This is a genomic window from Streptomyces sp. NPDC048612 (assembly GCF_043199295.1).
Taxonomy (GTDB): domain Bacteria; phylum Actinomycetota; class Actinomycetes; order Streptomycetales; family Streptomycetaceae; genus Streptomyces.
The window spans coordinates 499,940-556,512 of the sequence record NZ_JBICVV010000001.1; the positions used below are offsets into that span (position 1 = coordinate 499,940).

Genomic DNA, 56,573 nt, shown 5'->3' on the forward strand with positions numbered 1-56,573 from the left:
ACGGGCTGGTAACCGGAGATGCAGTACGGAGTGGCGGCCGCGGCGCGCGGGTCCAGGGGGCGGATCGTCCGCCGGTCGTGGGCGCCGATCTCGCCGTAGGAAGACAGGAGGGCGGCGCCGAAGGCCTTGGGTGTGCCGGATTCGGTGATCAGCCCGTATTCGAGGGTGAACCAGTAGACCCGGCTGAGGATGTCGAGGGCCTCGTCGGTCTCGGTGCGGTTGGCGGCCTGCCCGATGAGCCGGTAGAGCCGGGCCAGGCGCACGCTCGACAGATGGACGCCGTGCCCGAAGACGTCGTGCAGGACATCGGGTTCGGGCGCGTACAGCGGGACCGCGGGGTGGCGGACGAACTGCACGGCGTGGAAGTAGCCGTGCTCCATCGCGCCCAGGAACCGCTCGTTGGGCACCACTCCGCCGGCCAGGGTGAAGGCGAATCCCGTACGGGCGGTGAGGGCGGCGCTGACCTCCGTGTGCTGGGGGATGCGGTCGGCGCCGATTCCCGCGTCCTCACCGGCGTCCAGTACCGCGCGGCACGCATGGGCACGGTGTGCCGGGGCGAGGGCCCGGTGTACCGCCCGCCAGGTGCGGTGCTCGTCCTCGGTGTACGCCACGGCCGGGTAGGGCGCCCCCACGCGAAGTCCTTCGGCCCGCGCGGCCAGCGCGTCACGGCGGCGCCGGTAGGCCGGATCGCTGCGGCCGGGGTGCTGGTCCGGGAGCCCCAGCCGGCCGTCGGCGGAGATGGGGGTGTACTGCCACGCAGTGCTCATGTCCGTCACCTTGTTCGGCACAGGTGATACGGGCGCCGGCCGCAGACCACCGCCGGCCGCGGGGGAGCGGCGGGTCGCCCGGTCTCCAGGATCTCACCGAACCGGCCGGACGGCCGGGTGGGTGGCCGGCCGGTTCGCGTCGGCCGCCGTGCGCGTTCGCGGCCGCCCCGCGCGGAGAATCTGCAGCGGAAAATCAAACCAAAGAGATTCTCTGGGAATTTCCATTGTTGCTACCGGAATTGGTGGTGGCGCGGAAGCGGAAATGGGTGGCGGGGGTTGGCCGCCGGGGCGGTGCCGGTCGGCGTATCGGCTGTCCCGGCCGGGGCGAACGGGGTCACACCGGCCCGGCGCCCTTCCGGAAAGCTGCGTCCAGCACCTATATTCCTGCTGCGCTGCGCGTATGGGTGGCGGAGGGGAAAGGCCCGATCGTGCTCGGCGGTGAGGCGGCGGTCCGTGATGACCGTGCAACTCCAGCCATATTCGGGCTGATTGACGAGCCGGCCGACGGGACGGGCAGAGGTGTTACCTTGCGTTACACTCCCGGATTCCGGGGCTATGTTACCGGCCGGAAAACGGAACTTTCCGGAGTGATACGGAACGAATTGAACTTTTCGGTACTGGTCGGAGGCCCGCCGGATGACGGTGCTTCAGAGGGTCAACTCACAACTCACTTTCATATCGTTGTGGCTTTGATTCTTGACGGTGGGGCGGGAGGTGTCGTTCACTTCAGCCGTTCTGGGTCGGTCAGGTCAGGGCGGCCCCTTTGGAGGTACCGGAAGATGAATGCAATAATGCGGCGTGCCCTCACCGGCGCGGTGGCACTTTCGCTCGCAGCACCCTTGGCGGGCTGTGGCAGCGATCAGAAAGAGGCCGGCGCCGGCAAGGACTCCATAGGTCTGCTGCTCCCGGAGAGCAAGGCAGCCCGCTATGAGAAGTTCGACCGCCGTATCATTTCGTCGCGTATTGCATCGCTCTGCCTCGAATGCAAGGTCGACTACCACAATGCCGAGCAGCAGGTCGATGCTCAGAAGAGACAGTTCGACGCCCTGGTGAAGAAGGGCGTCAAGGTCATCATTCTGGACCCGGTCGACGCCGCGGCGGCCAAGGAGTGGGTGGACTCGGCCGCAAAGAAGGACGTCAAGGTCATCGCGTACGACCGGCTCGCCGAGGGCGATGTCGCGGCCTATGTCTCCTACGACAACGAGCGGATCGGCCGGCTCCAGGCGCAGGGCATTCTCGCCGCCCTCGGTTCCCGGGCGGCCACCTCCGACGTCGTCATGATGAACGGCTCGCCGACCGACCCGAATGCACCGGCCTACAAGAAGGGCGCCCATGACGTCCTCGACGGCAAGGTGAACAAGATCGTCTTCGAGAAGGACATCCCCGACTGGTCCGAGGCACGGGCCAAGAAGGAGATGACCGACTTCATCAACGCCGAGGGCGCGGAGGGCTTCGACGCGGTCTACTCGGCCAATGACGGGATGGCGGGCGGCATCGCCGAGGCGCTCAAGTCGGCCGGAATCAGGAATGTGCCGGTCGGCGGCCAGGACGCCGAACTGCCCGCGCTGCAGCGCCTGGTGGCCGGCACCCAGTCCTTCACCATTTACAAGGAAGTCCGGCCGGAGGCCGAGACCGCCGCCGAAATCGCCTTCCGTCTGCTGCGCGGCAAGAGCATCAAGCCGCTGACGACGACCACCGCCGACAGCAAGAGCACGTCCGGTATCCCCGCCAAGCTGTTCAAGGCACAGATCGTCACCAAGAAGAACATGAAGAACACCGTGGTGCGCGACGGCGCCGTGCGGACCGACCTGCTCTGCGAGGGCCTCACCAGCGCCTGCAAGTCCGTCGGCCTGGAGTGACCGTCTCCCGTTGACTGCCCTACGGGGCAGGCGGTGCCCGTCGGCGACCGGTGAGGTGCACCGGCCCCCGGCGGGCACGGCGGTCATCCCCCGCGCCCGGCCGGTCCCCGGCCGCCGCGCCTCCTCAGCGCCGGAGCCAGTCGTACGCCGCCCGTGCCGTGAACTCCCGCTGGCCGCCCCGGAACAGCAGCCCGGCGCGCGCGAACGCCGGGTCGTCGGCGGTGGCGGCCACATACGGGACGGCGATGCACCGCATCCCCGCCCGGTGCGCCGCGAGCGCCCCGGGCGCTGCGTCCTCCAGCACCACGCAGTCGGCGGGGACGGCACCGAGCCGCCGCGCTGCCTCCAGGAACACATCCGGCGCCGGCTTGCCGTGCGCCACCTCCTCGGCCGACACGACCGTCCTCAGCAGCGCGTCGAGCCCGGTACCGGCCAGCACCGTCTCGATCGCGGCCCGTGACGAGCCGGACGCCACCGCCATCGGATGCCCGGCCGCCGACAGCCGCTCCACCAGGACGCGCATCTCGGGGAAGACCTCGGTGTGCGCCCGCGCCAGCTCCAGATAGGCGCGGTTCTTGCCGGCCAGCAGCTCCTCGACCGGGGCGTCGAGACCGAACTCCGCGCGCAGCACCTCCAGCGTCTCGCGGGTGCCGATGCCGATGAAGCGGGTGTGGTGCTCCCAGCTGAAGTCGGGCACCCCATAGGCGGCCAGCAGCCGGCGCCCCGCCTCGTAGTAGTTCGGTTCGCTGTCCACCAGGGTGCCGTCGAGGTCGAAGATCACCGGTGCGGGCGGGGCGGGGGAGGCGCTCATGTCCACCAGCATGCCAAGCGGCGGCTCACTGCGACCCGCCGCCGCCCACCGCCTCGACCAGCGGCAGCATCCGGTGCGGCACCCGCTCCCGCAGCGCCATCTCCGTACGGGTCCGGACCACGCCCGGCAGGCTGATCAGCCGCTGGATCACATCCTCCAGATGTGCCGCGTCCCGGGCCACCACCCGGGTCAGCAGATCCCCGCCACCGGTCGTCGAGAACGCCTCGATGATCTGCGGCACCTCCGCCAGCGCGTCCGCGACCTCCTCCAGGTGCCCCTGCGTGACCTCGATATGGACGAAGGCGAGCACGGGGTGGCCGAGCGCGGCGGGGGACAGCCGCGGGCTGTACGCGGTGATCACGCCGTCCCGTTCGAGGCGGTCGAGCCGGGCCTGCACGGTGCCCCGGGCGACGCCGAGGAGGCGCGCGTACTCCCGGACGCTGGTGCGCGGCTGCTCCAGCAGCAGTCGCAGGATCTTGGCGTCCAGCGCGTCCACGGCCATACGGGTCGGTCTCCAAACGGTGGCTGAAAGGGAGCGGTCACGCTCGGTCACGTTCCCGCCCATTGGCCTCCTATCGGCGGTCAAGGGGGCCAGAAGACTGTACCAATGGCACAGCACTTCCGGCCTCTGTTGAGCAACCTGCCGCAGGGGTGCTGTGATGGTCACGTCGATGGCGCTGCGGGATTCCGCGGCGCCTTTTTCATGCGGATGTGCCGGGAGGACGGAAGCTGTGCTGAAGAGGGTGTTCGTGGCCCCCGATCCGGGGCTGCTGCGGCTGCGCGGCGCCACCCGGGCCGTCCTCGGCATCGGCCTGGCGGTCACGGTGTGTGCGCTCACCGGCCACTCGCTCGTCGCGGCCATCACCGGCGGACTCGCCGCACTGCTCGCCCTCTTCACGGTCACCGACGCCACGGTCCGCGGCCAGCTGGTGACCACCGTGCTGCTGCCCGTCGTCGGCTTCCCGGTGCTCGCCGCCGCTGCGGTGCTGCACGACCACCCGCTGGGGCGGGACGCGGTCTTCGTCGCCGTCGTGGGCGCCGGGGTCTACGCCCGCCGCTGGGGGCCGCGCGGCCACGCCCTGGGCGTGTTCGCGTTCATGACCTTCTTCGCGACGCAGTTCCTGCACACCGTGCCGGAGCAGCTGCCCGAGCTGTACACCGCGGTCGCCCTCGCGCTGCTCGCCGCCGCCACCGTCCGCTTCGCCGTGTGGTGCTACGAGCTCCGGCTGCCCCCGGTGGCCGTGCCCGTGCCGCCGGCGGCCAGGGGGCTGGCCCGGGCGACCACCCGCCAGGCGATCCAGGCGACCGCCGGCAGCGCCTTTGCCCTGCTCGTCGGCCAACTGCTCTCCGAGCAGCGCTGGTACTGGGCGGTGGGCGCCACCTGGTGGATCTTCGTGAACACCACCTCACGCGGCGAGACCCTGGTCCGGGGCTTCCGCCGGGCGCTCGGCACGGTGCTCGGCATCGCCCTCGGACTGGTCGTCGCCGTCCCGCTGCACGGGGCGCTCGTCCCCACGGTCGCCCTCGTCGCGGTCTGCGTGTTCGGGATCTTCTACACGGCCGCGGTCTCCTACACCTGGATGATGCTCGCGGTGACGCTGATGGCCGGGCTGCTGTACGGGCTGCTGGGGGTGCTCGACCCCGCACTGCTCGCGCTGCGCCTCGCCGAGACCGGCGTCGGAGCGCTCGGCGCGGCGCTGGCCGTGCTCCTGGTACTGCCCGTCACCACCCACGCCACCACCGACGCCTGGATCGAGCGCGCCCTGCGCTGCGTCCACCGGTGCACCGCCGAGGCCGCCGCCCGCCTCGCCGGCTCCCCGACCGCCGACCCCGCCCCGCACGTCGCCGAACTGGCGCCCCTGCTGCACCGGGTGCGGCTCTCGCTCGCCCCCCTGGTGCACCCGCTCAGCCCGCTGCGCGCCCGTAAGGCACGGGCCCGCCAGGTGCTCGCCCTGCTCGACGACTGTGCCCGCGAGGTCCGGGGGCTGGCCTCCATCGCCGCCGACCCGGAGGCCTCCCACGACGCCCGGCTCACCGCCGCCTGCCAGCGCGTGGAGGCCGCCGTCGAGGCCCTCACCGCACCGCGCAGCACCCGCCGCCAGGCGACCGCCGCCGTCACGGTGTCACAGCCCTCGGCGGCGGAGCCCGCACTCGCCCATCTGCACGGCCTGGAGCAGGCACTGTCCGAACTCTCCGCGCCGCTGCGCAGCTCCCCGCGCGCCCCGCTGGTCGACGCCTGACCCGCGGCCCGGCCCGCCCGCGTGCCCTCCGGAGGACGTCCGGTCCACGGCCCGAGGGCGGGAACCGGCCACGGCCCGGAACGCCCCGCCCGTGACTGTTAGCGTCGCCGCAGCACCTCAACGGGCAGGCGGACGAAGGGCGGACCAGTGGGGACGAGCGTCAGCGGCCGGCGGGCCTACATCGGATCGTTCACCACGGCCGGCGGGCCCGGCATCACCACCGCGGCCGTCGACCCGGACTCCGGCGCCCTCACCCCGCTGCACTCCACCGACGCCGTGCCCAACCCCTCCTACCTGGCGCCGAGCCCCGACGGGCGGTACCTCTACGCGGTCAGCGAGACCCCGGACGGCGCCGCGGCCGCCTTCGCCCTCACCCCGCGGGGACCCGAACTGCTCGCCCCCGCCGTCCCCGTGGACGGCGCCGACCCCACCCACCTCACCCTGGCCGACGGCCGGCTCCTCACCGCCAACTACGGCTCCGGCAGCGTCAGCACCCTCCCCGTTAGGGCCGACGGCACCCTCGGCGGACCCGCCACCGTGCTCACCCACCGGGGCAGCGGCCCGCGGACCGACCGCCAGGAGGGCCCGCACGCCCATGCCGTACTGCCCGATCCCAGTGGCCGCTGGCTGCTCAGCGTCGACCTGGGCACCGACTCGGTGCGCAGCTGCGCCCTCGGCGGCGACGGGGCGCTGACCGTCCACACCGAGGCCCGGCTGCGGCCCGGCAGCGGCCCGCGGCACCTCGCCTTCCACCCGCGCGGCGACCGTGCCTATGTCCTCAACGAACTCGACCCGACGGTGACGGTCTGCCGCTGGGACGCCGGCCGGGGCGAGCTGACGCCGCAGGCGGAGACCGGCCTCCTCCCGGAAGGCGCCGCCACCGGCTCCGCTTCCACGGACGCGGCACGGAGCGCCGGCGGCACGTGGTCCGGCGGCACCTTCCCCTCCGAACTGGTCGTCTCCCCGGACGGCCGGTTCGCCTGGGCCGCCAACCGGGGCCACGACAGCCTCTCGGTGCTCGCCCTCGGCGCCTCCGGGGACACCGCCACGCTCGTCACCACCGTGCCCTGCGGCGGGCATTGGCCCCGCGACCTGGCACTGCACCCCGACGGCCGGCACCTCTACGCGGCCAACGAGCGCTCCGGCGACGTCACCTGGTTCACCGTCGACCCGGCGACCGGCATCCCGGCCAGGGCCGGTTCCGTCGCGGCGCCGGCCGCCTCCTGCGTGGTCTTCGTCTGACGCCGGCCGTCTCACCCCTGCGGAAAACGTCCGCCGAAATACACCTGGGTCTCGGCGACCCGGCCGTCCCGCACCGTCATCACCTCGACATTGCGGTGGCGCTCGCCCGTCGTCAGCTCGTACCCGTACCGGACGAAGACCTGCTCGTCGTCGAGGGCCACGGCATCGAGGATCTCCTGCCGGCGCAGCCGGTCCGCCGTGGGGAAGCAGACGTCGAGGAAGGCGGCCTTGCCGATGTGGTCGTCCTGCGGGCTGGTGAACACGAAGTCCTCGGCGAGCAGCCGGTCCATGGCGGCGCGGTCCTGGACGAGATAGGCGGCGAAGGCGGCGCGGACGACATCGACGGGCGACATGAACTTCCCTCCGTGGGCGGCCCGCTCACCCGGGAGCGGCGAGCGGCGGCGTAGGGCCTCGTGCAGGACGGTAGACCGCGAACGGCGCCCGGGCTCATCGGCCGGCGTCGGTCGGCGCGTCAGGGGGACGACAGGCGTCCTGTACGCGTCTCTCGCGGGTTTGCGGCCGCCCACCCGGCCCCGCCGGTGACCACCCCCGCTCCGGGCCGCCTGGCGGGCGTCTGCGCCGCTCAGGCCGGAAACGGACGTATCGCCTCCGCCCGGACACGGCGAAGGGCCGCCCCGCGCGCTGCGCGAAGACGGCCCTTCGGAGAACGTTGTCGCTCCGGAGCGACTAGCGGACCGGAACCCCCTGCGCCTGCGTCGGCAGGGTGATGCCCATCGCGGCCGCGTAGTTCGAGAGCACCAGCCGGCCGACCGTGCCGTAGGCACCCAGCGCCTCGGCCGAGGCGCAGCCCGCCTCCGCCGCGGCCGCGGCCAGCAGGCCCTCGGTGATCTCCGGCCCGATCAGGTACGGGGCCAGCGCCAGCTGCTGCGAACCGGAGCCCCGCAGCTGCTCGGCGGTACGGGAGATGGCGCCCTCCTCGTCCAGGGCGGCGGCCAGCACCGGCACCGCGAGCCGCGCGGAGAGCAGCATGCCGGTGATCCCGGCGGCCTGTACGGCCTCCTCGCCGCCCACGGTGGCGAGGATGATGCCGTCGGCGGCCGTGGCGACCGTGAACAGCCGGGCACGGTCGGCGCGCGCCAGACCGGCCTCGGACAGCCGGACGTGCAGCGCCTCGGCGAGCAGCGGGTGCGGTCCGAGGACATCGGTCAGCTCGGCACCGGAACCGCTGTTCATCATCGCCTGGCGTATCCGGCGCAGCAGGGCGCTGTCCGGTCCGGCCAGCAGCGGCACCACGACGGCGGCGGGGCCGGGGTCCGGCTGCCCGTCGGCGCCCACCCGGTCCTTCTGCTCGGCGGCGGCCTGCGCCAGCACGGCCTCCAGGGACGGGAACTCGTCGTCGCCCCCGTCGACATAGCCGATCCGGGCGTCGAGGCCCGGGAGTTCGGAGCGGGCGATGCTGGAGACCTCTTCCGCCAGGCTGCGCGAGGCGGCGGAGGGGGAGCCCGGTACGGCCAGCACCAGGGCGGGTGCGCCCTCGGGTGCGGCGAGCGGCTCCGGCTTGCGGTGGCGGCCGGTCTGCCGTCGCGGCATTCGTACCGGCAGGCCGGGTGCGGCTCCCGGGCTCGGGGAGGCGGCGTCAAAATCGGGCGAGCCAGGTGCGGGCCCAGTGGGGGAACTCATGGCGTCGCATGCTAACGCCTCGGACCACCCCCGCGCGGAGGGAGGGTTCGGTCGAGCGGTATCCGTCCCGATTTATCCCGCGCGTCACCCCGGCGCAAGCCGTGTGATCTGCAACAACTTCCGATCGGTGGGCAGCGTCAGCCGGTCGCGGTCCAGTGCCGCGGCGAGGGCCAGTGCCCCGTCGAGCGGGCTCCCGGCGGCGGCCGTCAACCGGGCGTCCGGCAGCCGCTCGGCGAGTGCCGTACGCAGCGGAGCCAACAGGGGTTCGCCCATGTCGAACAGTCCGCCGGAGCAGGCCACCACGCGGCCCGCGCCGGGTGGGCAGACCGCGGCCGCGGCACCGGCGAGATGGTCCGCCGCGGCCCGCAGGATGCCGGCGGCCACCGGGTCGTCCGCGGTGGCGCAGCGGGCGACCTCCGGGGTGAACGAGGCCAGTACGGCGGGCCGGTCGGGGCGCGGATAGAGCGCGCCGGGCAGCTCGGTGACCGGTCCGAACACCGCTTCCGCGCGCGCCAGCAGGGCGGTCGAACCGCCCGGCCGTCCGTCGTACGCCCGCAGTGCGGCCTCCAGTCCGGCGCGGCCGATCCAGGCGCCGCCGCCGCAGTCGCCCAGCAGATGGCCCCAGCCGTCCGCGCGGCGCCAACCGCCTTCCGTGGTCAGGTCGGTGCCGAGGGCGACCACGCCGGTGCCCGCGGCGAGGACGGCGCCGGCCCGCTGGCCCAGCGCCCCGGCGTACGCGGTGACCGCGTCCGCGGCCAGCGCGAGCCGCCGCACCCCGAACGCGCTCGCCAGCGCGCCCGGCAGCCGGGTGCGCAGCTCCTCGCCCAGCGAGGCCATACCGGCCGCCCCCACGCACACCGTGGTGAACCCGTCGACGCCGGTCTCCCGTGCCAACTCCGCCGCAGCGGGCAGGAGTTGGGCCAGCAGATGGTCCGCGTCGATGCCCTCGGGGCCGGTGCGCACCGGCTCGTGCGAGGTGCGCAGGGCCAAGGGCCGGGCTTCGGCGTCGTCGGCGCGGGCGACGGCGATCCGCAGCCCCGAGCCGCCCGAGTCGACGCCGAGCACCTGGCCGCGGAGCGCGCCGCGGCCGGTGGGCTCACCCAAAGCCGCGGGCGTCCTGCTTGAGGGCGGTGTCGACGGTCAGGGCCGTGGCGACGACCAGGCTCAGCAGCGGGTCGGGCAGCTGCTGGTGGATCTGCAGGACGTAGTTGTCCGCGCTCGTGAACATCGTCTTGGCGAGGCCCTCCCAGGTCTTGGTGATCCGGGCGACCTCGGTGTCGGCGTGGTCCACGATGGCGAAGTTCCAGGCACGCCAGTTCTCGGCCTTGATGGCGCCGATCTGCTGGCCGTTGACCGTCATCGCGAAGTTGATCTTCCCGATGGCGTTCTGCTGGACGATCTCGCCGACCTGCGAACCGTCCGGACGCTGCACGATCACCTTGGACTTGATGAACTTCGCGGGCCGGGTCAGCATCAGCTGCGGCTGGCCGTACGCGTCCCGGATCTCCAGCTTGTGGGTCATGTACTGGTCGAGGCTGGAGACGACCCGGAGCACCTTCTTGGCCGTGCTCTGGCCGACCTGGACGACCGCGCCCAGGGCGTTGCCGTGCTGGTCGAAGACGCCGTACTCGTTGGTGACCTCGATCAGCTTGGCCTTCTGGTTGACCACCAGCACCGGCTCGGTGAAGAGGGTGCCACCGCCCGGACCGCCGGACGCCACTCCGGCCTGCTGCTGCACCTGTCGCTGCACGGCGCCCGGCTGCCCCGCCATCGGCTGCTGTCCGTACGGCTGCATCGGCTGACCGGGCATCGGGCCGGGGGCCTGCTGGCCGGGCGCCTGCTGGGGGTAGCCATAGCCCTGGCCGTGCGGTGCGCCGCCCTGCTGCGGGCCCGGGTACGGGGCCTGGCCCGGCGCCTGCGCGGGCTGCTGCGGAGCGAACTGCTGCGGCATCGGCTGCTGCGCCGGCTGCTGAGTGGCCTGCTGGGCGGTCTGTTGCTGTGGCGCCTGCTGCGGGCCCGGCTGCGCCGACTGCCCCTGGGCCGGCGCCGCGGCCTGTTGTCCCGGGTGGGTGTGCTCCGTCCACTGGGACCCGTCCCACCAGCGAAGCTGATGGGGGGTGCCCTGAGGGTCGGCGTACCAACCCGCAGGGATGTTCGCATTCGTCATGCGGGGCACACTATCGCCCGGTGTCAGGGCAGCCTCCAGTCGACGGGCTGTGCGCCCTGCCGCGCCAGGAGGTCGTTCACCCGACTGAAGGGCCGCGAGCCGAAGAAGCCCCGGTCGGCGGACATGGGGGAGGGGTGCGCTGACTCGACGGCCGGCAGATCGCCGAGCAGCGGCCGCAGATTGCGGGCGTCGCGCCCCCACAGCACCGACACCAGCGGGCGGCCGCGCGCCACCAGCGCCCGGATGGCCTGCTCGGTGACCTCCTCCCAGCCCTTGCCGCGGTGGGCGGCGGGCTTGCGGGGGGCCGTCGTCAGCGCCCTGTTGAGCAGGAGTACGCCCTGCTGGGTCCACGGGGTCAGATCGCCGTTCGAGGGGCGGGGGAGACCGAGGTCGGAGTGCAGTTCGCGGAAGATGTTCTCCAGGCTGCCGGGCAGCGGGCGGACGTCCGGCGCCACGGAGAAGCTGAGCCCGACGGCATGCCCCGGGGTGGGGTAGGGGTCCTGCCCGACGATGAGGACCCGTACCTCGTCGAAGGGCTGCTGGAAGGCCCGCAGCACGTTGTTCCCGGCCGGGAGATAGGTGCGTCCCGCGGCGATCTCCGCCCGCAGGAAATCACCCATCGCGGCGATCCGTCCGGCGACGGGCTCAAGTGCCTTGGCCCAGCCCGCTTCGACAATGTCTTGGAGAGGTTGTGCAGCCACGGGATCACCCTACTGGCCGCGGCCCCCTCCCCTTCAACCGTTGGCCCGGACCCCGGCTGCCCGCGGCGGCGGGCGGCACCAACTGTCCCGCTCCCTCTCTCCGTTACCCGTCGCACCACCCTCCGCCGTCCCTCTCAGGCGACCGCGGCCGCGCGTACGCACAGCACATCCGGCAGATGGGAGGCGAGCTGTTGCCAGCTGTCGCCGTCGTCCGCGCTGGCGTACACCTCGCCGTTGCGATTGCCGAAATACACCCCGGCGGGGTCGCTGTCGTCGACGGACAGCGCGTCCCTGAGCACCGTGCCGTAGTGGTCCTCCGCCGGCAGCCCCGCGCTCAGCGGCTCCCAGCTCCGGCCGGCGTCGCCGGTGCGGTAGACCCGGCAGCGGTGCCCGGCCGGCACCCGGTCGATATCGGCGGTGATCGGGAAGAGGTAGGCGACGTCCCCCGTGCGCGGGTGTGCGGCCACCGCGAAACCGAAGTCCGAGGGGAGTCCGCTGCCGATGTCCGTCCACTGCGCGCCCGCGTCATCGCTGCGGTAGACGCCCCAGTGGTTCTGGAGGTACAGCCGGTCGCGGTTGACCGGGTCCTGCGCGATCTTGTGCACGCACTGGCCGAACTCCGGGTTCTGGTCCGGCAGGAAGACCGCCTTCACTCCCTTGTTGGACGGTTCCCAGCCGGCGCCGCCGTCGCGGGTGCGGAAGACCCCGGCCGCCGAGACGGCGACGGTGACCGCGTCGGCGTCCCGCGGGTCGGTGACCACGGTGTGGACGGCCAGCCCGCCGCCGCCGGGCACCCACTGCTCCCGGCTCGGGTGATCCCAGAGCGCCCGTACCAGCTCGAAGGTCTCGCCGCCGTCCTCGGAGCGGAACAGCCCGCCGGGCTCGGTGCCCGCGTAGACCACCTCGGGGGCGGCGGGCCCGGCCGGATGCAGCTGCCAGACCCGCTCCAGGGAAGTCCCGGTGTCCTTGGGGTACTTCACCGCGGGGCGGGAGGGCTCGTGCCAGGTCTCGCCCAGGTCGTCGGAGTGGAACACCGAGGGGCCCCAGTGGGCGCTGTCGGCCCCGGCCAGCAGCCGGGGCGTGCTGCGACGGGTGTCGATCCCGAGCGAGTACACCGCCTGTGCGGGGAAGTGCGGGCCGGTCAGCTCCCAGTCGCCGTGCCGTCGACGGCCGATGAAGAGCCCTTTGCGGGTGCCCACCGCGAGTAGTACGTCAGTCATGCCGGAACACCTCCGGGACGCCGTTGTCTCAGATAGTGGCCAGTCTGCACCCGGCCACTGACAATGGCGTCCCGGCACGCATCCGTGCAGGTCGGACGGTCCGGCACCGGCCCCCGCCGCGCATGCCGCACGCCCCGCGGAGGCCTCAGACGGCCCGGTGGTACGGCTGCGGCACGGCGACCTCCGCTCCCAGTTCCCGCGCCGCGTGCAGCGCGAAGCTGGGGGAGCGCAGCAGCTCCCGGCCGAGCAGCACGGCGTCGGCCTGGCCGTCCGCGATGATCTTTTCGGCCTGGCGCGCCTCGGTGATCAGGCCGACCGCGCCCACCGCCAGGCCGCTCTCCTTCCTGACCCGCTCGGCGAACGGCACCTGGTAGCCGGGACCCGTGGTGATCTTCGCGTCGGGGGCGTTGCCGCCCGAGGAGGTGTCGAGCAGGTCGACGCCGTGCTCCCGCAGGTCGTGGGCGAAGCGCACGGTGTCGTCGGCCGTCCAGCCCTCGCGCGCGTCGCTGGTGTCCTCGGTCAGCCAGTCGGTCGCCGAGATCCGGAAGAAGACCGGCAGTTCGTCGGGCCAGACCGCCCGTACGGCGTCCACGACCTCCCGCGCGAACCGGGTCCGGTTCTCGTACGAGCCGCCGTACTCGTCGGTGCGCCGGTTGGTGAACGGGGAGAGGAACTCGTTGATCAGATAGCCGTGCGCACCGTGGATCTCGATGACCTGGAAGCCCGCCGCCAGCGCCCGCCGGGCCGCCGCGCCGAACTGCTCGACGCGCTCACGGATCTGCGCCACGGACAGCTCGGCGGGGGTCGCGGACCCGTCGCCGAACGGCACCGGACTGGGGGCGACCGGCTCCCACCCGAGCCGCTGACCAGGGAGGATCGGGGCGCCGCGGTCCACCCAGGTGCGCTCGGTGGAGGCCTTCCGGCCGGCGTGGGCGATCTGGATTCCGGGCACGGTCCCCTGCGCCTTGAGGAAGTCGGTGATGCGGCGGAACGCCTCGGTCTGGGTGTCGTTCCACAGCCCGAGGTCGTACGGGGTGATGCGCCCCTCGGGGCTCACCGCGGTCGCCTCCGCGAGGATGAGGCCGGTGCCGCCGGCCGCCCGCGCGGCCAGGTGCTGGAAGTGCCAGTCGCCGGGCACCCCTTCCGCCGGGCCCTCGGGGGCCGCGGAGTACTGGCACATCGGCGCCATCCAGAGGCGGTTCGGGACGGTCAGCGAGCGGAGGGTGATGGGCTCGAACAGTGCGCTCACAGCAGGCTCCTGTACCTGAGGATGAACGGGTACCGACCGGGACCCGCACTCATACGATAGTCGTCGTACTACGGTGGATGTCAAACTACGACGCTTCTCGTACAATGAGCGGGCGGGTGCCGCGCCGGGCCATACCGCGTCCCGCAGAAGGAGTCAGGAGCCGCCATGCCGACCGAAACGACCTCCCCGCGTACCCCCTCGGGCGCCCGCTCGCTGGAGCACCCGGTCCCTGAGGACATCCGGCTCGCCGACGTGCTGCACGCCCTCGCCGACCCCATGCGCCTGCGGATCGTCCGCGCCCTGGCGGCCGCCGAGGGTGAGCTGAACTGCGCGGACATCGAACTCCCGGTCAGCAAGTCGACCTGCACCCACCACTTCAGGGTGCTGCGGGAGCACGGCGTCATCCAGCAGCTCTACCGGGGCACGGCCAAGATGAACGCCCTGCGCCGGGCCGACCTGGACGCCCTCTTTCCCGGCCTGGTCGACGCCGTCCTCCGGGGCGCTGACCTGCAGGCCGACCGCCTCGGGGAGGAGTGAGCGGGCCAATCCGGTACGGCGGGCGCGCGGCGCCGGCCGGCGACCTGGGCACACCGCGGCCGCGGTGCCGGCACACGCCGCCGCGTGCTTCCCGAGCAGGCGCGCCCCGTCCGCCCGCGCTCCCTGCCAGGTGAACCGCAGGCTCAGCCCGCCGGTCCCGCCGCGCGCGCCGCGTCCAACAGCCCCTTCCAGTCCGGCAGTTTGACGGTGCCGCGCCCCAGCCCGCGGCCCCACTCCGCCTCGGCGGCCTCGATGGCCAGCCAGCCCGGCCACAGGACCGGCCGCTGCCCCGCCCGGACCAGCGCCGCCAGGGGGTCCCCGGCCGTACCGCGCGCCGCCAGTGCGGGGGCGTCCGCCAGCAGCGACGACGCGGTCTCCTTCGCGCACGGCCGATTCGTGCCGATCACCCCCGTGGGGCCCCGCTTGATCCAGCCCGCCACATAGACGCCCGGGAGCGGCACCCCGTCCCGCAGCACCCGCCCCGCCTGGTGCGGCACCGTCCCCGTCGCCTCGTCGAACGGCAGGCCGGGCTGCGGCGTCCCCCGGTAGCCCACCGAACGCAGCACCAACTGCCCCTCGATGTCCTCGAATTCACCGGTACCCGCGATCCCGCCCCGCCCGTCGGGCGCGGTCCGCTCGAACCGGACCGCGCGTACCCCGGCGGCATCTCCCAGGATCTCCACGGGCCGCAGGAAGAACCGCAGATGAATACGGCGCCGAGGGCCCGTGGGCCCCGTTTCGGGGCTTTCCGGGCCGGTCACCGGCCGCTCCGCCCAGCCGCGCAGCACCTCCACATTGCGCCGCGCCGCCGCGGGCAGCCCGCCCGGGTCCCGGTACGCCGGGTCCAGCGCCAGCTCCCCGGGCCGTACCCGAACGTCCGTACCCGGAAGGGAGCCCAGCTCCCGCAGCTCCTTGGTGGTGAACTTGGCCTGGGAGGGGCCACGTCTGCCGACCAGCCAGACGTCCTCGACGCGACTGTCCGCGAGCGCGCCGAGCGGCCCCTGCGGCATGTCGGTCGCGGCGAGTTCGGCGGCGCCACGGGACAGCATCCGCGCCACGTCCACCGCCACGTTTCCCACCCCGATCACGAGCGCGGACCGCGCCGCGAGGGCGAAACGGAGCGCGGCCGCGTCGGGGTGCGCGCTGTACCAGGCGACGAACTCGGTCGCCGGATGGCTGCCGGGCAGCTCCTCGCCGGGGATGCCCAGATGCCGGTCGGTGGCGGCGCCCACACAGAACACCAGCGCGTCGAAGATCTCCCGCAACTCCTCGACGCCCAGCCCCGGCGCGCCCACCTCGACGTTCCCCAGGAAGTGGGCCCGCGGGTGCTCCAGCACCGTGCGGAGATTGTTCTGCAGTGACTTGATCTTCTCGTGGTCGGGGGCGACGCCGTAGCGCACCAGGCCGTACGGACACGGCAGGCGGTCCAGGACGTACACCTCGATGTCCGGTACGGTCTGCTGCTCGATCAGGGACTGGGCCGTGTAGACGCCGCTGGGCCCGGAACCGATCACTGCGACACGAAGCACGAGTGGCCCCTTCCGCGGAATACCCCCAGGATCGCACCGGCGGGCGCACGGCGGGAGATGCGCTATCGGGGTTGCTCCCCGTGGGAAGAGCGTGCCGCGCCACTGGGCCGGGTGGGCTGGGGGCTAGGTTTTCAAATGTGTCGGAAAGTGACTTTTATACCGTTAATCACCGATATGAAGCCCGGGGCGCGCCCTTGGAGTGGCCCACGTGGGAGCTGCAGGCTCACGGCTCCGCCGCGCCCGCCCCCGACCCCGCCGCCCCGGACGATCCGGCCGGCTCCCGCGGTCCCGGGTGCCCGCTGCCCCGGCTCGACCCGCTGGGCCCCTGGTGCAGCGCCCGGCTGACCTTCGCCGACGGCGCCCGGGTCGATGTCCTCGTGACGGTCTCCGACGACCACATCACCGTCGAGGACGTACGGGCCGACCCGCCCCTGCCCCTCGGTGGCCTCGCCGACCTCGCCCGTTGGATCGACGGCCCCCTGGACGACGCCTTCCGGGCGGCCACCGGCCGGCCGCGCAAGCCCCGGCCCACACCCCGGCAGCCCGGTCCGGCCGACCTCGCGCCGGAACGGGGCGGGGGAGCGCGGACCGGGCCGCCGCCGGAGCCGGTCTGTGGTGCGGCGCCCGAGCCGGTCCGGGGCCCGCGGCCGGCGGCGCCGCACGAGCCGACGGGGCCCGCCCGGCCCGCGCGCGACCTGGTGCCGGAGCGCGGGCCGGAACCGCAGCCGGCGTCCACCGGAGCGGGGGCAGCGGCGGAGCGCGCGACGTGTGCGACGGGCAAGACGCGGGCGACGGGCGAGGTGGAGAAGGCGGTGCAGGCAGTGGAGACGGGTGCGCCTGGGGCGGGGGCGAGGGGGGAGGCGCCGACGGAGGCGGAGCCGGTGGGGACGGGTGCGGCGGCCGTGACGGGCGTCGCCGACGGGGAGGGTGCACCACCGGGCCCGACCGCAACCGGGGCCGGACTCAGCCACCCCGCCGACCCGTCTGCCGACCCATCCGCCGACGTGCCCGAGGAGCCGGCCCGCGAGCAGAACTCCGGGGAGGCCCGCGAGCAGACACCCGGGCAGGGGGCCGACCAGGACGCCGAGAAGGCCTCGACATGCCCCGACGCCTCGGATCCGTCCCCGTCGCCCGCCCCCGCCACTCCGGCGGCGCGGGCCCGGTCCGTCGTCCTCGCCCGGACGCGGACCGGCGAGCGCCGCAAGATCGCCGCGGACGCCTACCGCGAGGCGCAGCGCGAGGGGCGCGATCCGGTGCAGGCCGTCATGCTTGCCACCGGCCGTAACCGGCGGAGATCCCTGCGGCTGATCGCCGGCGCCCGCGACGACGGTCTGCTGACGCCACGTCACAACAAGCGTTAGGTCCTGTCTCCCCGATCTCTGTGGGACGGCTGGTGGTACGAGATGCCCCGGTCAAAGGCCCACCGGGACCGGGGGGACAGGCCCGAGCGGCGATCCCTCGGGGCGCCGGCTCCGCCCGTACGCATCCGCGCATGATGCTCGCTCAACCACCCCTCCAGAAGGCCGATTTCGGGCCCTGGGGTGCGGCGATCAGCGGCGTCTGACGGCGGCGTGGGATCACCGTCCGGACGTGGGTGACGCCCGAGGCCCCTCGCCTGACGGCAACCCCGACGCCCCTGCCGGCCCGTGCCGCTGGAGCAGGCGCACGCGGGAGCGCCGCCGCAAATCTTCATTGACCGATGCGCTGCGGGGGGACATCCTGTAACTCCTGCGCTGACCGGTTGGGGGCCAGCGCAGTCGGAATGACTCCGGATACCGTCCCTGGAACGGATCATCCGGTCAGGCTGCCCGATTCGGGCGACGCGGGGGATCGCCCGAATCGGGTGACGGGGGATCGGGGAAGGCCTCGCGACCTGTGTTTTCCAGGTCGTCAGGGCCGCCCCGGAACATGGCGGCAAGGCACCCGCCGGGGTGTGGATGGCATCGGGCGCAACGTCAAAGCCGTTGCCACGTCCGGGAGTTGGCCCTCGCGCCCCGGGGCGTCGTGGGTGATGCTCTTCGCAAGCGGCGGCGCGGGTTGCGCCCCGCGCTACGACAGGGTGCCCGCGACCACCGACGCCGCCTTCGCGATCAGCTTGTTGTCGTAGTCGGCGTCCTTCTCGGTGCGGTTCGACAAGATCGCCATGACGATGGGGGCGCCGTCGGGGCGCCACACCACGGCGATGTCGTTACGGGTTCCGTACGTGCTGCCGGCGCCGGTCTTGTCGCCCACCACCCAGCCCTTGGGCATCCCGGCCCGGATGAGTTCGCCGCCGGTGGTGTTGTTCCGCAGCCACTTCGTGAGCTGTGCGCGTTCGCCCTTGCCGAGGGCGTCTCCGAGGACGAACGCGCGCAGGTCCTTGGCCAGCGCACGCGGGGTGCTGGTGTCCCGCGTGGCGCCCGGCGACCATTCGTTCAGCTCGGTCTCGTAGCGCTCCATCCGGGTCACGCCGTCGCCCATCTTCTTGAGCTTGGCGTTGAGGCCCTTGGGGCCGCCGAGGGCGTGGAGGAGGAGATTGCCCGCCGTGTTGTCGCTGTACCGGACCGCGGCGTCACACAGGTCGCCCAGGCTCATTCCGGTGTTCACATGCTTCTCGGTCACGGGGGAGTACTCGACCAGGTCGTCCTTGTCGTACTTGATCACCCGGTCCAGCCCGTCCTTGGAGTACGTCCGCAGGACGGCGCCGGCGGCCAGCGCCTTGAAGGTGGAGGCGTAGGCGAACCGTTCGCCCGCGTGGTAGGTCACCTCGCGGCCGGTGCCGGTGTCGACGGCGTAGATGCCCAGCCGTGCCTCGTAGGCGCGCTCCAGCTGCTGGAACTCGCGGGTGGACGAGGGGGCCGTCGCCGCGGGCCGGGCCGCTTTCGCGGCCGGGGAGGGCGCGGCCGCCGAGCTGCTGCCTCCGCATGCCGTCAGCGGGACGAGGGTGAGCGCGGTCAGCGCGCCGAGAACGGCGCGGCGGGCACGGGTGAGCTGCATGGTCCAACCTCCGAGTCGCCCCTGGGGCACCGGCCCGCAGGGGATCGAGTGACCGGCCCCACCAGGGGCCTGGCCGTGCCGCCACCCTCACCCGGGGGTGGCTATGCGATCCAATACGCTCATGCGCCTTTTCATGCCGATCTCGCATAGGGTGCAGGGGTGGACCTGGTGGGAGCGTGCCGTGCGTTTGTCAGCGTGAGTGAACGCGGCACGTTCACCGTCGGAGCGGCCGCCGCACGGATGTCGCAGTCGGTGGCCAGCCGTCGCGTGGCCGCGCTGGAGGAGTGCTTCGGCGAGCAGCTGTTCCAGCGCACGTCACGGCGGGCCGTCCTCACGCCCTTCGGGCGGGACATGCTGCCGATGGCCAGGAGGCTGGTGCAGGCGGCCGATGTGCTGCTCGACGAGGCGGAGGCCGCCCGGCACCGACCGTGGCGGCTCGCGGTGCCCGGCATCTTCTCCACGGCGGCTCTCGCCCGGCTCGTCGCCGAGGCCCGCGGGCAGGGCGTCACGCTCGATCTCCGTGTCGCGGCGCCGGCGGAGCGGATGGAACTCGTCCACTCCCAGCAGGTGCGCGCCGGCCTGCTCGCCGTACCGCCGGGGGAGGCGACCTGGTCCGTGCCGCTCGGTCTGGCCGGTGCCCGGGAGCCCGGGGTGCAGCGGGTCTATCTCGAAGCGCTCCGGATCTCCCGTGCCGAGCCGGACCTCGTCCGCCGGGTCTGGATACAGCCGGAGGACGATGTGCCGCACATCCGGGACCCGTTGACGCGACTGCGCGACGCGGTGGGCCTGCGGCCCGCACAGCTCGCCGTCGCCGCGGACCTGCCCACCGCGGCGGCCGAAGTCCTGTGCTCCGGCGACCTGTTGCTCTGCTCACCCGCGCAGGCGGAGGAGCTCGGCCTCAGCTGGCGCCCGGTCGGCGAGATCACCCTCAGCCGCGGATTCACCCTGACCGCCGCCGCGGCCGGCAACCCACAGCACATTCAGGCCCGCCTGGGCGACGCTCTCGCCCACTGTCTCGGCGCGGACGGCGAGACGGCCGGCACCACGGGCGGAGAGGCATCGTGAACACCGAGACCCTGCTGCGCGACATGCGCCGCCAACTCGACGAGGGCGGGCTGCACGGCTGCCTGTTCGTGCGCGATCTGCACACCGGCGAAGAGATCGGGATCGAGCCGGACACCCAGCTGCCCGCCGCCTCCCTGGTCAAGATTCCGCTCGCGCTCGCGACCGCCGAGCGCATCCGGCGGGGCGAACTCGACGGCGCGATGATGCTGGAGGTGCGGCCCGGCCGGATCACCACCCCCGGCCCCACCGGACTGAGCCGGTTCCGCCACCCCGCCCGGATCGCGCTCGACGACCTGCTCTACCTGAGCACCTGCCTGAGCGACGGCACGGCGGCCGACACCCTGTTCGACCTCACCCCGCCCTCCGAGGTCGCCGGCCTCCTCCGTGAACTCGGCATCGGCGGTATCACCGTCCGGCACACCATCGGCGAGCTGAGCGACACCCCTCAGGAACGCTTCGACACCGCTCAGGCACACCTCGCCCATGCCCTCGCCATCGACGCCGGCACCAGCGGCGGCGGGCACCGGGTGCCGCAGCTCGACACCTCCCGCGCCAATACCGGCAGCGCACGCGCCTATGCCGACCTGCTGCAGGCTCTGTGGACCCCGTCCCGGGTCCACCCCGATGTGGCCGAGCGGGTGCGCGGGTTGATGGCCCAGAATCTGCTGCGGCACCGGCTCGCCCCGGACTTCAGCTCCGACGCGACCACCTGGTCCTCCAAGACGGGCACCCTGCTCAACCTCCGCCACGAGATCGGCGTCGTCGAGCACGCCGACGGCCAGGCCTTCGCCATCGCGGTCCTCACCGAGTCACTCGTACCCGCCAGCACACAGCCCGGCGCCGAAGCCCTGATGGCCCACATCGCCCGCACGCTGCGCGATCACCTGCGTCAGCTGTACTGACCGCCAGGCGGGTGAACAACTCCCGTTGTGTGAGGGCGAGTTGTCCCTTCCCGCTCATGGCTGCCGCAGGCCGTCGAGGGTGCTGAGCCACTGGGTGACGGTGGTGTCGATGAAGGCGTCGGTGACCTGGCTGCGGTCGAGGAAGAGCCGGGCGAGCACCGGTCCGTAGAGCAGGGTGTACTCGGCGCCGTTGATCTGGATGCCGGAGGGCTCCAGCAGGGCGTTCAGGGCCGCGAGGCGGTCCTGTCCGATGCGCAGCAGGGCCTGGGCGCTGTCGGGGTCGTGGTCGGCCTGGGCGGTGACGGCCAGCACCGCGGTGCGGACGGCCGGCTGGCTGATCCCGTCGCGCAGGCTCTTCAGCCAGGCGGTGGCGACGGTACGCACATCGCTGCCCGGCTCGGGGTAGTTGCCGAGGTCCGGGCCCTCCAGGATCAGGTCGAAGAGCAGCGCGGCCCGGTTGGGCCAGTGGCGGTAGAGGGTCTGGCGGGTGACCTCGGCGCGCTCGGCCAGCAGCGCGTAGGTGAGCCCGGTCGGTCCGACCTCGGGCAGCAGTTCGCGCGCCACGGTCAGGACGCGCTGGCGGGTGCGCTGGACGCGGGGGTTGCTCTGGGTGGGCGGGCGGCGGTGGAGGGGCTGCGGCATAGAACCGATCTTACCCATGAATCATACGGATCGTGTGATTCAAGCCATATCTCAAATCATCCAGTGCGTGTGATACAAAGAAATCACACGCACTGGATGATTCATCTGCCCGATGGTCCCGGGCCGGGATGTGGCCGGTGTCGTCGACGCGGCCGGTGAGGGGGCCGCCGCCGCAGTCGGGCAAGGTCGCCCTCCTCCCCTGACCCGAGCACCCGAGGTGCCCCCGCCACCTCCACCGTCCCCACCAGCAACTACCGAGAGGAACACGACATGAAGGCCGCTCAGATCACCCGCTACGGCGCTCCGGAGGCCCTGCGGATCAACGACGTCGACCGACCTGCCCCCGGGGCGGGGGAGGTCCTGGTGTCGGTCGAGGCGTCGAGCGTGAACGGACTCGACACCATCGTGCGCGCCGGAGGGCTGCGGGTCGTGACCGGACGCCGCTTCCCGCTGGGCGTGGGACTGGACTTCGCCGGAGTCGTCGCCGCGACCGGTGGCGGTGTCCGTCACCAGGTGGGGGACCGGGTGTGGGGCACGGTGCAGCCGCTCAAGCGGTACACCGCCGCCGGCGCCGCCGAATACGTGGTGGTCCCCGCGGACCGCATCGGGCCCGCGCCGGAAGGCCTCCCGTCGGTGGAGGCCGCCTCCCTGGTCGTCGCGGGAACGACCGCGCTGACGGCGCTGCGGGACACACTGCACCTCGCCGGCGGTGAACGCCTCCTGGTGCGGGGCGCCGCCGGCGGAGTCGGCACGGCCGCCGTCCAGCTCGCGCACGCGATGGGCGCGCACGTCACCGCGCTGTCTCGTAGCCGCCATGCCGAGGCGCTGCGTGAGCTGGGCGCCGACGAGGTCTTCGACTACGGCACCACCACACCGGACCGGATCGGACCGTTCGACGTCATCCTGGATACGGTCGGCAGGGAACTGCACAGCTACCGGCGTCGCCTGACCCGCGGCGGCCGGATGGCCACCATCGCGCTGTCGGCCTCCTCCGTGGCCGCCATCGCCGCGTCGAGCGTGCACGGTGCCCGCCGTATCCGCACCCTGAGCTCCAACCCCGACGCCGCGATGCTGCGTGACCTCGCCGGTTATGTCACCTCCGGCGGGCTGCGGCCGGTCGTCGACAGCGTGTATCCGCTGGCCGACATCGCCTCGGCGCACCAGGCGTTCGAGCGAGGCGGCGTGGTGGGCAAGCAGGTGGTGAAGGTGTCTGGGGCGTAGGTGGAGAGGCTCCGGTGGAGCGTCAACTCGCCTTCTGTGCCTCTGTGCTGGGCCTGTGGAGCGAGGCGCCGAAGCGGTGCGCTTCGGCGCCTCGCGGCGCACCGTCAGCGGGTGGGGCCGCTCCAGGAGGCGTCCGGCCACTCCATGGCGTCGGGGCTGAACTCGACCTCGACCCGGTCGGCGGCGTCGGGCGGCAGCGAGAAGGCGTACTTGCCGACGGCCTCCCTGCCGGGGAGGACGTAGCCGGTGATGACCTTCTGCCGTCCGCTGCCGTCGATCACCAGCTCCGCCGAGGCCCCGTCGGCGTCGCTGACTTCGGGCAGCCCGGTGTCCACCTTGACCCGCTCGGCGCCGGTGTTGACCACCTTGACCGTCACCTGGACCGCCTTGTTGCCCTTGGCGTGACCGAGGACGAAGTCGTCCGGGGTGTACGGCTTCGGTGTGGTGACCGTGACCTTCAGCCCGTTCTCGAAGGTGTAGGACTCGCCGAAGGACAGGTGCCGGGCCTTCTCCGACGCCGATGCGGAGGCCTTCACCTCGCCGACCTCGGCGCGTGCCGCGTCGGCGACCTTCGTCACCGCGGTGATGGTGAAGACCGCGCCGCCGGCCGCGACCAGCAGACCGGCCCCGCCCAGGATCACACCGGTCAGTGCCACCCCCTTGTTCGTCGCCCGCCCCTTGCGCGCGTGGCTCAGTCCGACGGAGCCGAAGACGATGGCCAGCAGGGCCGGCAGCCAGGACAGCCAGAACAGGATGACGAGCAGGCCGAGGGCGATGCCGACGATGCCGAGCACCAGGGCGGTGAGGCCCATGCCGTTGCGGGGCTGCGGCGAGGGTATGGGAGCCATCGGGTACGGCGCCCAGCGGTCGGCAGGGGGCGTTCCGGGTGGCGGCGGGCTCCACGGGTTGTGCTCGTCCGGTGTCCGGTCACCGGGCTGCCGGCCGTCGGGCGGAGGGGGAACGGTCATGCACTGTCCTCGAAGTAGATGAACTGGCGACATTAGCAGTCGGTTTGGTCATTCATTACTGGATTTCGGACAGTTCAGGACAGGGCTCGTGGGGGCGGCGGATGTGGTCCGGCAGCCTTCCCCGGGGACGGCAGGCGGACGGGCCCGTCGACGGGCGGACGGCCGCCGGAAGCGCGACCATGGGACCGGTGACCGCTACCCCGCCGGCCCGGCCCCTCCGGCCGGGCGCCCCGCCCGAGCGAGGAGCATGCGCGAGATGTCCCTGACAGGGAGCCCTCCATGACCACACCGCGGGATCTGCTGATCGTCGCCATGGACAGGGAGTCCGGCCGTCCGCTGGAGCGTGGCGACCTGTCGCTGGCGCTCGCCGGAGCGGAGCTCATCGATCTGCTGGGCGCCGAGGCCGTCCGGCTGGACGGCGAGCGCCTCGTGCCCGGTTACCGGCCGGCGATACCGGACCGTCTGTTGGACCGGGCCGCGTCGTCGCTCGTCCAGCAGGCGCCGTACGAGACGGTCGACGACTGGCTGTGGCGCCGGGGGCACGGCCTGGCGGCGGCCTACCTGGCCGCGTTCGAGGACGAGGGGCAGCTCACACGGGAACACCACCGCTGGCAGCCCTTCCGGAGCGACCGGACGGTGCTGGCGGATTCCCCCGACCGGCGCCGGGCGGCGGAGCGCTGGACCGCGCACGAGACCGTGCTGACCGCCCTCGCGGCCGCCGCCGGGATGGAGGGGACCGACGACGGCAGCACGGGGGAGACCGACGACGGCGCCGTCGAGGGGACCGACGGCGGCACGGAGAACGGCGGCGAGCCGGAGGCGGCCGGTGAGGCCGTGTCCCTCGTGCTCGCCGCCGTCCATGACGCGGTCAGGGAGCTGGAGGCCGAACGGCAGCGCCGGGCCATCGAGAAGGCGGCCTTCGACAATGTCTGGCGCGGCCCCGGCGGCGACTGACCGTTCCTGGTCGCCGTACCGCGCTCAGTCGGTGACGGCGGCGGCCCGCCGGTCGCGGCGCTGCTTGAGGTGGCCGGCCCCGGCCAGCGCCGCCACCACGACGGCCGTGCCGACCAGCTGCTGCCGGCCGTCCGCACTCGCGGCCATGACGGCGAAGACACCGAGGATGGCGGCGAAGGTGAGCCAGGTCAGATAGGGGAAGCCCCACATCCGGACCGAGAGCAGCTCGGGAGCCTCGCGCTCCAGACGGCGGCGCATCTTCAGCTGGGTGAGGCAGACGATGGACCAGACGACCAGCACCGAGCAGCCGGCGATGTTCAGCAGCCAGGCGAACACGGTGGTCGGCCAGACGATCCCGGCGACCACGGCCGCGAAGCCGAAGACACAGGACGCCAGCACGGCCGCCATCGGCACGCCCCGGGTGACCTTGGCCAGGAAGCGCGGGCCCTGGCCCCGGTGGACCAGGGAGTACGCCATGCGCGACGAGCCGTAGATGTTGGCGTTCATCGCGGAGAGCAGCGCCACCAGCACCACGATCTGCATGATCGTGCCGGCCGACGGGATGCCGAGCGTGTCGAGCACGGTGACGTACGGGCCGTCCGTGGCGACCTTCGGGTTGTTCCACGGCACCAGGGTGACGACCACGGCCATGGAGCCGATGTAGAACACCGCGATGCGCCAGACGGCGGTGCGGACGGCACGGGCCACGTTCCGGCCGGGGTTGTCCGACTCCGCCGCCGCGATGGTGACGGTCTCCAGTCCGGCGAACCCGGAGATGGTGGTCAGCAGCCCGGCGGCGAGCCCGGCGGCACCGGTCGGGAAGAAGCCGCCGTGACCGGTGAGGTTGCCGGTGCCGGGCGCGTCGCCGAACACCCCGAGGATGCCGAGCACGCCCAGCACCAGGAAGGCGACGATCGTGGCGACCTTGATCGCGGAGAACCAGAACTCGAACTCGCCGAAGTTCTTGACCGCGGTCAGGTTGCTGGCGCAGAAGAACGCCATGAAGATCGCCACCCAGCCGTAGGCGGGGATGAACGACACCCACTGGTGCATGATCGTGCCCGCCGCGGTGGCCTCGGCGGCCACACCGGCGCAGAGCATCAGCCAGTACATCCAGCCCGAGGTGGCTCCGGCCCAGGAGCCGATCTCCTCTTCGGCGTGCACCGAGAACGAGCCGGTGGAGGGCCGGGCCGCGGACATCTCGCCGAGCATCCGCATGATCAGCATGACCAGCGCGCCGGTACCCATGAAGAGGAGGACGATGGCCGGTCCGGCCGCGGCGATACCGACGCCGGAGCCTACGAAGAGCCCCGCGCCGATGACGCCGCCGAGGGCGATCATCGACAGATGGCGCTGCTTGAGGCCGTGTGACAACACGGACTCGGAGTTCTGCCCGGCCTCCGGGGAGTTCTGGGGTGACCGGGTGTTTGTCCGACTCATGGTCGTGCCTGTTCATTGCTTGAGACGTTCGGTGAGCCCGACGAGTGTGCGGGGACGTGTCGCGCGTACGACGTCGATGCCCGCCATTCGGACGATTCGCTCACGCGTGGTGCAGGGTCCGACACGCACCGGAGTGGCGCTCTTGGGGTGATTACCCCCGTGAGGGGACGGAACGGCCGTGCCCGGAGCGCGAGTTGTGCGGGGCGCGCCGTCGGAGTCCGCCGTACACAGGGCAGTTCAGCGGCTCCCGGCCGCCGTCCGTCAACTCGCCCGGCCCGAGACGCCTGTCGCCGCTCCGCCGCGCGCGGTGGCGCCGGTGCCGGACTCAGCCGACCGGCACCGAGGCCGGGTGCTTGCGCCCCATCGGGCCCGACCAGGTACGGCGCGGCGGGCGGCCGACGAACTTGCCGAAGAGCAGCGCCGCCGCGGTGGCCGCGAGGACGCCCGGCACCATCTCGTAGATGCCGGACTGCAGCGGCCCGAGGAGCGGGTCGATGTGCTTCCACAGGACGACGGTGGCCGCGCCCGTCACGATGCCTGCCATGGCCCCGGCCCGCGTCATCCGCGGCCAGTAGAGCGACAGCAGGATCACCGGCCCGAAGGCCGCACCGAAGCCCGCCCAGGCGTACGCGACGATGTCGAGCACGGCGCCGCCGCTGAGCGCGATGACGTAGGCCACCAGGGCGACCGCGACCACCGTCGCGCGCGCCGCCAGCACCATGGACGCGTCCGAGGCCTGCCGCTTCACGAACGCCCGGTAGAAGTCCTCGGTGAGGGCCATCGCCGAGACCAGCAGCTGGCTGTCCGCGGTGGACTTGATCGCGGCCAGCACACCGACCAGCAGGATGCCGGCGACCCAGGGATTGACCAACTGGGCGCAGAGCGCGATGAAGACGGTCTCCGGGTTGTCCAGCGGCTGGTCGAGCGTCGCGATGCCCACCAGCCCCACGAGGGAGGCGCCCGCCAGACAGACGACCACCCAGCTCACGCCGATCCGGCGGGCCCGGGGGATCTCGCGGGTGCTGCGGATGCTCATGAAGCGGGCCAGGATGTGCGGCTGGCCGAAGTAGCCCAGCCCCCAGGCGAGCAGAGAGATGACCGCCACCGCGCCGAGCGGGCCGCCGGACGTCCACCGGCTGCCGTCGAAGCCGGCCTCCGCCCCCATGTCCAACAGCGCCGGGGTCTTACGGGTGAGCACCTCGTGCAGCGCCCCGAAGCCGCCGAGCATCCCGATGCCGATGGCCGGCAGTGCCACCGCCGCGCAGAACATCACCGTCGCCTGGATCGAGTGCGTCACACTCACCGCACGGAAGCCGCCGAGCACCGTGTAGAAGACGATGACCACCGCGAAGACGGTGAGCGCGAACTCGAAGCCGCCGCCGAAGATCCCCTCGAACAGCACACCCCCGGCCAGCAGTCCGCTCGCCACATAGACGGTGAAGAAGACCACGGTGACGGTCGCCGAGACCAGCCGCAGCGTTCTGCTGCCGTCCTCGAACCGCTCCTCCAGATACGCCGAGAGCGTCTTGGCGTCGCCCGCGTGCTCGGTGTACGTCCGCAGCCGCGGCGCGACCAGCAGCCAGTTGAGATAGGTGCCGACGGCCAGCCCGACGGCGATCCACGAGGCGCCGATCCCGGCCGCGTACACGGCGCCGGGAAATCCCAGGAACAGCCAGCCGGACATGTCACTGGCGCCCGCCGACAGCGCCGCCAGCGGTGCGCTCAACCGGCGCCCGCCCAGGGCGAAATCGGAGAACGTCACGGTGTCCTGATACGTCCAGATGCCCACGGTCACCATGGCGAGCAGGAATATCCCGAATGTGATCATGACGGGTACGATCAGGGGTGTCACCACTGCTCCCTAGCTGGCTGCTGGCACTGCCGTCGGCGGCACGGGCGCCCGGGGGAGATCTCGTGAGGAGACCCCAGGGGCGAGAAGGCTCCGGCGCGTGCAGACGATACGGATCTGCCACCGGGAGCGGCACCCTTTTGACAGATGTCCTTGGCGGCCGCGAGCCCCCGCGACCCCCGGTTCCCGCAGGCCCGGGACGCGATGGGGGCAGACCATACCGTGAGCCACAGCCCCTGACAGTGACCAACATCCCTCTGGTGAACGGGAGTTGGCGTGTTCCGGAGGGATGGGGCCGTACGCCGGGGCCGGCGCGGCAGGTGTCAGGCGGTCCGGCGGCGCAGTTTCACGGTGTTGTCGGTGCGCGGGTCCGGCGTCCCGTCGTGGCCGGTCCGGAAGCTCGGGTGCTCCTCGCAGCGCAGCAGGTCCCACTCCCCGTCCGGGAGCGCGAGGGCCGCGACGACCTCCTCCGGAGTGGGCAGCGCCGCCCCGGAGCCGGGCTCCCAGGCGGGCGTTCCCGCGTGTCCGACGATGAGCAGCACCCCGCCGGGCGCGACGGCGGCAGCGGCCCGCCGCAGGATGTCCGCACGCGGCATGGTGGCGCCGGGGGAATGCAGGAACTGGGCCGTGACGAGAGCGAAAGTGCCGGCGGGGAACGACCTGCCGAGGTCGTGCCGCTGCCAGTTGATGCGGTCGGCGGCCCCACTCGCCGCCGCGTGCGCGGACGCCCGGCCGAGGGCGATGGCGGAGATGTCGACGGCGGTGACCTCCCACCCCTGCCCGGCCAGCCAGATCGCATCCGCGCCCTCCCCGCACCCCAGGTCCAGGGCCCTGCCCGGCGCGAGGTCGCCGGCCTCCCGGACCAGGGCGGAGTTGGGGCGGCCGCTCCAGACCCGGTCGCTCTGCGCGTAGCGGGCGTCCCAGAATTCCGCGTCCGGGACGGTGGCGTCATGGGGCATGGGGGTCCTCCTCGGTCCGTGTTCCTCGGGCGCGGCGGTGCCGCCGTTCTCGGTGCCGTACCGCCTGTGCCGGGATGTTCCGCCGGATACACCGAAAAGGGCAAGGTTCGTTGCCGTACCGGCAAAGCGGGCGGATGCCCGGCGGGCGGCCGGACCGCGGCCCCCGCGGCCGCCGCGGTCCGGTTCGGGAGGCAGCGTCACCCGTACGGCCATAGCGTGAAGAGAGGGCCGAAGACTTCCCCTCGACGGAGCACTGGGGTGATGCGCAATGACCGAGTTCGCAGAGCGCGGGTCGCGGAACACCGGGGACCTGGGCCGGACGACCATCGCCGACGGTGTGGTCGCGAAGATCGCCTTTCTGGCGGCCGGTGACGTGACAGGAGTTCATGCCCTGGGCAGCGGGCTCTCGCGGTCGGTGGGAGCGCTGCGCAAACGCGTACCCGGCGGAGGCACCACCACCACGCACGGCGTCAAGGTCGAAGTCGGCGAGAAACAGGCGGCGGTGGACCTGGACATCGTCGTCGAGTACGGCGAGGTCATCCCCGAAGTGGGGCAGGCCGTACGGGAGAACGTGATCTCCGCGGTGGAGCGGATGACCGGTCTCGAAGTCGTGGAAGTCAACGTCGCGGTCAGCGATGTACGGCTCCCCGAGGAGGACGAAGCCGAACCGGAACGGGTGGTGTAGCGGCACGGCGGGGACGGCGGGCGCCGCGCGCCGACGGTCAGCGTGCGGGGGCCGGCCCGTCGGTGTCGCTGTCCGCGCCGGGAAGCGCGCACACGGCGATACCGCGTTCCGCGACACTGCCCATGGCCAGCAGACTCCCCGTGCGGCAGACACTGGTGACCATCCGGTACGGAGACCGCACGGCGCGCAGATCGCGGGCCGTACGGCCGTCGGGGCCGACCGCCAGCACCCGCACCGTCGGATGCGGCGGCAGGGAGAGCCGCAGCCGCTTCGCGACCTCCCAGGCCGTCCGCCGTACCGTGCGCGGCATGCCGTGCAGCAGGGTCACACCGGCCGCCGGGGGCCGTGCCAGCGCGACCCAGAAGTCCCCGTCGGGGGCGAGGGAGATGTTGTCGGGGTAGCCGGGCAGCTCGCGGGCCAGGGTGCCGGCTGTCCCGGCACCGGGGCCGGTGAGCCGGTAGCGCAGGAGGCGGCGGGCCCCGGTCTCGGCCACGGCCAGGAAGGACTCGTCCGGGGCCAGCGCCACGCCATTGGCGAACTGCAGCCCCTCCAGCAGGACTTCGGGCCTGCCGCCGGGCCGCAGCCGCAGCAGCTGCCCGGTTCCGGTGTGCTCCAGGAAGTCACCCAGCCAGGTGTCGAGGCCGTAGCGGCGGCTGGAGACGGTGAAGTAGACCGTGCCGTCCGCCGCCGCGGTCACATTGCTGCAGAACCGCAGGGGCGCGCCCGCCACCTCGTCGGCGAGCACCCGCACGGTCCCCTGCCGCGGGTCGATGCGCAGCAGACCGCGTGGGGCGTCGCAGACCAGCAGCTCACCGCCGGGGAGGAGGTGCAGCCCGAGCGGTCTGCCACCGGTGTGCGCCACGGCCGCCGCCCGGTCCACGGCGCCCGTCGCCGAGAGGCGCAGCCGCCAGACCGTGCCGTCCGCGGCGCCCGCGAAGAGGACGCCGTCGGCATCGGCTACCACGTCCTCGGGGCCCTCGATCTCGGGCGCGACGACCCGCAGCGCCGGGAACGCCCGCGGCCCGCCGGGTGCGGTGCGGTCCGCCGAGGGCGCGCGCACCCCGTCAGCGGCCGCCGGGCGGACCTGTGGCAGCTCCATCTCTCGCCTCCGGACTCCTGGGCCGACGCTGCGTCGCACCGCCCGTACGTGCCTTACGGTTCCCGCTCCGGCAAGCCAAGCAGAGCCCTCCGCGGCGGGCCCGTGCGCCACGCTCCGTGTCGCCCGCCCGGGCGCCGTGGGCTCAGGTCCGGCCGGGTCCCGAGCCCACCCGGGCCACTTCGGGGGTTTCGGTGTCCAGCGGCACCGACCAGGAGCGGACCAGGCCCAGCTGGACGGCCTGCCGCGGCAGCACCGCGTCGAGGAGCCAGTCGGCGGCCACCCGGACGCGGTTGCCCGGCATCCCCAGGAGGTGGTAGCCGCGGGTGATGACTCCGGCGAGCGGGCCGGACAGCGGGATGTGCAGCGGGTTCGCCGCGGCCTGGATTCCGCCCAGGTCCACCATGAAGCCCAGGTCACGATGCTCGTAGACGCGCGGGGTGCCCTGCCCGCAGGACGCCGCCACATTGTGGGCCACGACCTTGCCCTGACGCTGGGCGTGCTGGGCGGTCATCGGTGTCGTCTCGCCGGGACGGGTCAGGTCGGGGACGGCCGCAGCGTCACCGCAGGCGAACACCCCCGGCCGGCCGGGCACCCCCAGGAACGCGTCGACACACAGCCGCCCCTTGTCCGTGGGCAGCCCGAGCGAGTTGACCAGCGGATCGGGCCGTACGCCCACACACCAGATCAGCGAGCGGCTGTGGACGAACTCGCCGTCGTCCAGCAGCACCCCGTCCGGGGTCGCTTCCTTGACGGAGGTACGGGTGCGGACGTCGACGCCGCGGGCGCGCAGCACCCGCTCCGCGGTGCGCGACAGTCGCTCGTCCAGTTCGGGCAGCAGCCGGCCGGCGATGTCCAGCAGCAGCCAGCGGGGGCGCGGTGCGTCCCGCAGTGCGGTGTTCTGCCGGGCCAGGGAGTCGGTGAACCGCACGCCCTGGGCGGTGACTTCGGTACCGGTGTAGCCGGCGCCCACGACGACGAAGGTGGTCCGGGCGGCCCGCTCGGCCGGGCCCTCGGCCGCGGCGGCCAGCTCGATCTGACGGGTGAGGTGGTCACGGAGGTAGAGCGCCTCGGGCATCCCGCGGAAGCCGTGGGCATGCTCCGCGACACCCGGAACGGGCAGGAGTTTGTTGACGCTGCCGACGGTCAGCACCAGCCGGTCGTAGGTCAGTGAGCCGGCCCGGTCCTCGGGGTCGGTGTAGTCGACCCGCCGGGCGTCGAAGTCCACGTCATGGACCTCGCCGAGCACGAGCCGGACGCCCGGCAGGGTCCCGGTGAGCGATACCGAGATCCGGCGGGGTTCCAGAATCCCGGCCGCCACTTCCGGCAGCAGCGGCACATACAGAAAGTAGTCATGCGGATTCACCAGCACGATCTCGGCGGCCCCCTTGGCCTGCCGGGAGAGCGTACGGGCACATTCGTAACCGGCGAAGCCGGCTCCGACGATCACGATCCGAGGACGACGTCGCTTCACGTGGACTCCCGCGGTCGAGGGCGGTGCCAGAGCGCCGGGCCGGACGGCGGTCACCGTCCGGTGCGCCGACGGCCGGCGCGGGCACACCGTGGTGCCCAGTCGGCTGACCGGTGTGCGGCCGGGTACACATGGCCCCTTCTCATTCTGACCGTGACGGACCCCTGGCGGCACGCCGAGGAGGGCACGGGGAGCTGATCCAACGGGCCCGAATGAAGGCCCCCGGAATGCGGTGTCGACGTCGTCCCGGGATTATCCCCGGCATGCGGGATTTCCGCCCGCCGAGGCCCGGTCGCCGCTCGGCGCCCCGCACTGGAAGTACGGTGTTCGGCCTCCTGGGAATACCGCCGGAACCGCGGCCGGAATCTCCACACCACGATTTCGCGCGCCGCAGGGACGGTATGACGGGACAGCCCTCAGACCTCCCGGTCCCCGTCCTCCGCGCTGTCCCGGGCGATATGCACCGCCGCCTCCTCCGCCGACGCGGCGCCGCCGTCGATCCCGACGTCGCGGGCGGCGATGTCATTGCTGCCGCCGCGCCAGAACCCCTCGTCGGAGCCCACGAGCCGGCCGGCCCGTTCCTCACCGCATTCGAGGTCCGTCGGCTCCCCGACCCCGTCCGGCAGATCGCCGATCCCGTCGCCGTCCGGCGCGCGGACGTCCGGTACCTCCACCGACAGCCGGTGCTCCAGCGACTCCCGGTCGTGCAGCTCCCGCGCGGTGGTCCCCTCGTGGTTCACCACGAAGGGCCGCTCGGGCGGCGAATAGCCGGTGTCCAGCGTCGCGTCGAGGTCCGGCTCGTCGAGCGCGTCCTCCATGTCGAGGTCGTTGGGGTTGTCCTGGGGGTCGGATCTGGGCGGCTGGTAGACCTCGTCGCCCATCGCGTCGTCGGACATAGCCGCCCTCCTTCTACCCGTCCACTCCGCCCGGCCGCCGGGTGCGGCCGGTGCGTCTACGGTCAATTGTCCGCCTCCCGGTGGCTCCCGGCACCGCCAGGAAGCGCGGACCCGCCCCGGCCTCAGGCGTGCCGGTGCTCCGTCGCGATCCCGACGGCCTCGGCGATGCTCTGCACATTGCCGAACCGCTCGTGCGCGGGCAGCCGCTCGGCCATCGTGACCAGCCGGTCCGGCGCGTTGTTGCGCCGCAGGGTCTCGATGATCGCGTTCCTGTCGGCCGGGTACAGGCTCCGCCCGAGGTGCTGGGCGAGTTCGGAGCGCAGCCCGACATCCCGCTCGGTCATTCCGGTCGGTGTGCCGCCCCGGAAGTCGCTCTCGGGGGACCAGGCCGCCACCGGCTGGTCCTCGCCCGCCGGCTGGAGTTCATGCTCCTCGACCGTCCGCAGGGAGCGCTCCGCCGTCAGTTGCCCCCGTAGTTGCTTCTTCATCATGTCGTCCCGGGCGGGACCGGTCTTGTCCGTTCCGTGTTCCATGACCATGGGTGCCTCCGGCTCCACGAGTCCTGCGGACCCGTCGCGTTACTCCCAGTTTCCCTGCTCCCCCAGCCCTAACAACCCGGCGCGGCCGTTTCCACCCCGCACACGGAAATCGCGCGGACAGGCACGCAACGTGACACCAGATGCATATGCCCTCGATGCATACGCCTTTCGGGAACGGGAATTCGTAAGGCAGCCCACCGCATACCGATGAAGGCCCCTCGCACCACAGGAGAATTCACGGAATCCGAGGAAGCCAAGGAGGCAGCGCCATGCGACTCTCGCTCCTGAAACCGGTCATCGACCGGCCGGGCCCCTGGGCATCCGTCTATGCCGATGTCTCGCACAGCACCGAGGACGCCGCGAAAGAGCAGGAGTTGACGGCCGGTGCCACCACGGCGCAGTTGTTCGCGCTCGGCGCGGACGAGGCCACCTGCGGGGCGGTGCACGAAGCACTGCTCACCCGACACGAAGGCGAACCCGGCGAGCACTCCGGGCGGGCGCTGTTCGCCGCCCACGGCGAGATCGTGCTCGACACCCCGCTCCCCGGGCCCCCGGCAACCCCCTTCGCGGCGTGGGGACCGGTGCCACGTGTCACGCCCTTCCTGGCGGCCGTGGGCGACGACCCGGTCTGTCTCGTGGTCCGCCTGGACCGGTCGGGGGCGGACTTCTCCGTCCTCGGGGCACGCGGCACCGAGGACGCCGCCGGCCAGGTCAGCGGCGCCGACTGGCCCCTGCACCGCACCGCTTCGGGCGACTGGTCCGAAGGGCACTTCCGCGCGAAGGCGGAGAACACCTGGGAGCACAACGCGCAGGAGATCGCCGACGCGGTGCGCGCGGCGTTCGAGGAGTGCGCCGCCGGGGCCATCGTCCTGATCGGCGACGCCCGCGAACGCCACCTGGTGCACGGCAAGCTGCCCGAACCGTTGCGCGCGCTCACCTGCGAGAGCGAGCACGGCGGGCGGGCGCCCGGTGCCGAGAGTACGCTGGTGGACCGGGACATCGCCCAGGTCAGGGCGGTGCAGGAACGGGAGCACATCGCGCAGGTCGCGGACCGCTTCCGCACCGCCGGGCCGGGGAAGGGCGCCCCGCACGCCGCGGCCGGCATCCCCGCCCTGGTCGAGGCGGCCCGGGAGCACCGGATCGACACCCTGCTGATCAGCCCGCACGGCTCGGACATCGCCCGGCCCGTCTGGGTGGGCTCCGACGCCGATCAACTCGGCGTACGGGGAACGGAGTTGCCGTCTCTGGGTGAGACGCGTCCGGCCGCCGCGCGGGCGGACGACGCACTGGTGCGGTCGGCGGTCGCCAGCGGCGCCGACATCGTGGTGGTCCGTGACCCGGAACGGGCACCGTCCGGCGGGCTCGGCGCCCTCCTGCGCCGGACGGAGGAGAAGACCGGGTGACTGCCGCCCCGGCAGACCCTCCCGCCCCTCGACCCGGCCGACGGCCGCACAACAGGTGTGGTGCCGGGCGGCCATGACGGAGGTTCACTCATGCTGAAGGCGATCGCGGACGTTCTCAGGTCGATCGGCGGCGCCGTCGCCACCGTCGTCACCTTGCCGTTCCGGGCACTGGCCCGGCTCTTCGGCGGGGCATCGGACACCGTGCACGGACACCACTGACGCGGGGACGGGGGCCACGGCAACGGGGGCCACGGCAACGGGACCGCCCGCCGCCCGGCAAGTCCGGTCGGCGGGCGGTCCCGTGGAGTGCGGTCGGCGTCTCAGCTCTGCGCTTCGGCCGCCACCGGCTTCGGTATCAGGAAGGACGTCGCGATGGCCGCGGCCAGGATGGCCACGCCCGCGATCATGCCGGCGGTGTAGCCGCCGGACGACGACGGGTCCGCCGGTGACGCGGCCGTCTTCACCGCGTACAGGAGCGCGAAGCTCAGTCCCGCGCCGAGGTTGAAGGCACCCGCGTTCAGACCGGGCAGGAAGCCCGGGTTGTCGCTGGGGGAGAGGACGATGCCCAGTCCGTTGAGGACGATGTTCGCCACGCCCGCGTAGGCGATGCCCACCAGGACGGACGTCGCCAGCAGCAGGACCTGCGACTGGCTGTGCATCGTGACCAGCATCAGGGCGACCGTCGCCACCGACCCCACCAGGCCGAACCGCAGGACCCGGCCGTAGCCGAAGGTCGCGGCGAGGCGGCCGGCCAGCGGGCCCATGGCCAGTCCGGCGAGCGCGTACGGCGACAGCGTCCACCACGCGGACTGTTCGGCGCTCATCCCCAGTCCGGCCTGGGCGTCCTGCGCGAAGGCCGGGATCAGCCCGTTCATGACGGCGAACACGCCGGTCATGGTGAGCACGGTGGTCAGCAGGGTCGCCCAGGTCGCCCGCTGCTTGAGGTGCCGGGTGGCGACCAGCGGGTGGCCGCTGCGGTTCTCGGTCCGCCAGAACAGGGCGAAGGCGGCCCCGGCCACCACCAGCAGCACGGCGATCAGCGGCCAGTCGGCGGCGGCCAGCTTGCCCGCCTCGTTGAGCGCGGTCAGCAGCGAGCCGACCGAGACCACCAGCAGCGCGACTCCGGGCCAGTCCATCCGGGTCGCGGTGGGTGCCTTCGACTCGGGGGTCAGCGTGGCGACGAGGACGGTGGCCAGGGCGGCGACGACCGCCATCGCCCAGAACACCGACGCGAAGCCGTGCCGGTCGGCCAGGTAGCCGCCCGCGAGGGAGTCGACACCGGCGATTCCGCCGTTGACGGCGGTGATCACGCCCAGCAAAGTGCCGTACCGCTTCGGCTCCCGGACCTGCACCCGCAGCATGATCAGACACAGCGGGACGACCGGACCGCAGACGCCCTGGATGACGCGGCCGGCGAACAGCATCGGCACGCTGGTGGCCAGCGCGGCGACGATGCAGCCGACGACCATCAGACCGAGCATCCCGGCCAGCACCCGGCGGCGCCCGATGACATCGCCCAGCCGCGGCAGGAAGAGCGAGAACAGCGCCGCCGAGGTGAAGAACGCGGTCTGGGTGAGGCCGATCTCCGCGGAACTGGCGCCGAGGGTGTCCTCGATGTTCTTCAGCGCCGGGCTGAGCATGCTGGCGTTGAGCTGGAAGGCGAAGCAGGCCGCGAGCAGCGCGGCGACCAGCACGCTGGTGCGGACTCCGGACCCGCCGCCGGTCCCCTCGGCGGTGCCCGTCCCGGTGGCGGTGCTCGTCTCGGTGGGAGTGCTCATGCCTCGATGTCGCCGATCCGTTCGAGCGCGTCCACGACGAGGTTCCAGAACCGTTCGTGGTCGAGCGTGACCGCGACCTGGGTGGTGCAGTCGTCGGGTGCGGGCGCACGGAAGTCCGTGACGGTCATCCCGAGCGTGAGCGCGCCGCGCAGCTCGATGTCGACCGGGGCCCTGCGTACGGTCATGACGTCCGGGTCGATGACATAGGCGACCGCGCACGGGTCGTGCACCGGCGGGTGATCGAAGCCCTGGTTCTCGCGGTAGGCCTCGCGGAAGAAGTCCAGCAGCTCACCGACGAACCTGGCGGGGCGGGTGCCGACCGCGGCGATCCGCGCGTCGACCTCGGGGGTCGCCAGCGCCTGGTGCGTCAGATCGAGGCCGACCATGGTGACCGGCCAGCGCTCGTTGAAGACGATGTGCGCGGCCTCGGGGTCGATGATGATGTTGAACTCGGAGACCGCGCTCCAGTTGCCCTCGTGGAAGCCGCCGCCCATCAGGACGACCTCACGCACGCGCTCGGCGATCCGCGGTTCCTTGCGCACGGCCAGCGCGATGTTCGTCAGGCCCGCGGTCGGGACGAGGGTGATCTCGCCGGGCTCGTGGGACATCACCGTGTCGATGATCAGGTCCACCGCGTGCCGGCGGTCCAGCTCGATGTCCGGCTCGGGCAGCTCCGGGCCGTCGAGGCCGGTCTCACCGTGGATGTCCGGCGCCGTTTCGATGGCCCGGACCAGCGGACGCGGGCAGCCGGCGGCGAAGGGCACCCCGGTGATCCCGGCGATCCGCGCCACGGACAGGGCGTTGCGGGTCACCTTCTCCAGCGTCTGGTTCCCGACCACGGTCGTCACCGCGACCAGCTCGACATCGGGATTGCCATGTGCCAGGAGCATGGCGATCGCGTCGTCATGCCCCGGGTCGCAGTCGAGGATGATCTTTCTGGCCAACGGAAGAGCCCCTTTGCTCTGCTGCTCGGAAATGTGGTGCGGAGGTGGTGGTGTGCGGGCCGGTACGGGCTCCGGCGCACCGCGCGCCCGGCGGTCACCCATGGTGAGCCCGGGCGGGATGTCAGCAACGAGCGAGCAGCATGGGAAAACGTTCTCCGGAAACTTGACGCATGGACCTGCCGGTTGTCAACGGTTCAATCTCTGCCCTACCGGGCGCTTTCGGGACGAAGCGAGGCCCTCACGAGGGGGAGATCCACCTCTCACGGGACAACGTTTGCCGTGCGGGTGCGGAGGCGTATGCTCCCTCCGGTTCGGGCGGTCCGAGCGAAGGGAGCCGCGGGACGGTGGCCGAAGTCACGTTGAAGGACGTCGCGCTGGCGTCGGGCTGTTCCATTGCCACGGTCTCCCGCGTACTGGCCGGCACCCGCCCGGTCGGCGTCGAGACCGCCCGTACCGTACGCGAGGCGGCCGAGCGCCTGGGCTACCGGCCCAACCAGGTGGCCCGCGCCCTGCGCAGCCGCTCCACCGGGACCGTCGGACTCGTCCTCCCGCAGATCACCAACCCGTTCTTCCCCTCCCTCGTCCGGGAGCTGGAGCACGCCCTGCACGCCGAGGGGCGGGCCGTACTGCTCGCCGACTGCGACGACGACCCGGTGACCGAGGCGGCCAGGATCGGCGCATTTCTCGGGCGGCAGGTCGACGCCCTGCTGCTGATACCCGTCGATGAGCGGCACAGTCGCGAGGCGGTGGCGGGCGCGGCGGCCCGGGTGCCGCTGGTGCTGCTCGACCGCGGCTGCGGCCCCGGCGTCGCCGACTCCGTCGCCGTCGACAACGCGGCGGGTATGGCCCTGGTGCTCGATCATCTGGCCGCCACCGGCCGCCGCCGCCCCTGTTTCGTGGGGGCCGCCGGGACCGCGTCGGCGGCGGTCGAGCGGCGCGCGGCGTACGAGGCGGGAGCCGCGGTGCTGGACCCCACGGCGCCGGGGCGCGTCGCGCTCGGCGACTTCTCGGTGGAGTGGGGACGCGCCGCCGTCGACCGTGTCCTACCGTCCCGGCCGGACGCCCTGATCTGCGCCAACGACCTCATCGCCGCCGGCGCGCTGCAGCGGCTGCGGCAGCTCGGCGCGGACGTGCCGGGCGAGATCGCCGTCACCGGCTTCGACGACATCCCGCTCGCCGGCCTCGCCGACCCGGCGCTGACCACCGTCCGCCAGCCGGTCGCCGAACTGGCCGCCGAGGCCGCCCGCCTGCTGAGCCACCGGCCGTCCGCCGGAGCGTCCGGGCCGCGGCGCACGGTCCGTCTCGCACCGCACCTGGTCGTACGGGCCTCCAGCGCGCCGTCCTGACTCAGCATCAACCACCTTGCAAACAGGCCGAGTTGACTTCGGCAGGTCGACCGGAGGTGACGCCCTGTCGTAAGGGGTGGCGTTCTTCACGGCGTGATGCCGGAGGCCTTGACCGTACGCGGCCACGGAGTAAAGTCTAGACCAATTGGTGTACACCTTCGCGTCATCCCCCCCTCAACGAGGCCTCCTCCGGGCGGACATGCGGCGCCGCGGCGGGCGTCGGTCCCCTGAACTCGTGCGGCGGCCTCCCTCGCGAAAGGTTTGACATGCACACGAAAAGAAGGCTGGCCCTCGCCCTCGGTGCGGGCATCGCCCCGCTGCTCGTCGTCACCCTGCCGGTCAGCCCGGCGAGCGCGCATGGCTATGTGTCCACACCGCCCAGCAGGCAGGCGCAGTGCGCCGCGGGCACCGTCGAGTGCGGTGCGATCAAGTGGGAGCCACAGAGCGTCGAGGGCCCCAAGGGTCTGACCAGCTGTAGCGGCGGCAACAGCCAGTTCGCGGAGCTCGACGACGACAGCAAGGGCTGGAAGGCCACCCCGATCGGCAGTTCCCAGACCTTCAACTGGAAGCTGACCGCACGTCATGCGACCAGCACCTGGCAGTACTTCGCCGGCGGCAAGAAGGTCGCCGAGTTCAACGACGGCGGTGCCCGGCCACCGGAGACGGTCTCGCACACCGTCAACTTCGGCGGCCTCACCGGCAAGCAGAAGATCCTCGCGGTCTGGAACGTCGCCGACACCGCCAACGCCTTCTACGCCTGCATCGATGTCACCATCGGCGGATAGCCCCTCCACCGGACTCATCGGAACCCCTCTCTCCTCCACCCCCATCCGCACCCCTCCCGCACCCCGTCCGTCCCTCCGTCCGGCTCCCGTCCCCGTCGCCTCGTCCCCCGCCGCCGTTCACCTCCGTGAGCGGCGGCACGGACGGCGCCGGGGCGGGCGACGCACCCGTTACGATCGGCCCATTCATGGCCGTCGTTCGTGGCCGCTGCCGGGAGGAAGAGATGGGCCTGTTCCGCCGAGGACCGAAGCGGGATTCGCGCGACCTGGTACGTGACGGGGAGTTCAGCTTCTTCTCCGAGCGTGAGGGTGGTGTCTTCAGATCACAGGTCCGGCAGGCCTTCGCGGAGAAGGGACTCGAAGTCACCGCGTACGCGGGCGTGGTCACCGACTCCGCGGGCCGGCAGTTCGGCCTCGGCAACCTCGCCGCGGTGTGCCACCGCGACCGGCGCGGGGAGCGCAGCTGGCCCGCGCTGATCCGGGATCACGTCGGCAAGGTGCTCCGGACGATGGACGGCCCGCAGCCGCTGGAGACCCTCAGTGCGGACGAGATCCGGGCCTGCCTCTACCCCCGGGTGGTCGCCCAGGAGACCCTGCCCGCCTCCGACTCCTTCCGCTACGGCCGGGCGCCGGCGCCGGAGCTGCGGGAAGTGCTCGCCCTCGATCTGCCCGAGGCCGTGCAGATGCTCAGCGAGGACTCCCTGACCGATCTCGGCGACGTGGCCGAGCTGCGTATCCGGGCGATGAACAATCTGCGGGCGCTGCCGGTCGAGGGGCACGAGACGGTGCGGCGCGGCGACGGCTCGGCGTTCGAGGTGCTGCTCGGCGACTCGTTCTTCACCGCGAGCCGGGTGCTGGTACTGGACGAGCTGGTGCAGCGGCTCATGGGCACCGGGCTGACGCCGGACGGTGCGCTGGTCGCCCTGCCCTTCCGGCACCAGCTGGCGTTCCACCGCATCCACGACGCCCAGGTCATCCCGGCGCTCCAGGCCATGGCGCAGTTCGCGGCGGCCGGACACGAGGACGCGGCGGGCGCCATCAGCCCCCGGGTGTTCTGGTGGCGCCGGGGCGTGATGACCCCGCTGAGCGAGCGGGACGGCGACGGGCTGCGGGTGGTGGCCGACGCCGACTTCCAGGAGATGCTGGAACGGCTGGTGCAGGGTGAGGCCTGAGGGACGCCGCGGACCGGGCCCCGCCGCGGAGGCCGTACCGCGGTCATTTCCGCCTCGCACAAGAATTTCTCGGTGAATCCTGGCCCGGAGGGAACCCGAACCGCCGTACACCCGTTTCTACAAGTGAGGCCCCACGCTCTCCCCCGTGTGTGGGGCCTCACCTGTGCGCCGGGCTGACGACCCCGCCGCGCCCCGGCCTCGTCAGCCGTCGAGCGCCGCGCGCTCCTCCTCGGTGAACAGCCGCGAGCGGATCAGGAAGCGCACCCCCTCCGGCGCCTCCAGCGAGAACCCACTGCCCCGCCCCGGTACGACGTCCACCGTCAGATGGGTGTGCTGCCAGCGCGCGAACTGGTCCGCCGACATCCAGAAGTCCACCGACTCCGGCACGCCCGCCACGTCCAGCCGGGCCAGCAGTGCATCCGACGATCCCGTACGGAATTCCCCCGCCGGGTAGCACATGGGGGCGCTGCCGTCGCAGCAGCCGCCGGACTGGTGGAACATCAGCGGGCCGTGCTGCTGCCGCAGCAGCCGCAGCAGTTCGGTCGCCGCCGCGGTGAGCGCGATCCGCGCGACGCCCTCCGGGGCCGCGGTGTCCGGCGCGGCCGTCTCCCACCCGTCGCCGCCGCCCATCAGCGCCGGCCCGGCTTCCACGCGCGGCGGCCGACCGGCAGGTTCCTGCTCCCCGGTGGGTACATATGTGGCTTCCTCTCCCTCACCATTCCGCCCCTGACCAGCGGAAACGGATGCCGTATACGTTCGCGGGCCGATGGTCGGGCCGATGGTCGGGCCGCCCGTGCCCGGCCCGGAATGCGCCCACCGGACTGTCGCCACGGCGGCGTTCCAGTGAACCCTCCGCGAGGTTGCGCCATGGTTGCACGCGCCACCCGGGACGCGGGGGCGAACATAATCGGTTGTCTATCGGCGAGGGTGGTGGGTCCAATGACCAGGATGATCACCCGGGCACGCCCGCCGCGGCGAGACATGCTGCACGTGAAGAGCCGGCCGCGGCCGGCGCGCGATCCGGGCTGACCACGACCGCTCCGTCCCAGGGGGAGACGCCACCCGATGAACACACCACCCTCGCCGTCCGAAGCGGTGCCTACAGACGGGGCGTCCGTCCGCCTGGGCGCTCTCGTCCCGCTGACGCGGCCCGGCTGGGTCGAGGCGGGCCGACACCTGCTCGCAGGACTCGACCTGGCCGTTCGTGAGGTCAACGACGCCGGCGGGATCGACGGCATACCGCTGGAGCTGGTGGTCCGGGACACCGCGGCCGATCCGCAGCGGGCCGCCGCGGCCGTCGACGAACTGGCCGGCCTGGGGGTGACTGCCGTGGTGGGCGAGTACCACAGTGTGGTCGCCCGCGCCGCCGCCGCCCGGGCCGATGCCCTCGGCGTGCCGTTCCTCTGCTCGTCCGCGGTGCTCGACGCACTCACCGAGGAGCCGACGGAGTGGGTCGCACGCCTGGCCCCGGCCCAGTCCCACGGCTGGCGGATCTACGCGGACTTCCTCCTCGGCGCGGGCCGGCGTCGGATCGCCGTGGCGACGCAGCCGAGCGTCTACTGGGCGTCCGGGACCCGCGTCCTGCGGGACCACCTCGCTCCCCGCGGCGGCACCGTCCTCGAACTCGACGCGAACGCGCTCACCCCCGAGGCTCTGTGCGACGCGCTCGTCGAGCACGGCGCGACGGCGCTCCTCCTGCTGGCCGGTCATCCGGAGCCGGCGGCGCCGATCGTCAGGGCCGTCCGGGGCGACCGGCGACTAGCGGAGATCCTGATCGGCGCTCCGGCCGGACAACCGGAGTTCGCCGAATGGGCCGCGGTGCTGGGTGAGGACGGCGCGGGGATTCCGTTCCTGCGCTACCTGCCCGAGCGCCTCGGTCCGCTCGGCGAACGCGTAGGGAAGGAGCTCCGCGAGCGGCTGGGCCAAGCGCCCTCCTTCGTCGCCTTCGAGGGCTGGGACACCGTCGCCGTCCTCGCCGCGGTGCTGCGTTCCCACGGCACGAACTGGGCGGCCATCGCCGAGTCATGGCCGCGCGTGGCGGTCGAGGGCACCCGCGGGCCGATCCGGTTCTCCCGCACGCCGGGCATCAGCGTTTGGCAATGGGCTTGGACACCCGTCCAAGTCGTTGATCGGGACCCGGCGGAACCCGATCGCTTTCGGAACCTCCACGCCGGCTGAGAGAGCACGGGAGTCCGGCTGCCCAGAGCTGTCCGAACTCGAATGTGCTGCAGCGGATCGGTCCCGCGTCGGCGCAGGTAGGCGCGGTTCTTGGCAGAGGCGTACGCCTTGTCGGCACGCACCTGGCGAGGCCGGGTACGCGGCCGTCCCGGCCCGAGCCGGGGCATCTGGATGCCTTCCAGCACCGCCTCGAACTGCGGGAGTCGCCCCGCTGCCGGCGGCGGAGGAGGTCGTACGTTATCGCTGGCAGTCCTCGGTCACCCCGGACCCCTGCGACTACGTGAAGCCCAAGGGCATCAACTGGAAGGGCTATTTCCCCGCGGAGGCCACCGGCGCCACGGTGACCGTGCACTGGACGGGAGGCTCCCAGCCTCTCCGGTAAGGTCCCCGCCATGGTCCAGAGAATCGAACCTGCCGCAGAGCCTCCGGTGACTCTCACCAGCCCTTACGACCTGCTGACCGGCTATCTCGATTTCCACCGGGACACCGTGCTCCGTAAGTTGGCGGGAATGTCCGACGAGGAGCTGAGGAACAGTCGGCTGCCCAGCGGCTGGTCACCACTCGGACTGCTCAAGCATCTGGCCGGTGTGGAATTGCGGTGGCTGCAATGGGGATTCCACGGGGAGACCGTCGAAGAGCCGTGGGCCGAGTTCACGGCCGGCTCCCGGGTGTGGCATGTCGACCCCGGAGAGTCCTTCGAGGACGTCAAGACGTTCTTCCAGGAGCAGTGCGCACGGTCCCGCGCCATTGTCGCGGCGGCCCGCCTGGAGGACCGGGCGGCCACCCTGGGCGGAAAGGTCCCGGCCGACGAGGACCGTCCCACCCTGATCTGGATTCTCTTCCACCTGCTGCAGGAGTACGCCCGCCACGTAGGCCACCTCGACGTCGCCCGTGAGCTGGCCGACGGGGCCGTGGGGGAGTAGGACCCGGCCCCGCGACGGACCAACACGCCCTGCCCCGCCGCGCCCCGCCCGGGTGAGCCGCGTCTCACCCCGCCGGGGCCTCTTGTCTATGCAACAAGTTGCATAGAAGGATCGGGGGCATGGCGCTCGACCACGCGATCCTTGTCTCCCTGCTGGAGAAGCCGGGCTCCGGCTATGAGCTGGCCCGGCGCTTCGAGCGGTCCATTGGACACTTCTGGACCGCCACCCACCAGCAGATCTACCGCGTCCTCAAGCGCATGGAGAGCGACGGCTGGGTCGATGTCCGCGAGGTGCCACAGCAGGCCCGGCCGGACAAGAAGGAGTACTCCGTCGCCGCTCTCGGCCGCGCCGCGCTCTCCGCGTGGCTGCACGAGCCGATCGAACCCGAGAGCGTCCGGCACGACCTCGCCGTGAAGATCCGCGGTGCCGCCTTCGACGACCCCGCCGCGCTGATCCGTGAGGTCGAGCGGCACCACCAGATCCACACCGACCGCCTCGCGCACTATCTGGCGGGGGAACGGCGCGACTTCACCGGCCCCGAGGCCCCCGCGACGCCCGACCCGGGCCGCGAACTCCAGCATGTCGTCCTGCGCGGCGGCATCTCCTTCGAGCGCATGACCCTGGCCTGGCTCGACGACGTCCTCGCCACCCTCCACCGGCTCCGCCCCGGGCACGGAACCGGCGCCGGATGAGCGAAGGCCCCGCCCGGCCCCCGGGCTCTCCCCGCTGTAAGCCGTAATCCGCAACCACACCCGCAACCCGAACCGGAAAGGCGACCCTCCATGGCCGACCCGCTGCTGTTCAACCCCCGCACCTACGACCCCGCGCACTTCGACCCCGAGACCCGCCGGCTGCTGCGCGCCACCGTCGACTGGTTCGAGGAGCGCGGCAAGCGCCAGCTGATCGAGGACTACCGCTCCCGCGCCTGGCTGGCGGAGTTCCTGGAGTTCTCCACCAAGGAGGGGCTGTTCGCGACCTTCCTCACCCCGGCCTCCGCCGCCGACGGGAACCAGGACAAGCGCTGGGACACCGCCCGGATCGCCGCCCTCAACGAGATCTTCGGCTTCTACGGGCTCGACTACTGGTACGCCTGGCAGGTCACCATCCTCGGCCTCGGCCCGGTCTGGCAGAGCGACAACACCGCGGTCCGCGCCCGCGCGGCCGAACTCCTCTCCCAGGGCGAGGTGTTCGCCTTCGGCCTCTCCGAGAAGGACCACGGCGCCGACATCTACTCCACCGACATGCTCCTGGAGCCCGACGGTGACGGCGGCTTCCGCGCCACCGGCTCCAAGTACTACATCGGCAACGGCAACGCCGCCGGACTCGTCTCCGTCTTCGGCCGCCGTACCGACGTCGAGGGCCCGGACGGCTATGTCTTCTTCGCCGCCGAGAGCCGCCACCCGGCCTACCACCTGGTGAAGAACGTCGTCGACTCCTCGAAGTACGTCAGCGAGTTCCGCCTGGAGGACTACCCGGTCTCCGCCGACGACATCCTGCACACCGGCCGCGCCGCCTTCGACGCCGCCCTCAACACCGTCAACGTCGGCAAGTTCAACCTCTGCACCGGCGCCATCGGCATCTGCGAGCACGCGATGTACGAGGCTGTCACCCATGCGCAGAACCGCATCCTCTACGGCCGTCCGGTCACCGCCTTCCCGCACGTCCGCCGCGAGCTGACCGATGCCTACGTCCGCCTCGTCGGCATGAAGCTGTTCAGTGACCGCGCCGTCGACTACTTCCGCTCCGCCGGTCCCGACGACCGCCGTTACCTCCTCTTCAACCCGATGACGAAGATGAAGGTGACCACCGAGGGCGAGAAGGTCATCGACCTGATGTGGGACGTGATCGCCGCCAAGGGCTTCGAGAAGGACACCTACTTCGCCCAGGCCGCCACCGAGATCCGCGGCCTGCCGAAGCTGGAGGGCACGGTCCACGTCAACCTCGCCCTGATCCTCAAGTTCATGGGAAACCACCTGCTGAACCCGGCCGAGTACGCGCCCGTGCCGACCCGCCTCGACGCGGCCGACGACGCGTTCCTCTTCCAGCAGGGCCCGGCCCGCGGTCTGGGCGCCGTACGCTTCCACGACTGGCGGACCGCCTACGACGCCTTCGCCGAGGTGCCGAACGTCGCCCGCTTCCGCGAACAGGCCGACGCCCTCTGCGAGTTCGTCACCACCGCCGCCCCCGACAAGGAGCAGAGCCGGGACCTCGACCTGCTGCTCGCCATCGGCCAGCTGTTCGCGCTCGTCGTCCACGGCCAGCTGATCCTGGAGCAGGCGCAGCTGACCGGCCTCGACGCGGACGTGCTCGACGAGCTGTTCGCCGTCCTGGTCCGGGACTTCTCCGCGCACGCCGTCGAACTGCACGGCAAGGACTCCGCCACCGCGGACCAGCAGAGCTGGGCGCTGGGCGCGGTCCGCCGCCCGGTCATCGACGACGCCCGCTCGAAGCGCGTCTGGCAGCGGGTGGAGGACCTGTCCGGGGCGTACGAGATGGCTCCGTAGCCACACCGGCCCACGGGCCGCCTCGGGGGCCTGTCCGGCGGAGCGCGCCGGACAGGCCCCTGGTCTCCAGGTACTTCAGCGCTTGAGCGTGAAGGTGAAGGCGCCGGAGAGCTTGCGGCCCAGCCTGACGGCCGAGACGAGAGCGCCCTCCGCGATCAGTCTCCCGACCTCGGCCCGGGAGAGACCGCACCCTTCAGCGATCAGTCGCACCGGCCGGACCGGGATGCGCGCCGCGAAGCGAACCGAGACATCGGTCTTCCCCAAGCTCTCGGCTTCGCCCGAGCAGGGGAGGCCCCCTCCGCGGTCCAGGTGATCCGGTCCGCCGGTGTCGAGACGCCAGGCGTTGTCCCAGTCGAGGGCGATGCGATTGCGGCGCCGCACGACCGGGTCCTGGAGCAACTCGGCTGCCAGGCCGGGGTCGTTGTCATGCATCCGGTCCAGCAGCTCGGGCCGAATGGAGCGCACGTTCATCCGCTCCAGGACCGTGAGCTTTGCCGTGTCCCCGCAAGCGGTGCAGAGCACGAGGAGCCAGGCGTCGAGGAGTTTGTGGTGCGCGTTGACGCGGAATCTGCCGTCCGCCCGGAAGCGGTCGGACGTGCACGCGGGGCAACGGCGGAGAACGGTCGGCAGGCAGGTGGGCATGACCACCCAGTCGTTGAGCACAGAAGTACACCGGTTTCAGTGAGAAGTCCGCAGCAAAAGGCAGCGCGGCGCACAGGCGCGACGCGCGACAGATCAGCACTCGGGAGGACTCACAGGGTGTACAACGGCACGTCCTTGCCTTGACGACTTGGCTCGGCAGCACGGTAATGGCGCACGGCGGCGCCGTTCCACCGGTTTTCGGGCGCCTCACCGCACCCTTGCCCCGGCGCGGCAAGCTCTTCACCCTCGACGACATTCCGGTGTGCTGTGGACGCCGGAGGGCGCTGCCGGCACCCGCCCCCTCATCCTGATGGGACACGGCGGCGGCGCTGGTGGCCCGCCGGACCGTCCCCGGTCCGATCGGCGCGTCCGGCACGCACCGGTCGGTGGCTCCCGCAAAGTTGGGGCTCCGGAGACCTATGAGTCCACCGACAACGAACGCCGACGAACCTCAACGAACGCCGACGAACCTCAACGAACGCCGAAGTGCGACTGCGAGCCGTCACCCACAGGGCGAACGTCGTCCGACGCGGCACTAGGATCGGCACCTCTGGAACAAGTCCAGGAGTCAGGCTCGGGAGAGGGGCAGGCGAGGGTGCAGGTCGACATCGTCGTCGGCGGGGGTGCCGGGGGAGAGAGTGACGACCGGTCCTCGGGGGCCCGGTTACGGCGTCCGGCACACCGAGCCCGCGGGGCCCGGCCGGAGCGGGGGGCGCGGTGACGATCCTCCCCGACCCCGCCGCCTCCCAGGCCGTGCTCATCGGTGTCCATGACTACGAGAACCTGGCCGCGCTCCCCGCCGTCGAGCGCAATCTCGCCGGGCTCACCCGGGTGTTCACCGACCCGGACCTGTGGGGACTGCCGCCGGAGCACTGTGTCGCACTGTCCCAGCCGCCGAGCGCCCAGGACGTGCTCGACACCCTCAGTGGCGTCGCCCAGCGCGCCACCGACACCCTGGTCGTCTACTACGCCGGGCACGGACTCCTCGACCCGCTCAGCGACGAGCTGTACCTGGCGCTGCCCGGCTCGGACCAGGAGCGGCTGTACAGCGCGCTGCCCTTCGAGTGGGTGCGCCGCGCGATCCTGGACCCGCAGGTCGGCGCCCGGCACAAGGTGGTGATCCTGGACTGCTGTTACAGCGGGCGCGCCCTGGAGGGCGGTATGGGAGGCAGCACCCAGGTGGCCGACCATGCGCTGATCGACGGCACCTCCCTGATGGCGGCCGCCGCGAAGACCCGCAAGGCGCTGTCCCCGCCCGGCGAGGAATACACCGCGTTCACCGGCGAACTGATCACCGTACTCACCGAGGGGATCGTCGCCGGCCCGCCGCTGCTGGACATGCAGACCCTGTACCGGCACCTCCACACCGCGCTGGCGGCCAAATCCCGACCACTGCCGCAGCAGCGCAACCGCAACACGGGCGGCCTGATCGCCCTGGCCAGGAACGCCGCCCACCCGGGCCGGCGCCCGCAGCCGCCGTCCGCGCCGTCCCCTGCTCCGCCGGTTCCCGCGCCGGAATCCGCAGCCGTTCCCGGGCCGGACGCAGCACCCGGGACCGAGGCCGTTCCCGTCCCCGGGCCCGATCCCGTATCCCAGCCCGTCCCCGAGCCGCAGCGGCCGAGCGTCGAACCGGCCCCCACCCCCGACCGCACCTCGGCCCCCACCCCGGAAGCGCGCGGCGAGGAGCTTCAGCGGACCGCTGCCGCGCCCCGGCAGCTCACGGCGCCGGAGGTTTCCCGCACCGACGGCAACGGGCAGGGCAGCCGCGGAAATCCGGTCTCCGCCCGGACCAGGGCCGTTGCGCTGGTGTCGGCGGCAGCCCTGATCGCGGGAGTCTCCACGACCCTCGTGCTGTGGAACGGCGCCGATGGAGAGGACGCCCAGGGTCCTTCCAAGGGGGGCGCCACCACCAAAGCCACCTATAACGCCGCCGTCGGCCACCTCCTCAGGCCGGGGAACGGCAGGGGCGGCACCCTGAAATTCATCAGCACCACCGATGCCGACTCCTGGAACCCGCAGCGCAGCTCCTACCCCTTCGTGGCGAACTTCGCCCGCTACTACACACGTCAACTGGTCACCTACAAGCCCGGGTCGAAGGGCACCGACCTCACCCCGGACCTGGCCACCGACAGGGCCGAGGTGAGCGGCGATGGCAAGACCTACACCTACACGCTGCGCGAAGGAGCCACCTGGGAGGACGGCTCGCCCGTCACCTCCCAGGACGTCAAGTACGGCATCGAACGGCTCTGGGCGCCGGAGGTCATCTCCGGCGGGCTGCCCTACCTCCAGCAGGTCCTCGACCCGGACAGGACCTACCGGGGCCCGTACAAGGACACCTCGGCGACGGGCTCCCCGGCGATCAAGACGCCCAACTCCCACACCATCGTCTTCGAACTGCCCCGGCCCAACGGCGACTTCGAGCAGATGCTGGCCATGCCGGCCGCCTCGCCCGTGAAGAAGAGCCAGGACACCAAGGCCAAATACGGCGCCAAGCCGTTCTCCAGCGGCCCGTACCGGTTCCACTCGTACCAGCCGGGCAAGTCACTGGAGCTGGTGCGCAACTCCCACTGGAAGAAGGCCTCGGACCCGGTCCGTACGGCCCTCCCGGACAAGATCACGGTCGCCGTCGAGAACAATCCGGACGCCGTGGACGCCGCCCTCGCCAAGGGCGACTACGACCTGGCGCTGGCTCCCACGAAGCTGGGCCCGCTCTCCCGGGCCGGGCTGCTGTCGGGCAGTGACCGCCGCAAGAACCTGGACTCCCCGCCCTCCGGCTTCGTCCGCTACGTGGGCTTTCCACAGACCGTCGAACCGATGGACAACGTCGCCTGCCGCAGGGCGGTGGTCTACGCGGCCGACCGCCGCAACCTGCAGACCGCGCTCGGTGGCACCGCCGCGGGCGGCGACCTCGCGCCGAGTCTGCTGCCGCCCGGCATCAGGGGCGCCGACCCCGCCTTCGACCCGTACGGCATCCTCCAGAACGGGGGCGCGCCGGACCTGACCAGGGCCAGGGCGGAGCTGAAGAAGTGCGGGCGGCCGAACGGCTTCCCGACGACCATCGCGGTGCGCGACGACCGGCCGGCGGACACCGACACCGCCGAAGCGCTCGGGAGCGCGCTGGCCAGGGTCGGCATCAGGGCCGAGGTCGAGCGGTTCGACGGGAAAGAGGCACCCACCATCGTCGGGGCGCCGTCCGAGGTGAAGAAGCGGGGATACGGCATCGTCCTCGCGAGCTGGGGTGCCGACTTCCCCACCGGGCAGGGCTTCTGGCCACCGCTCGTCGACAGCCGGATGCGCCCGCCGAGCGGCAACTACAACGTCGCGGAGGTCGACTCCCCGGCCCTCGACAAACTCCTCGACCAGGCCATCGCCGAACGGGACCCCGACAAGGCCGGCGAGACCTACGCGGAGATCAACCACAAGGTCGCCGAGGGCGCCTACTACCTGCCGTTGGTCTACGAGAAGTACGTCAGCTGGCGCGGCCCGCGGCTGACCAATGTCCAAGTCGCCCCGGCCTACGGCGGCTACGACTTCACACGGCTGGGCGTCAACGGCACCTGACACCGGCCCCGCCGGCAGTACCGTTGCCGCCATGCCGTTATCGCAGCGCTTCGCGCCTCCGCTGGCCCTGTTCCTGCTGGCTCCGTTCGTGGGTGAGTTCCTCCTGGGCAATCTCACTCTCGCGGAACTGCCGCTCGGGGTGCTCCTCGCGCCGCTGTACGGCTGCGGGGCCCTGCTGGTACGGGAGTTGGGGCGGCGCAGCGGCGGAGGCTGGCCGACCATGGTGCTGTTGGCCGCGGCCTACGCGCTGATCGAGGAAGGGCCCGTCGACCAGCTGCTGTGGAACGACTCGTACGCGGGCGCCGACCAGCTGCACGGTGCCTCCTATCTGCCGTCCTTGGGCATGATCGTCGAGCTGACCCAGTCCGTGCTGGCGCTGCACACGGTGTGGAGCATCTGTGTGCCGATCGCTCTGGTGGAGACGCTGTCCCGGTCCCGGCGCAGCGAACCGTGGCTCGGCCGGGTCGGCCTCGGTGTGGTGGCCTGCCTCTACGCGGCGGGTGCGGTGGTGGTCTTCCGGGGGAACTACGCGGCGGAGCACTTCCTCGCTTCGCCGGCCCAGCTGGCCGGCCTCACGGTGGTCATCGTCGGGCTGATCGTCGCGGCATTCGGTATCCGCACGGCCCGGCTCCGGCCGCTGCCCGGCCGCGCCCCGGCAGCCTGGCGGGTGGGGCTGGCAGCCCTCGCGGTGACGAGTGCGTACTGGGGTCCGCTCAACCTCCTCTCCGCCGACTGGTACGAGTGGGCCGGAGCCGTGGTGTGGTGCCTGTGCTGGGCCGCGGGAGTGTGGTGGGTCAGCCGCTGGTCCCGTCGCGCGGGCTGGGGTGTCCGGCACCGGTTCGCGCTGGCCGCCGGCGCCGTCCTCACCTATGCGTGGGTGGCGTTCCCGGCCCGCCCGGAGTCCGGCGGCTCCCTGCGGGCAGACCTGCTGAGCAATGCGGTGTTCGCCCTGCTCGCCTGTCTGCTGCTGGTGTGGGCGGCCCGGCGTGCGGCGCCCGAGGATGAGCCGGTCGCGCGGCGGGGCCCGGGCGGCAGCTGACTGCCGGCCGGGCCCCGCCCCCTCCAACTACAGGGAAGCCCACGCGCCGCCGGTCACCGGCGCCCCTCCGGTGTCGCGCCGGCGGGCGGGGGGCAGTTTTCGGCGATCTTGTACTTGAGGGCTTCGGGATAGTCGTGCCGGTCCAGTTGCACCCGTACGAGGACCGGGCCCTGGTTGATCGCGTCGCTGGGGTCGGCGATGCGCTGGAGCAGGGCGGTGAGGTCCTCGTGGCGGCGGACCGCGAAGCCGTGCATGGGGTGCTTTGCGGAGCCGAAGACGTCCGCGAGCTTCTCGTACCGCCAGGGGTGCAGCTCGTTGTAGAAGTCGGCGCCGTCGGACCGCGGGGTGCCGTCCTGGTAGTAGCAGGGCTGGACGAGCATCTGCTCGATGCCGTAGAACGCCTCGTTGTCCAGGACGAACACCACAGGGCGCAGACCGTGCCGCACATGGGTGGACATCTCCTGGCAGGTCTCCTGGAAGGAGCCGTCGCCGACGAAGACCATCGGGCGCTTGCCCAGGTGGCTCCGGCCGAGCTCCACCCCGGTGGCCGCGCCGACCGAGTAGCCGATGGACAGCCAGCTGTTCTGCGCCACGTACGAGGCGCGCTCGGCCATCCGCAGGTTCATCGAGCCGATCAGCGCGAACGCGGCGTCGCACACCACGGTGAACGGGTTTGCGCGCTCGCCCCGCGGCTCACTCGTCTGCGCTTCCAGGAAGGCGTTGAGGTGCCGGAAGAGGCTGTCGTACGTGAGGTGTTCCGGGTACGGGCCGCCGCTCTGGGAGGCCAGGAAGGCGGCGGTACTGTCGGGGACCGCGAGACCCGCGTCGTAGGCGCGGGTGAAGTAGTCCGCGGCGAAGGAACCGTCCCCGAACTCGGCCACCAGGCGCTCCCGCAGCGCGGGGAGGAACCGGGAGAGCGGGACGTCGGGGAAGTACGAGGCGCCGACCCGCACCCCGTCGTGGGCGGCGACCGCCCAGTCGTCACCGATCGACCGCTCCCCGCCGAGGTTCTTCGAGGTCGCCCACGAGCCCAGCCCGATGCGGCAGCCCGCGTTGTCGAAGACCTCGGCCACGTGCGGATGGCTGGCCTTGCCGTTGTAGACACCGGAGAAGCCCGGGGTGTACTCGGACACCACGGACTTGGCGCCGACCGTGGTGCAGAACGGGATACGGGTCTCCCGCACCAGCTTCTCGAACTCGTCGGACAGCCGGAAGCGGTCCAGCTCCTCGCCGGCCCACAGGATCGGGTTGCCGTGCTGCCGGACCAGTTCCACACACGCCGCGACCGCGCGGTCGAGCAGGAGCTGCTTCTTCGGGGTGACGGGCCGCTCGCGCCGGGTCAGCCGGCCCTGCGGTGCGGGGCACCGCGCGCCCCACACGTCGTCCATGACCTCCAGATAGACCGGCCGCCGGTGGGAGAGGCACGCGGTGATCGCGCTGTCGATCTGGGTGGGCGCCAGGCCCGGGTTGGAGATCGCCTGGGCGTCCACGGTCACCTGGCGGTAGACCTCCAGGTTGCTCTCCGGGCGCTGCGACATGTGCGAGGTGAGCAGGCCGATCGCCTGCTGGTTGAGCCACTGCTCGTAGGACGGTGCGGCGTTGATCGCGATCAGCGGCACATATTCGGCGAAGGCGCCGCCGATCGCGTTGAGCAGGTTGAACGCGCCCACGCTGTAGGTGACGGCGACGGCGCCGACGCCCTGCTCGCCGAGCGCGATGTCCGCGTCGGCGGACTTCACCCGGGCATAGGCGTCCGCGGCCTGCCCCGCGCCGCCCTCGGTGGGGGTGCCCACCCAGCGCACCGAGGTCTTCTCGTGCAGGGTCGACAGAAACGGTCCCAGGTGGTCGCCCGGAACGCCGAACAGATGGGTGATACCGAGCTGTTCCAGCCGCAGGGCCAGATACTCGGCGACGGTGCAGGTCTGCGATGTGGTCATGAGGTCAGTGCTCCCTCGCGCGGCTGGTCCGACGGTCCGGTGGTGAGGGTGTGGCGTTCGCGGGGTGTCGCGGCCCGCCCGCCGGTGGCGCTCTCGTCGGCCGGGGGAGCCTCGTTGACGGCGATGGCGGCGCGTACGGCCGTCTCCACCGCCCCCTCGATCCAGGCGTGTTTGAGCGACACATGCTCACCGGCGAAGTGCACCGGCCCCTCGGGCCGCACCACATCGAGGTGGAAGCTGGTCATCTGGTGCGGGGTGTAGACCGCGGCCTCTCCGCAGGCGTACGGGTCGCGCAGCCAGCTCTGGGTCTGGCCGGCGCCGGTGTAGAAGACCTCGATCCGGCGGCCGTGCACCGACTGCAGGTTGAGCAGGGCATAGCTGTAGCGCTCGGCGTCCTCGAAGGAGTCCCAGCGCGCGGCGTCGTCCGACCAGGAGTAGCCCGCCAGCACCACACCGCCCTCACTGCCGGGGACGGGGTGCGAGGGGTAGTACATGAAGCGGTTGGGGTTGTCGGTGGTGGAACCGCCGCCGTACGCATGGGTGGCAGGCCGGACACCGCCGCGCAGCGGGGAGTTGCGGTAGTACTCCACCTGCTGCGGGCTGATGCGCTTCTCGTCCACGCTCGGATGCGCGCCGAGCAGCCCCGTGGGCAGGTCCCGCAGGCGCTGCGGAACGGCCAGTGCGGCCTCGGCGTCGTCCTCGCCCCGCTCCTGGTAGTACTCGTACAGACCCGGCGCGATGGCGTCGAGCTCCCGCTGCCAGTCCTCCTCGGTGAACTCCCACCAGCGGCGGGAGAACTCCAGGAGCACCTTGGTGGCCTGGTCGTAGTGCGTCTCGATGACGGCCCGCCGCTTCTTGTACGAGAACGCCGGGGTGACGGTGGTGAACCGCAGGCTGGAGAACGGGATGGTGACGATCGCCAGGTCCCCGGTCCAGGTCTCGACCTCCCCGTACGGATCGCCCTCGGGCACGGTCTGGATGGCGACGGCGGGGCCGGCCGGTCCGGCGAGTCCGCCGTGGTGGCCGTCGCGGGCCGGGTCGTAGTACTCCAGCCGCACCATCCGCTGGCCCATCACGATCTGGTCCCGCAGGTCCTTGGCGAGCGCCTCCGGGAGCTTCCGGCTGCCGCCCTCGATCTCCCAGTAGGTGGCGGTGGGGTCGATGTCGCTGCGGCCCAGGAAGCTGTGGAAGAAGGCGAGGTGCAGCCGCGAGGTCATGTTCTCGATCGTGCCGACCGCCTCGATGGCCTCGTCGCTGAACCCGGCGTACTCGCGCAGGAAGCGGCCCATGGAGAAGCCGTCGAAGTCACGGATGACCCCGGCCCAGCCGTCCAGCCACTCCTTGAAGGGCTTGTTGACGCGCTTCCCGTCGCTCTGCAGCACGGAGTAGTAGTCGCGCACCGGCTCCAGCGCCTGGTTGACCATCTCGGACACGGTCAGCCGCGACTCGCAGCCGGTCAGGTGGAAGCCCTCGTTGATCTGTGACGGGTCCTTGGCGTAGTGGGCGCGGCGTACCTGGGCGCGGTTGGTGCGAATCCAGGTGTGGTTGCGCTTGTCCGGCTCCCGGAACTCGGGGCTGGGGTCCCCGTACGTCCAGATCCTGCCGTCCTTGAACGACTTGTAGACCACCTGCGGAACGGGGGCGGTCTGGTTGCCGGTCGACGGGTCGATGTCGACGTTGAAGAACAGCCGCCGCTTCAGCCCGAGTTTGTCGATCAGTGCCAGGGTCAGCGGGTGGAAGCTGGGCAGCCGCATCGCCCCGGCTTCCGCGTACTGGGCGGGGTCGGTGAAGGGGGGCGGCTCGCCCTTCTTGGTGTGGAAGGTCTTGATGCGGCCCCCGACCCGGTTGGCGTTGGCCTCCAGGATCGTCACATCGTGCCCGGCGCGGGTCAGCAGGTCACCGGCGACCAGACCGGCGATCCCCGCTCCGACGATCAGGATGCGCTTGGGGGTGGCGGGGCGGTCGAGCCCCTTGTCGATCAGTACGTCGAGGTAGCGCAGCTTGAGGTCCTCGTTGGCCGGCTCGGGGCCGACCAGCAGGAGTTCCCGGGCGAGCTGCTGGTAGGTCTTGGCGTCGGCGCGCTCGGCCCCGGTGGGCTCACCGCGGAGGTCAGGACGGCTGTCGTTCATGGCGGTTCAGCCCTTTCCGTGCAGGGACTCGTTCGCGGCGAGCCGCCGCAGGGTGCTGATGGAGGGGGTGAACGCGTACACCGCACCGGTGGTCCGCACGAACCGGTCCATCGAGACGGTGCCTTCCTCGCCGTCGGCCAGCACGATCTGGGCGTCCGGGCTGCCGGAGCCGCCCTCCCGGATGGTGCCGGTCACCTTGTCGATGCCGTTGGGCGCACCGCTCTCCCCGGGCAGGAAGTTGGGGTTGTTCGACCAGGCCCGCTGAAGGAACTCGAACTGCCGCTCCAGGGAGGTGCCGTAGCACACGAACATCAGGCCGCGGTCGGTGTCCGCGTTGCCGCCCGTGTACGCGGGCCCGTACGGAATGCCGCGGCGCATGACGCGGTGCCGCTGGGTGGGCTCGAAGTGCCGCGGATGCGACCTGCGGATATGCGCGGCGCACGGGGTCTGTTCGCCCCTGCCGTCGTTCGCGTAGGTGAAGTCGTTGCGCTCCGGACCGACCCCGGTCACCGGGTTCTCGCCCTGCGCGAGGGGCGTCCCGTCCTTCTTGCGGCCGACCAGACACGCGCCCAGCAGCTCGGCGGAGATCGGGTGCGGCCGGAAGGTGCC

49 protein-coding genes (2 of these 49 running past the window's edge) are annotated in these 56,573 nt (G+C 72.1%); 21 read left to right on the forward strand and 28 right to left on the reverse strand.

What is annotated here, in order from left to right:
- Positions 1-767, reverse strand: partial view of a phenylalanine 4-monooxygenase gene (locus ACGFN2_RS02090; RefSeq protein WP_393356812.1) — the 5' portion only. 121 nt of this gene lie to the left of the window's left edge; 767 of the gene's 888 nt are visible here — the first part of the coding sequence; the start codon lies at positions 765-767; its stop codon lies beyond the left edge, outside the window.
- A 779-nt stretch (positions 768-1,546) separates the two neighbouring features.
- On the opposite strand from ACGFN2_RS02090, the gene ACGFN2_RS02095 reads away from it, so the two are divergent.
- Positions 1,547-2,626 carry a sugar ABC transporter substrate-binding protein gene (locus tag ACGFN2_RS02095; RefSeq protein WP_393356814.1) on the forward strand — a complete coding sequence of 360 codons (1,080 nt, stop codon included), beginning with the start codon at positions 1,547-1,549 and terminating at the stop codon, positions 2,624-2,626.
- A gap of 124 nt (positions 2,627-2,750) precedes the next feature.
- Here the strand turns inward: ACGFN2_RS02095 and ACGFN2_RS02100 are convergent, their stop codons facing one another.
- Complete coding sequence (locus tag ACGFN2_RS02100) at positions 2,751-3,437, reverse strand: HAD-IA family hydrolase (protein WP_362601794.1); 687 nt, start codon at positions 3,435-3,437, stop codon at positions 2,751-2,753.
- Between the two features lie 25 nt (positions 3,438-3,462).
- Positions 3,463-3,939: an Lrp/AsnC family transcriptional regulator gene (locus ACGFN2_RS02105; protein ID WP_393356816.1), complete on the reverse strand. Its 477-nt coding sequence runs from the start codon at positions 3,937-3,939 to the stop codon at positions 3,463-3,465.
- 229 nt (positions 3,940-4,168) lie between these two features.
- Between ACGFN2_RS02105 and ACGFN2_RS02110 the strand changes: the two genes are divergently transcribed.
- Both ACGFN2_RS02110 and ACGFN2_RS02115 read left to right on the forward strand, forming a co-directional pair.
- The gene (locus ACGFN2_RS02110) at positions 4,169-5,677 is read left to right on the forward strand and encodes an FUSC family protein (RefSeq protein WP_393356818.1); all 1,509 of its coding nucleotides are present in this window, start codon (positions 4,169-4,171) and stop codon (positions 5,675-5,677) included.
- A 147-nt stretch (positions 5,678-5,824) separates the two neighbouring features.
- Positions 5,825-6,919 (forward strand): lactonase family protein, encoded by a 1,095-nt coding sequence (locus tag ACGFN2_RS02115; RefSeq protein WP_393356820.1) that lies wholly within the window; start codon positions 5,825-5,827, stop codon positions 6,917-6,919.
- 11 nt (positions 6,920-6,930) lie between these two features.
- On the opposite strand, the gene ACGFN2_RS02120 is transcribed toward ACGFN2_RS02115, so the two are convergent.
- The 7 genes from ACGFN2_RS02120 to ACGFN2_RS02150 all read right to left on the reverse strand — a co-directional run bounded on the left by ACGFN2_RS02120 (position 6,931) and on the right by ACGFN2_RS02150 (position 13,897).
- Positions 6,931-7,272 (reverse strand): nuclear transport factor 2 family protein, encoded by a 342-nt coding sequence (locus ACGFN2_RS02120; RefSeq protein WP_362601806.1) that lies wholly within the window; start codon positions 7,270-7,272, stop codon positions 6,931-6,933.
- 334 nt (positions 7,273-7,606) lie between these two features.
- Positions 7,607-8,560 carry a sirohydrochlorin chelatase gene (locus ACGFN2_RS02125; protein WP_393356822.1) on the reverse strand — a complete coding sequence of 318 codons (954 nt, stop codon included), beginning with the start codon at positions 8,558-8,560 and terminating at the stop codon, positions 7,607-7,609.
- Between the two features lie 84 nt (positions 8,561-8,644).
- Positions 8,645-9,664 (reverse strand): N-acetylglucosamine kinase, encoded by a 1,020-nt coding sequence (locus ACGFN2_RS02130; RefSeq protein ID WP_393356824.1) that lies wholly within the window; start codon positions 9,662-9,664, stop codon positions 8,645-8,647.
- A complete protein-coding gene (locus ACGFN2_RS02135) occupies positions 9,657-10,727 on the reverse strand; it encodes a phospholipid scramblase-related protein (RefSeq protein WP_393356826.1) in 1,071 nt (356 codons plus the stop codon). The genes ACGFN2_RS02130 and ACGFN2_RS02135 overlap by 8 nt, the downstream gene beginning before the upstream one ends.
- A 23-nt stretch (positions 10,728-10,750) precedes the next feature.
- On the reverse strand, positions 10,751-11,428 hold the full coding sequence (locus tag ACGFN2_RS02140; protein WP_393356828.1) for a uracil-DNA glycosylase: 678 nt from the start codon (positions 11,426-11,428) through the stop codon (positions 10,751-10,753).
- A gap of 134 nt (positions 11,429-11,562) precedes the next feature.
- Positions 11,563-12,648, reverse strand: a complete 1,086-nt coding sequence (locus tag ACGFN2_RS02145) for a WD40/YVTN/BNR-like repeat-containing protein (RefSeq protein ID WP_393356830.1) — start codon at positions 12,646-12,648, stop codon at positions 11,563-11,565.
- A 145-nt stretch (positions 12,649-12,793) separates the two neighbouring features.
- Positions 12,794-13,897, reverse strand: coding sequence for an NADH:flavin oxidoreductase/NADH oxidase (locus ACGFN2_RS02150; RefSeq protein ID WP_393356832.1), 1,104 nt, complete (start codon positions 13,895-13,897; stop codon positions 12,794-12,796).
- A 165-nt stretch (positions 13,898-14,062) separates the two neighbouring features.
- Here ACGFN2_RS02150 and ACGFN2_RS02155 point away from each other — a divergent pair, with 165 nt between their 5' ends.
- Complete coding sequence (locus ACGFN2_RS02155; RefSeq protein WP_362601826.1) at positions 14,063-14,434, forward strand: helix-turn-helix domain-containing protein; 372 nt, start codon at positions 14,063-14,065, stop codon at positions 14,432-14,434.
- A gap of 143 nt (positions 14,435-14,577) precedes the next feature.
- Here the strand turns inward: ACGFN2_RS02155 and ACGFN2_RS02160 are convergent, their stop codons facing one another.
- Positions 14,578-15,963, reverse strand: coding sequence for an FAD-dependent oxidoreductase (locus tag ACGFN2_RS02160; RefSeq protein ID WP_393356834.1), 1,386 nt, complete (start codon positions 15,961-15,963; stop codon positions 14,578-14,580).
- Positions 15,964-16,157: 194 nt separating this feature from the next.
- Between ACGFN2_RS02160 and ACGFN2_RS02165 the strand changes: the two genes are divergently transcribed.
- Positions 16,158-17,324, forward strand: a complete 1,167-nt coding sequence (locus tag ACGFN2_RS02165) for a DUF6214 family protein (RefSeq protein WP_393356836.1) — start codon at positions 16,158-16,160, stop codon at positions 17,322-17,324.
- Positions 17,325-18,012: 688 nt separating this feature from the next.
- Here the strand turns inward: ACGFN2_RS02165 and bla are convergent.
- Positions 18,013-18,939 (reverse strand): class A beta-lactamase, encoded by a 927-nt coding sequence (gene bla / locus ACGFN2_RS02170; RefSeq protein ID WP_362601835.1) that lies wholly within the window; start codon positions 18,937-18,939, stop codon positions 18,013-18,015.
- A gap of 159 nt (positions 18,940-19,098) precedes the next feature.
- Here bla and ACGFN2_RS02175 point away from each other — a divergent pair, with 159 nt between their 5' ends.
- Together ACGFN2_RS02175 and ACGFN2_RS02180 are read left to right on the forward strand one after the other, a co-directional pair.
- On the forward strand, positions 19,099-20,004 hold the full coding sequence (locus ACGFN2_RS02175; protein WP_362601838.1) for a LysR family transcriptional regulator: 906 nt from the start codon (positions 19,099-19,101) through the stop codon (positions 20,002-20,004).
- On the forward strand, positions 20,001-20,906 hold the full coding sequence (locus ACGFN2_RS02180; protein ID WP_393356839.1) for a serine hydrolase: 906 nt from the start codon (positions 20,001-20,003) through the stop codon (positions 20,904-20,906). Before ACGFN2_RS02175 ends, ACGFN2_RS02180 begins: the two co-directional genes overlap by 4 nt.
- A 54-nt stretch (positions 20,907-20,960) precedes the next feature.
- Here the strand turns inward: ACGFN2_RS02180 and ACGFN2_RS02185 are convergent, their stop codons facing one another.
- Positions 20,961-21,548 carry a TetR/AcrR family transcriptional regulator gene (locus ACGFN2_RS02185; RefSeq protein ID WP_362601843.1) on the reverse strand — a complete coding sequence of 196 codons (588 nt, stop codon included), beginning with the start codon at positions 21,546-21,548 and terminating at the stop codon, positions 20,961-20,963.
- Positions 21,549-21,818: 270 nt separating this feature from the next.
- Here ACGFN2_RS02185 and ACGFN2_RS02190 point away from each other — a divergent pair, with 270 nt between their 5' ends.
- Positions 21,819-22,769, forward strand: coding sequence for an NAD(P)-dependent alcohol dehydrogenase (locus tag ACGFN2_RS02190; RefSeq protein ID WP_393356841.1), 951 nt, complete (start codon positions 21,819-21,821; stop codon positions 22,767-22,769).
- Between the two features lie 104 nt (positions 22,770-22,873).
- Here the strand turns inward: ACGFN2_RS02190 and ACGFN2_RS02195 are convergent, their stop codons facing one another.
- Positions 22,874-23,737, reverse strand: coding sequence for a DUF4190 domain-containing protein (locus ACGFN2_RS02195; protein WP_393356843.1), 864 nt, complete (start codon positions 23,735-23,737; stop codon positions 22,874-22,876).
- A 279-nt stretch (positions 23,738-24,016) separates the two neighbouring features.
- Here ACGFN2_RS02195 and ACGFN2_RS02200 point away from each other — a divergent pair, with 279 nt between their 5' ends.
- Entirely contained in the window at positions 24,017-24,691 is a 675-nt protein-coding gene (locus tag ACGFN2_RS02200; RefSeq protein ID WP_393356845.1) for a GPP34 family phosphoprotein, read from the forward strand.
- A 24-nt stretch (positions 24,692-24,715) separates the two neighbouring features.
- On the opposite strand, the gene ACGFN2_RS02205 is transcribed toward ACGFN2_RS02200, so the two are convergent.
- From ACGFN2_RS02205 to ACGFN2_RS02215, 3 genes are all read right to left on the reverse strand, one after another.
- Positions 24,716-26,131, reverse strand: a complete 1,416-nt coding sequence (locus tag ACGFN2_RS02205; RefSeq protein WP_393356848.1) for an amino acid permease — start codon at positions 26,129-26,131, stop codon at positions 24,716-24,718.
- 325 nt (positions 26,132-26,456) lie between these two features.
- Positions 26,457-27,959: a sodium/proline symporter PutP gene (gene putP, locus ACGFN2_RS02210; protein ID WP_362601857.1), complete on the reverse strand. Its 1,503-nt coding sequence runs from the start codon at positions 27,957-27,959 to the stop codon at positions 26,457-26,459.
- 344 nt (positions 27,960-28,303) lie between these two features.
- Positions 28,304-28,939, reverse strand: coding sequence for a class I SAM-dependent methyltransferase (locus ACGFN2_RS02215; protein WP_393356851.1), 636 nt, complete (start codon positions 28,937-28,939; stop codon positions 28,304-28,306).
- A 268-nt stretch (positions 28,940-29,207) separates the two neighbouring features.
- On the opposite strand from ACGFN2_RS02215, the gene ACGFN2_RS02220 reads away from it, so the two are divergent.
- Positions 29,208-29,624 (forward strand): Asp23/Gls24 family envelope stress response protein, encoded by a 417-nt coding sequence (locus tag ACGFN2_RS02220; RefSeq protein ID WP_362601863.1) that lies wholly within the window; start codon positions 29,208-29,210, stop codon positions 29,622-29,624.
- A gap of 37 nt (positions 29,625-29,661) precedes the next feature.
- Here the strand turns inward: ACGFN2_RS02220 and ACGFN2_RS02225 are convergent, their stop codons facing one another.
- From ACGFN2_RS02225 to ACGFN2_RS02240, 4 genes are all read right to left on the reverse strand, one after another.
- A complete protein-coding gene (locus ACGFN2_RS02225; RefSeq protein WP_393357164.1) occupies positions 29,662-30,717 on the reverse strand; it encodes an SMP-30/gluconolactonase/LRE family protein in 1,056 nt (351 codons plus the stop codon).
- A 148-nt stretch (positions 30,718-30,865) separates the two neighbouring features.
- Positions 30,866-32,170 carry an NAD(P)/FAD-dependent oxidoreductase gene (locus tag ACGFN2_RS02230; RefSeq protein ID WP_393357166.1) on the reverse strand — a complete coding sequence of 435 codons (1,305 nt, stop codon included), beginning with the start codon at positions 32,168-32,170 and terminating at the stop codon, positions 30,866-30,868.
- 437 nt (positions 32,171-32,607) lie between these two features.
- Positions 32,608-33,087, reverse strand: coding sequence for a DUF5709 domain-containing protein (locus ACGFN2_RS02235; RefSeq protein WP_362601868.1), 480 nt, complete (start codon positions 33,085-33,087; stop codon positions 32,608-32,610).
- A 122-nt stretch (positions 33,088-33,209) separates the two neighbouring features.
- Entirely contained in the window at positions 33,210-33,626 is a 417-nt protein-coding gene (locus tag ACGFN2_RS02240) for a DUF2795 domain-containing protein (RefSeq protein WP_362601870.1), read from the reverse strand.
- Between the two features lie 269 nt (positions 33,627-33,895).
- Between ACGFN2_RS02240 and ACGFN2_RS02245 the strand changes: the two genes are divergently transcribed.
- Together ACGFN2_RS02245 and ACGFN2_RS02250 are read left to right on the forward strand one after the other, a co-directional pair.
- A complete protein-coding gene (locus ACGFN2_RS02245) occupies positions 33,896-35,029 on the forward strand; it encodes a Vms1/Ankzf1 family peptidyl-tRNA hydrolase (RefSeq protein ID WP_393356854.1) in 1,134 nt (377 codons plus the stop codon).
- A 90-nt stretch (positions 35,030-35,119) separates the two neighbouring features.
- A complete protein-coding gene (locus tag ACGFN2_RS02250) occupies positions 35,120-35,248 on the forward strand; it encodes an LPFR motif small protein (RefSeq protein WP_362601876.1) in 129 nt (42 codons plus the stop codon).
- 101 nt (positions 35,249-35,349) lie between these two features.
- Here the strand turns inward: ACGFN2_RS02250 and ACGFN2_RS02255 are convergent, their stop codons facing one another.
- Together ACGFN2_RS02255 and ACGFN2_RS02260 are read right to left on the reverse strand one after the other, a co-directional pair.
- Complete coding sequence (locus ACGFN2_RS02255) at positions 35,350-36,807, reverse strand: MFS transporter (RefSeq protein ID WP_393356857.1); 1,458 nt, start codon at positions 36,805-36,807, stop codon at positions 35,350-35,352.
- Positions 36,804-37,751, reverse strand: coding sequence for a nucleoside hydrolase (locus ACGFN2_RS02260; RefSeq protein ID WP_362601881.1), 948 nt, complete (start codon positions 37,749-37,751; stop codon positions 36,804-36,806). Before ACGFN2_RS02260 ends, ACGFN2_RS02255 begins: the two co-directional genes overlap by 4 nt.
- 344 nt (positions 37,752-38,095) lie before the next feature.
- Between ACGFN2_RS02260 and ACGFN2_RS02265 the strand changes: the two genes are divergently transcribed.
- From ACGFN2_RS02265 to ACGFN2_RS02275, 3 genes are all read left to right on the forward strand, one after another.
- Positions 38,096-39,097 (forward strand): LacI family DNA-binding transcriptional regulator, encoded by a 1,002-nt coding sequence (locus tag ACGFN2_RS02265; RefSeq protein WP_393356859.1) that lies wholly within the window; start codon positions 38,096-38,098, stop codon positions 39,095-39,097.
- 266 nt (positions 39,098-39,363) lie between these two features.
- A complete protein-coding gene (locus tag ACGFN2_RS02270) occupies positions 39,364-39,882 on the forward strand; it encodes a lytic polysaccharide monooxygenase auxiliary activity family 9 protein (protein ID WP_393356861.1) in 519 nt (172 codons plus the stop codon).
- Between the two features lie 221 nt (positions 39,883-40,103).
- Positions 40,104-41,051: a hypothetical protein gene (locus ACGFN2_RS02275; protein ID WP_393357168.1), complete on the forward strand. Its 948-nt coding sequence runs from the start codon at positions 40,104-40,106 to the stop codon at positions 41,049-41,051.
- 201 nt (positions 41,052-41,252) lie between these two features.
- Here the strand turns inward: ACGFN2_RS02275 and ACGFN2_RS02280 are convergent, their stop codons facing one another.
- Complete coding sequence (locus ACGFN2_RS02280; RefSeq protein WP_393357170.1) at positions 41,253-41,681, reverse strand: DUF779 domain-containing protein; 429 nt, start codon at positions 41,679-41,681, stop codon at positions 41,253-41,255.
- A 435-nt stretch (positions 41,682-42,116) separates the two neighbouring features.
- Between ACGFN2_RS02280 and ACGFN2_RS02285 the strand changes: the two genes are divergently transcribed.
- The 4 genes from ACGFN2_RS02285 (at position 42,117) to ACGFN2_RS02300 (ending at position 46,656) form a co-directional block, all read left to right on the forward strand.
- On the forward strand, positions 42,117-43,229 hold the full coding sequence (locus tag ACGFN2_RS02285) for an ABC transporter substrate-binding protein (RefSeq protein ID WP_393356864.1): 1,113 nt from the start codon (positions 42,117-42,119) through the stop codon (positions 43,227-43,229).
- Between the two features lie 392 nt (positions 43,230-43,621).
- Positions 43,622-44,152: a DinB family protein gene (locus tag ACGFN2_RS02290; protein ID WP_393356866.1), complete on the forward strand. Its 531-nt coding sequence runs from the start codon at positions 43,622-43,624 to the stop codon at positions 44,150-44,152.
- Positions 44,153-44,271: 119 nt separating this feature from the next.
- Complete coding sequence (locus tag ACGFN2_RS02295) at positions 44,272-44,844, forward strand: PadR family transcriptional regulator (RefSeq protein ID WP_393356868.1); 573 nt, start codon at positions 44,272-44,274, stop codon at positions 44,842-44,844.
- Between the two features lie 90 nt (positions 44,845-44,934).
- Positions 44,935-46,656: an acyl-CoA dehydrogenase family protein gene (locus tag ACGFN2_RS02300; protein WP_393356871.1), complete on the forward strand. Its 1,722-nt coding sequence runs from the start codon at positions 44,935-44,937 to the stop codon at positions 46,654-46,656.
- A 75-nt stretch (positions 46,657-46,731) separates the two neighbouring features.
- Here the strand turns inward: ACGFN2_RS02300 and ACGFN2_RS02305 are convergent, their stop codons facing one another.
- On the reverse strand, positions 46,732-47,319 hold the full coding sequence (locus ACGFN2_RS02305) for a DUF1062 domain-containing protein (RefSeq protein ID WP_362601899.1): 588 nt from the start codon (positions 47,317-47,319) through the stop codon (positions 46,732-46,734).
- Between the two features lie 696 nt (positions 47,320-48,015).
- On the opposite strand from ACGFN2_RS02305, the gene ACGFN2_RS02310 reads away from it, so the two are divergent.
- Both ACGFN2_RS02310 and ACGFN2_RS02315 read left to right on the forward strand, forming a co-directional pair.
- Entirely contained in the window at positions 48,016-50,859 is a 2,844-nt protein-coding gene (locus ACGFN2_RS02310; protein ID WP_393356873.1) for an ABC transporter substrate-binding protein, read from the forward strand.
- Positions 50,860-50,890: 31 nt separating this feature from the next.
- Positions 50,891-51,898 carry a DUF998 domain-containing protein gene (locus tag ACGFN2_RS02315; RefSeq protein ID WP_393356875.1) on the forward strand — a complete coding sequence of 336 codons (1,008 nt, stop codon included), beginning with the start codon at positions 50,891-50,893 and terminating at the stop codon, positions 51,896-51,898.
- A gap of 53 nt (positions 51,899-51,951) precedes the next feature.
- Here the strand turns inward: ACGFN2_RS02315 and ACGFN2_RS02320 are convergent, their stop codons facing one another.
- The 3 genes in view from ACGFN2_RS02320 to ACGFN2_RS02330 are tightly spaced (at most 6 nt apart) and all read right to left on the reverse strand, a layout consistent with a single transcriptional unit that may run on beyond the window.
- Entirely contained in the window at positions 51,952-53,835 is a 1,884-nt protein-coding gene (locus tag ACGFN2_RS02320; protein WP_393356877.1) for an alpha-keto acid decarboxylase family protein, read from the reverse strand.
- Positions 53,832-55,964, reverse strand: coding sequence for a flavin monoamine oxidase family protein (locus ACGFN2_RS02325; protein WP_393356879.1), 2,133 nt, complete (start codon positions 55,962-55,964; stop codon positions 53,832-53,834). Before ACGFN2_RS02325 ends, ACGFN2_RS02320 begins: the two co-directional genes overlap by 4 nt.
- Positions 55,965-55,970: 6 nt before the next feature.
- Positions 55,971-56,573 carry the 3' end of a Dyp-type peroxidase gene (locus ACGFN2_RS02330; RefSeq protein ID WP_393356882.1) on the reverse strand. It continues 870 nt past the right edge of the window, so 603 of the gene's 1,473 nt are visible here — the last part of the coding sequence; its start codon lies beyond the right edge, outside the window — the gene reads right to left on this strand; the stop codon is at positions 55,971-55,973.

Coding starts and splice junctions, on each gene's coding strand:
- ACGFN2_RS02105 (WP_393356816.1), bottom strand. CDS start 3,939: ATGGCCGTGGACGCGCTGGACGCCAAGATCCTGCGACTGCTGCTGGAG.
- ACGFN2_RS02295 (WP_393356868.1), top strand. CDS start 44,272: ATGGCGCTCGACCACGCGATCCTTGTCTCCCTGCTGGAGAAGCCGGGC.
- ACGFN2_RS02100 (WP_362601794.1), bottom strand. CDS start 3,437: ATGAGCGCCTCCCCCGCCCCGCCCGCACCGGTGATCTTCGACCTCGAC.
- ACGFN2_RS02270 (WP_393356861.1), top strand. CDS start 39,364: ATGCACACGAAAAGAAGGCTGGCCCTCGCCCTCGGTGCGGGCATCGCC.
- bla (WP_362601835.1), bottom strand. CDS start 18,939: ATGCAGCTCACCCGTGCCCGCCGCGCCGTTCTCGGCGCGCTGACCGCG.
- ACGFN2_RS02185 (WP_362601843.1), bottom strand. CDS start 21,548: ATGCCGCAGCCCCTCCACCGCCGCCCGCCCACCCAGAGCAACCCCCGC.
- ACGFN2_RS02125 (WP_393356822.1), bottom strand. CDS start 8,560: ATGAGTTCCCCCACTGGGCCCGCACCTGGCTCGCCCGATTTTGACGCC.
- putP (WP_362601857.1), bottom strand. CDS start 27,959: ATGATCACATTCGGGATATTCCTGCTCGCCATGGTGACCGTGGGCATC.
- ACGFN2_RS02240 (WP_362601870.1), bottom strand. CDS start 33,626: ATGGTCATGGAACACGGAACGGACAAGACCGGTCCCGCCCGGGACGAC.
- ACGFN2_RS02205 (WP_393356848.1), bottom strand. CDS start 26,131: ATGAGTCGGACAAACACCCGGTCACCCCAGAACTCCCCGGAGGCCGGG.
- ACGFN2_RS02280 (WP_393357170.1), bottom strand. CDS start 41,681: ATGGGCGGCGGCGACGGGTGGGAGACGGCCGCGCCGGACACCGCGGCC.
- ACGFN2_RS02095 (WP_393356814.1), top strand. CDS start 1,547: ATGAATGCAATAATGCGGCGTGCCCTCACCGGCGCGGTGGCACTTTCG.
- ACGFN2_RS02325 (WP_393356879.1), bottom strand. CDS start 55,964: ATGAACGACAGCCGTCCTGACCTCCGCGGTGAGCCCACCGGGGCCGAG.
- ACGFN2_RS02155 (WP_362601826.1), top strand. CDS start 14,063: ATGCCGACCGAAACGACCTCCCCGCGTACCCCCTCGGGCGCCCGCTCG.
- ACGFN2_RS02195 (WP_393356843.1), bottom strand. CDS start 23,737: ATGACCGTTCCCCCTCCGCCCGACGGCCGGCAGCCCGGTGACCGGACA.
- ACGFN2_RS02255 (WP_393356857.1), bottom strand. CDS start 36,807: ATGAGCACTCCCACCGAGACGAGCACCGCCACCGGGACGGGCACCGCC.
- ACGFN2_RS02285 (WP_393356864.1), top strand. CDS start 42,117: ATGAACACACCACCCTCGCCGTCCGAAGCGGTGCCTACAGACGGGGCG.
- ACGFN2_RS02145 (WP_393356830.1), bottom strand. CDS start 12,648: ATGACTGACGTACTACTCGCGGTGGGCACCCGCAAAGGGCTCTTCATC.
- ACGFN2_RS02190 (WP_393356841.1), top strand. CDS start 21,819: ATGAAGGCCGCTCAGATCACCCGCTACGGCGCTCCGGAGGCCCTGCGG.
- ACGFN2_RS02320 (WP_393356877.1), bottom strand. CDS start 53,835: ATGACCACATCGCAGACCTGCACCGTCGCCGAGTATCTGGCCCTGCGG.
- ACGFN2_RS02235 (WP_362601868.1), bottom strand. CDS start 33,087: ATGTCCGACGACGCGATGGGCGACGAGGTCTACCAGCCGCCCAGATCC.
- ACGFN2_RS02120 (WP_362601806.1), bottom strand. CDS start 7,272: ATGTCGCCCGTCGATGTCGTCCGCGCCGCCTTCGCCGCCTATCTCGTC.
- ACGFN2_RS02200 (WP_393356845.1), top strand. CDS start 24,017: ATGACCACACCGCGGGATCTGCTGATCGTCGCCATGGACAGGGAGTCC.
- ACGFN2_RS02220 (WP_362601863.1), top strand. CDS start 29,208: ATGACCGAGTTCGCAGAGCGCGGGTCGCGGAACACCGGGGACCTGGGC.
- ACGFN2_RS02245 (WP_393356854.1), top strand. CDS start 33,896: ATGCGACTCTCGCTCCTGAAACCGGTCATCGACCGGCCGGGCCCCTGG.
- ACGFN2_RS02275 (WP_393357168.1), top strand. CDS start 40,104: ATGGGCCTGTTCCGCCGAGGACCGAAGCGGGATTCGCGCGACCTGGTA.
- ACGFN2_RS02315 (WP_393356875.1), top strand. CDS start 50,891: ATGCCGTTATCGCAGCGCTTCGCGCCTCCGCTGGCCCTGTTCCTGCTG.
- ACGFN2_RS02250 (WP_362601876.1), top strand. CDS start 35,120: ATGCTGAAGGCGATCGCGGACGTTCTCAGGTCGATCGGCGGCGCCGTC.
- ACGFN2_RS02290 (WP_393356866.1), top strand. CDS start 43,622: ATGGTCCAGAGAATCGAACCTGCCGCAGAGCCTCCGGTGACTCTCACC.
- ACGFN2_RS02215 (WP_393356851.1), bottom strand. CDS start 28,939: ATGCCCCATGACGCCACCGTCCCGGACGCGGAATTCTGGGACGCCCGC.
- ACGFN2_RS02300 (WP_393356871.1), top strand. CDS start 44,935: ATGGCCGACCCGCTGCTGTTCAACCCCCGCACCTACGACCCCGCGCAC.
- ACGFN2_RS02135 (WP_393356826.1), bottom strand. CDS start 10,727: ATGACGAATGCGAACATCCCTGCGGGTTGGTACGCCGACCCTCAGGGC.